The sequence below is a fragment of the Pantoea sp. EA-12 genome, from assembly GCF_030053355.1.
Lineage (GTDB): Bacteria > Pseudomonadota > Gammaproteobacteria > Enterobacterales > Enterobacteriaceae > Pantoea > Pantoea vagans_C.
Genome location: NZ_JASGBY010000022.1, coordinates 1 through 57003, shown reverse-complemented (window position 1 = coordinate 57003; position 57003 = coordinate 1). Strand labels below are relative to the sequence as shown.

The 57003-nt window shown below is 55.3% G+C and carries 53 protein-coding genes and 1 tRNA gene (1 of these 54 only partly in view); 25 read left to right on the top strand and 29 right to left on the bottom strand.

Features of this window, described 5'->3' with window-relative positions; genetic code table 11:
- Positions 1-541 carry the 3' end of an MFS transporter gene (locus tag QMZ30_RS23735; RefSeq protein WP_283229117.1) on the top strand. 695 nt of this gene lie to the left of the window's left edge, so only the last 541 of its 1236 coding nucleotides appear in the window; the start codon falls outside the window, past its left edge; its stop codon occupies positions 539-541.
- A 116-nt stretch (positions 542-657) separates the two neighbouring features.
- Here the strand turns inward: QMZ30_RS23735 and QMZ30_RS23730 are convergent, their stop codons facing one another.
- Positions 658-1818 carry a Gfo/Idh/MocA family protein gene (locus QMZ30_RS23730; protein WP_283229116.1) on the bottom strand — a complete coding sequence of 387 codons (1161 nt, stop codon included), beginning with the start codon at positions 1816-1818 and terminating at the stop codon, positions 658-660.
- Positions 1819-2085: 267 nt separating this feature from the next.
- Here QMZ30_RS23730 and QMZ30_RS23725 point away from each other — a divergent pair, with 267 nt between their 5' ends.
- Both QMZ30_RS23725 and QMZ30_RS23720 read left to right on the top strand, forming a co-directional pair.
- Complete coding sequence (locus QMZ30_RS23725) at positions 2086-2961, top strand: glucosamine kinase nucleotide-binding domain-containing protein (protein WP_283229115.1); 876 nt, start codon at positions 2086-2088, stop codon at positions 2959-2961.
- Between the two features lie 26 nt (positions 2962-2987).
- Positions 2988-4106, top strand: coding sequence for an ROK family transcriptional regulator (locus QMZ30_RS23720; protein ID WP_283229114.1), 1119 nt, complete (start codon positions 2988-2990; stop codon positions 4104-4106).
- An 81-nt stretch (positions 4107-4187) separates the two neighbouring features.
- Here QMZ30_RS23720 and QMZ30_RS23715 read toward each other — a convergent pair whose 3' ends face one another.
- Both QMZ30_RS23715 and QMZ30_RS23710 read right to left on the bottom strand, forming a co-directional pair.
- Positions 4188-5279: an ABC transporter ATP-binding protein gene (locus QMZ30_RS23715; protein ID WP_283229113.1), complete on the bottom strand. Its 1092-nt coding sequence runs from the start codon at positions 5277-5279 to the stop codon at positions 4188-4190.
- 12 nt (positions 5280-5291) lie between these two features.
- The gene (locus tag QMZ30_RS23710; RefSeq protein ID WP_283229112.1) at positions 5292-5891 is read right to left on the bottom strand and encodes a GNAT family N-acetyltransferase; all 600 of its coding nucleotides are present in this window, start codon (positions 5889-5891) and stop codon (positions 5292-5294) included.
- 519 nt (positions 5892-6410) lie between these two features.
- Here QMZ30_RS23710 and QMZ30_RS23705 point away from each other — a divergent pair.
- Genes QMZ30_RS23705 through QMZ30_RS23695 form a run of 3 tightly spaced genes read left to right on the top strand, consistent with a single transcriptional unit; the run spans position 6411 to position 9497 of the window.
- A complete protein-coding gene (locus QMZ30_RS23705) occupies positions 6411-7751 on the top strand; it encodes an ABC transporter substrate-binding protein (protein WP_283229136.1) in 1341 nt (446 codons plus the stop codon).
- A 58-nt stretch (positions 7752-7809) separates the two neighbouring features.
- Positions 7810-8682: a carbohydrate ABC transporter permease gene (locus QMZ30_RS23700; RefSeq protein WP_283229111.1), complete on the top strand. Its 873-nt coding sequence runs from the start codon at positions 7810-7812 to the stop codon at positions 8680-8682.
- Positions 8682-9497: a carbohydrate ABC transporter permease gene (locus QMZ30_RS23695; protein ID WP_283229110.1), complete on the top strand. Its 816-nt coding sequence runs from the start codon at positions 8682-8684 to the stop codon at positions 9495-9497. The genes QMZ30_RS23700 and QMZ30_RS23695 overlap by 1 nt, the downstream gene beginning before the upstream one ends.
- Before the next feature lie 99 nt (positions 9498-9596).
- Here QMZ30_RS23695 and QMZ30_RS23690 read toward each other — a convergent pair whose 3' ends face one another.
- Positions 9597-10667, bottom strand: a complete 1071-nt coding sequence (locus tag QMZ30_RS23690; protein WP_283229109.1) for a tartrate dehydrogenase — start codon at positions 10665-10667, stop codon at positions 9597-9599.
- An 85-nt stretch (positions 10668-10752) separates the two neighbouring features.
- Here QMZ30_RS23690 and QMZ30_RS23685 point away from each other — a divergent pair, with 85 nt between their 5' ends.
- From QMZ30_RS23685 to QMZ30_RS23670, 4 genes are all read left to right on the top strand, one after another.
- Positions 10753-11661, top strand: coding sequence for a LysR family transcriptional regulator (locus QMZ30_RS23685; protein WP_283229108.1), 909 nt, complete (start codon positions 10753-10755; stop codon positions 11659-11661).
- A gap of 377 nt (positions 11662-12038) precedes the next feature.
- On the top strand, positions 12039-13460 hold the full coding sequence (locus tag QMZ30_RS23680; protein WP_283229107.1) for a sodium:solute symporter family protein: 1422 nt from the start codon (positions 12039-12041) through the stop codon (positions 13458-13460).
- A 1-nt stretch (position 13461) separates the two neighbouring features.
- The gene (locus QMZ30_RS23675) at positions 13462-14643 is read left to right on the top strand and encodes a sialidase family protein (RefSeq protein ID WP_283229106.1); all 1182 of its coding nucleotides are present in this window, start codon (positions 13462-13464) and stop codon (positions 14641-14643) included.
- Between the two features lie 2 nt (positions 14644-14645).
- Complete coding sequence (locus tag QMZ30_RS23670; protein ID WP_283229105.1) at positions 14646-15323, top strand: SDR family NAD(P)-dependent oxidoreductase; 678 nt, start codon at positions 14646-14648, stop codon at positions 15321-15323.
- Positions 15324-15395: 72 nt separating this feature from the next.
- Here QMZ30_RS23670 and QMZ30_RS23665 read toward each other — a convergent pair whose 3' ends face one another.
- Positions 15396-17363, bottom strand: a complete 1968-nt coding sequence (locus QMZ30_RS23665; RefSeq protein WP_283229104.1) for a sigma-54-dependent Fis family transcriptional regulator — start codon at positions 17361-17363, stop codon at positions 15396-15398.
- A gap of 197 nt (positions 17364-17560) precedes the next feature.
- Here QMZ30_RS23665 and QMZ30_RS23660 point away from each other — a divergent pair, with 197 nt between their 5' ends.
- From QMZ30_RS23660 to QMZ30_RS23645, 4 genes are all read left to right on the top strand, one after another.
- Complete coding sequence (locus QMZ30_RS23660; protein ID WP_283229103.1) at positions 17561-18580, top strand: Gfo/Idh/MocA family oxidoreductase; 1020 nt, start codon at positions 17561-17563, stop codon at positions 18578-18580.
- On the top strand, positions 18580-19359 hold the full coding sequence (locus QMZ30_RS23655) for a TIM barrel protein (protein ID WP_283229102.1): 780 nt from the start codon (positions 18580-18582) through the stop codon (positions 19357-19359). Before QMZ30_RS23660 ends, QMZ30_RS23655 begins: the two co-directional genes overlap by 1 nt.
- Positions 19360-19433: 74 nt before the next feature.
- Positions 19434-20348 (top strand): substrate-binding domain-containing protein, encoded by a 915-nt coding sequence (locus QMZ30_RS23650; protein ID WP_283229101.1) that lies wholly within the window; start codon positions 19434-19436, stop codon positions 20346-20348.
- A 215-nt stretch (positions 20349-20563) separates the two neighbouring features.
- Positions 20564-22015 carry a methyl-accepting chemotaxis protein gene (locus tag QMZ30_RS23645; protein ID WP_283229100.1) on the top strand — a complete coding sequence of 484 codons (1452 nt, stop codon included), beginning with the start codon at positions 20564-20566 and terminating at the stop codon, positions 22013-22015.
- Between the two features lie 27 nt (positions 22016-22042).
- On the opposite strand, the gene QMZ30_RS23640 is transcribed toward QMZ30_RS23645, so the two are convergent.
- From QMZ30_RS23640 to QMZ30_RS23630, 3 genes are all read right to left on the bottom strand, one after another.
- On the bottom strand, positions 22043-22333 hold the full coding sequence (locus QMZ30_RS23640; RefSeq protein WP_039334080.1) for a DUF1330 domain-containing protein: 291 nt from the start codon (positions 22331-22333) through the stop codon (positions 22043-22045).
- Complete coding sequence (gene yghU / locus QMZ30_RS23635) at positions 22333-23214, bottom strand: glutathione-dependent disulfide-bond oxidoreductase (protein WP_283229099.1); 882 nt, start codon at positions 23212-23214, stop codon at positions 22333-22335. The genes QMZ30_RS23640 and yghU overlap by 1 nt, the downstream gene beginning before the upstream one ends.
- A 102-nt stretch (positions 23215-23316) precedes the next feature.
- Entirely contained in the window at positions 23317-24336 is a 1020-nt protein-coding gene (locus tag QMZ30_RS23630) for a LacI family DNA-binding transcriptional regulator (RefSeq protein WP_283229098.1), read from the bottom strand.
- A gap of 100 nt (positions 24337-24436) precedes the next feature.
- On the opposite strand from QMZ30_RS23630, the gene QMZ30_RS23625 reads away from it, so the two are divergent.
- Positions 24437-25447 carry a Gfo/Idh/MocA family oxidoreductase gene (locus QMZ30_RS23625; RefSeq protein ID WP_283229097.1) on the top strand — a complete coding sequence of 337 codons (1011 nt, stop codon included), beginning with the start codon at positions 24437-24439 and terminating at the stop codon, positions 25445-25447.
- A gap of 433 nt (positions 25448-25880) precedes the next feature.
- On the opposite strand, the gene QMZ30_RS23620 is transcribed toward QMZ30_RS23625, so the two are convergent.
- Positions 25881-26762 carry a sugar phosphate isomerase/epimerase family protein gene (locus QMZ30_RS23620; protein WP_039334092.1) on the bottom strand — a complete coding sequence of 294 codons (882 nt, stop codon included), beginning with the start codon at positions 26760-26762 and terminating at the stop codon, positions 25881-25883.
- Between the two features lie 16 nt (positions 26763-26778).
- Entirely contained in the window at positions 26779-27816 is a 1038-nt protein-coding gene (locus tag QMZ30_RS23615) for a Gfo/Idh/MocA family protein (RefSeq protein WP_283229096.1), read from the bottom strand.
- A gap of 324 nt (positions 27817-28140) precedes the next feature.
- Here QMZ30_RS23615 and QMZ30_RS23610 point away from each other — a divergent pair, with 324 nt between their 5' ends.
- The 3 genes from QMZ30_RS23610 to QMZ30_RS23600 all read left to right on the top strand — a co-directional run bounded on the left by QMZ30_RS23610 (position 28141) and on the right by QMZ30_RS23600 (position 31526).
- Positions 28141-29169: a LacI family DNA-binding transcriptional regulator gene (locus QMZ30_RS23610; RefSeq protein ID WP_283229095.1), complete on the top strand. Its 1029-nt coding sequence runs from the start codon at positions 28141-28143 to the stop codon at positions 29167-29169.
- 253 nt (positions 29170-29422) lie between these two features.
- Positions 29423-30346, top strand: a complete 924-nt coding sequence (locus QMZ30_RS23605; protein WP_039334098.1) for a TIM barrel protein — start codon at positions 29423-29425, stop codon at positions 30344-30346.
- Positions 30347-30356: 10 nt separating this feature from the next.
- Entirely contained in the window at positions 30357-31526 is a 1170-nt protein-coding gene (locus tag QMZ30_RS23600; RefSeq protein WP_283229094.1) for a Gfo/Idh/MocA family protein, read from the top strand.
- Positions 31527-31643: 117 nt separating this feature from the next.
- Here the strand turns inward: QMZ30_RS23600 and QMZ30_RS23595 are convergent, their stop codons facing one another.
- The 6 genes from QMZ30_RS23595 to nac all read right to left on the bottom strand — a co-directional run bounded on the left by QMZ30_RS23595 (position 31644) and on the right by nac (position 36202).
- Complete coding sequence (locus tag QMZ30_RS23595; protein ID WP_283229093.1) at positions 31644-32381, bottom strand: amino acid ABC transporter ATP-binding protein; 738 nt, start codon at positions 32379-32381, stop codon at positions 31644-31646.
- 9 nt (positions 32382-32390) lie between these two features.
- Positions 32391-33146 carry an amino acid ABC transporter permease gene (locus QMZ30_RS23590; RefSeq protein ID WP_058970639.1) on the bottom strand — a complete coding sequence of 252 codons (756 nt, stop codon included), beginning with the start codon at positions 33144-33146 and terminating at the stop codon, positions 32391-32393.
- Positions 33147-33151: 5 nt separating this feature from the next.
- Complete coding sequence (locus tag QMZ30_RS23585) at positions 33152-33847, bottom strand: amino acid ABC transporter permease (RefSeq protein ID WP_039334109.1); 696 nt, start codon at positions 33845-33847, stop codon at positions 33152-33154.
- Between the two features lie 22 nt (positions 33848-33869).
- Positions 33870-34622 carry an SDR family oxidoreductase gene (locus QMZ30_RS23580; RefSeq protein WP_039334110.1) on the bottom strand — a complete coding sequence of 251 codons (753 nt, stop codon included), beginning with the start codon at positions 34620-34622 and terminating at the stop codon, positions 33870-33872.
- Between the two features lie 128 nt (positions 34623-34750).
- Positions 34751-35164, bottom strand: a complete 414-nt coding sequence (locus QMZ30_RS23575; protein WP_283229092.1) for an acetyl-CoA carboxylase biotin carboxyl carrier protein — start codon at positions 35162-35164, stop codon at positions 34751-34753.
- 114 nt (positions 35165-35278) lie between these two features.
- The gene (gene nac, locus QMZ30_RS23570; protein WP_039334112.1) at positions 35279-36202 is read right to left on the bottom strand and encodes a nitrogen assimilation transcriptional regulator NAC; all 924 of its coding nucleotides are present in this window, start codon (positions 36200-36202) and stop codon (positions 35279-35281) included.
- Between the two features lie 450 nt (positions 36203-36652).
- Between nac and QMZ30_RS23565 the strand changes: the two genes are divergently transcribed.
- Entirely contained in the window at positions 36653-37855 is a 1203-nt protein-coding gene (locus QMZ30_RS23565; protein WP_283229091.1) for a pyridoxal phosphate-dependent aminotransferase, read from the top strand.
- 316 nt (positions 37856-38171) lie between these two features.
- On the opposite strand, the gene QMZ30_RS23560 is transcribed toward QMZ30_RS23565, so the two are convergent.
- Genes QMZ30_RS23560 through QMZ30_RS23545 form a run of 4 tightly spaced genes read right to left on the bottom strand, consistent with a single transcriptional unit; the run spans position 38172 to position 41499 of the window.
- Complete coding sequence (locus QMZ30_RS23560; protein ID WP_283229090.1) at positions 38172-38942, bottom strand: 5-oxoprolinase subunit PxpA; 771 nt, start codon at positions 38940-38942, stop codon at positions 38172-38174.
- Between the two features lie 21 nt (positions 38943-38963).
- Positions 38964-39950: a 5-oxoprolinase subunit C family protein gene (locus QMZ30_RS23555; protein WP_283229089.1), complete on the bottom strand. Its 987-nt coding sequence runs from the start codon at positions 39948-39950 to the stop codon at positions 38964-38966.
- The gene (gene pxpB, locus QMZ30_RS23550; RefSeq protein ID WP_283229088.1) at positions 39947-40657 is read right to left on the bottom strand and encodes a 5-oxoprolinase subunit PxpB; all 711 of its coding nucleotides are present in this window, start codon (positions 40655-40657) and stop codon (positions 39947-39949) included. The genes QMZ30_RS23555 and pxpB overlap by 4 nt, the downstream gene beginning before the upstream one ends.
- A 2-nt stretch (positions 40658-40659) precedes the next feature.
- A complete protein-coding gene (locus QMZ30_RS23545; RefSeq protein WP_039337325.1) occupies positions 40660-41499 on the bottom strand; it encodes a transporter substrate-binding domain-containing protein in 840 nt (279 codons plus the stop codon).
- Positions 41500-41758: 259 nt separating this feature from the next.
- Between QMZ30_RS23545 and QMZ30_RS23540 the strand changes: the two genes are divergently transcribed.
- On the top strand, positions 41759-42679 hold the full coding sequence (locus tag QMZ30_RS23540) for a DMT family transporter (protein WP_283229087.1): 921 nt from the start codon (positions 41759-41761) through the stop codon (positions 42677-42679).
- Positions 42680-42756: 77 nt separating this feature from the next.
- Here QMZ30_RS23540 and QMZ30_RS23535 read toward each other — a convergent pair whose 3' ends face one another.
- Positions 42757-43452 carry an RraA family protein gene (locus QMZ30_RS23535; RefSeq protein ID WP_283229086.1) on the bottom strand — a complete coding sequence of 232 codons (696 nt, stop codon included), beginning with the start codon at positions 43450-43452 and terminating at the stop codon, positions 42757-42759.
- A 12-nt stretch (positions 43453-43464) separates the two neighbouring features.
- Positions 43465-44976 carry an MFS transporter gene (locus QMZ30_RS23530; protein WP_283229085.1) on the bottom strand — a complete coding sequence of 504 codons (1512 nt, stop codon included), beginning with the start codon at positions 44974-44976 and terminating at the stop codon, positions 43465-43467.
- A 417-nt stretch (positions 44977-45393) separates the two neighbouring features.
- On the opposite strand from QMZ30_RS23530, the gene QMZ30_RS23525 reads away from it, so the two are divergent.
- The gene (locus tag QMZ30_RS23525) at positions 45394-45792 is read left to right on the top strand and encodes a (R)-mandelonitrile lyase (RefSeq protein ID WP_283229084.1); all 399 of its coding nucleotides are present in this window, start codon (positions 45394-45396) and stop codon (positions 45790-45792) included.
- Positions 45793-45825: 33 nt separating this feature from the next.
- Here QMZ30_RS23525 and QMZ30_RS23520 read toward each other — a convergent pair whose 3' ends face one another.
- The 7 genes from QMZ30_RS23520 to aspA form a co-directional block, all read right to left on the bottom strand.
- On the bottom strand, positions 45826-47142 hold the full coding sequence (locus QMZ30_RS23520) for a type II toxin-antitoxin system HipA family toxin (protein ID WP_283229083.1): 1317 nt from the start codon (positions 47140-47142) through the stop codon (positions 45826-45828).
- Positions 47136-47465, bottom strand: a complete 330-nt coding sequence (locus QMZ30_RS23515; protein WP_283229082.1) for a helix-turn-helix transcriptional regulator — start codon at positions 47463-47465, stop codon at positions 47136-47138. Before QMZ30_RS23515 ends, QMZ30_RS23520 begins: the two co-directional genes overlap by 7 nt.
- A gap of 256 nt (positions 47466-47721) precedes the next feature.
- A tRNA-Phe gene (locus tag QMZ30_RS23510) sits at positions 47722-47797 on the bottom strand.
- A gap of 135 nt (positions 47798-47932) precedes the next feature.
- Positions 47933-48511, bottom strand: coding sequence for a division control transcriptional repressor DicD (gene dicD / locus QMZ30_RS23505; protein ID WP_039337484.1), 579 nt, complete (start codon positions 48509-48511; stop codon positions 47933-47935).
- A 66-nt stretch (positions 48512-48577) separates the two neighbouring features.
- Positions 48578-50278, bottom strand: a complete 1701-nt coding sequence (locus QMZ30_RS23500) for a protein-disulfide reductase DsbD (protein ID WP_283229081.1) — start codon at positions 50276-50278, stop codon at positions 48578-48580.
- A gap of 83 nt (positions 50279-50361) precedes the next feature.
- Positions 50362-51663, bottom strand: coding sequence for an anaerobic C4-dicarboxylate transporter (locus QMZ30_RS23495; RefSeq protein WP_283229080.1), 1302 nt, complete (start codon positions 51661-51663; stop codon positions 50362-50364).
- A 117-nt stretch (positions 51664-51780) separates the two neighbouring features.
- Positions 51781-53217, bottom strand: a complete 1437-nt coding sequence (aspA, locus tag QMZ30_RS23490; RefSeq protein WP_007886584.1) for an aspartate ammonia-lyase — start codon at positions 53215-53217, stop codon at positions 51781-51783.
- 375 nt (positions 53218-53592) lie between these two features.
- Here aspA and QMZ30_RS23485 point away from each other — a divergent pair, with 375 nt between their 5' ends.
- The 4 genes from QMZ30_RS23485 to QMZ30_RS23470 all read left to right on the top strand — a co-directional run bounded on the left by QMZ30_RS23485 (position 53593) and on the right by QMZ30_RS23470 (position 56891).
- Positions 53593-54045, top strand: coding sequence for an FxsA family protein (locus QMZ30_RS23485; protein WP_283229079.1), 453 nt, complete (start codon positions 53593-53595; stop codon positions 54043-54045).
- Positions 54046-54237: 192 nt separating this feature from the next.
- Positions 54238-54531 carry a co-chaperone GroES gene (locus tag QMZ30_RS23480; RefSeq protein WP_021507766.1) on the top strand — a complete coding sequence of 98 codons (294 nt, stop codon included), beginning with the start codon at positions 54238-54240 and terminating at the stop codon, positions 54529-54531.
- Positions 54532-54576: 45 nt separating this feature from the next.
- Positions 54577-56229, top strand: coding sequence for a chaperonin GroEL (gene groL / locus QMZ30_RS23475; RefSeq protein ID WP_283229078.1), 1653 nt, complete (start codon positions 54577-54579; stop codon positions 56227-56229).
- Positions 56230-56543: 314 nt separating this feature from the next.
- The gene (locus tag QMZ30_RS23470) at positions 56544-56891 is read left to right on the top strand and encodes a DUF4156 domain-containing protein (protein ID WP_039327428.1); all 348 of its coding nucleotides are present in this window, start codon (positions 56544-56546) and stop codon (positions 56889-56891) included.
- Positions 56892-57003 lie beyond the last annotated feature (112 nt).

The window sequence follows — 57003 nt, the reverse complement described above, 5'->3', positions numbered from 1 at the left end:
GTTTGCCGTATTGCTCGGTGGAGCAACTGCACTGCTGCCTATTTTTGCCCAAGACATCCTGCATACCGGGCCTTGGGGATTGGGCATGCTGCGCGGTGCACCTTCTGTCGGCGCACTGCTGGTGGGCGTATGGTTGAGCCGTCATAAACTGGAAAAGCACGTCGGCATGATCATGTTCGGCTCGGTTGCCGGTTTTGGCGTCGCGACACTGGTGTTTGCGCTCTCTACCCAACTGTGGCTGTCGCTGCTGGCGCTGGCGGCACTCGGCGGCTTCGATATGGTAAGTATGGTGATCCGTGGGGCGCTGGTGCAGTTGGATACGCCAGATGACATGCGTGGACGTGTTAACGCGGTCAATGCCATCTTCATTAATACCTCAAACCAACTGGGCGAGTTTGAATCAGGCATGTTGGCGGCTTGGATGGGGGCGGTGCCAGCGGCAGCGCTCGGCGGTATCGGCACGCTGGTGGTGGTGGCGGTATGGATGACAATTTTCCCGCACCTGCGTAAACGGCAGAAGCTGGAGAATGAAACCGTTTAAAGCTGTCGGGCGCACCAAAGTGCGCCCGACAGCTTTACCCTCTGCGGTCTATAGGATGCGATTGGTAAGGTGCGGCCCTCTGGCCGCCCGTCGCTGCCCACCAATACTCGCGCTGATTAAACGGTCGCGGTTTTCCCCAGGCTGGCGTCAAATTGTTTCCAGCTCTCTGTCATGTCCACCACGGTTTTCGATTTTCGCGCTTCATCGATTTTAATCGCAGTGAGACCCGCCTCCAGGGCATCCACGACTGAGACTTTCAGCGGGGTGCCCTGTTTAATGTGTTTGACGATCTCTTCTGCCATCAGCGCATCGGCACCGTAGTGGCCATCATAGGCATTGCCACTGTAGGTGGTATCCACTTCGCGTTCGCCAGTGCGGGCGTTGTGTACGCGGAAGTAGTTACGCACAAAATCCCCCTCAGCCATGCCATCAGTGCCCATGACGCAGAAGCGGCGGAACTCATCCGGGACGTTGAGGTTGGCGTGGAAGGCGAGGGTGGCGCCGTTGGCGTACTCAATCAGTGCGGTTTGATAATCCACAATATCCGCATCGCCATCAAACACCGCATCGGTGCTCGACCAGCCGCTAGGTTTGACGTGATACACCTCCGACTGCGGCGTGACCGCGCCGGTAGGCGCATGCTGTGGCGTGAAGTTTTTACGTCCGCCAAAACTGGCCACCCGTATTGGGCGCTCACCCACTAACCCCTGATAGAGATCGATATCGTGGCAGCATTTTTCCAGAATGTAAGGACCGGCATACTTCTCCAGACGACGCCAGTCACGCTGGAAGAAGGCACCGTGATAGGGCTTGATGTGCTCAGTGGCTTCAATGGAGGTGATTTCGCCCAGACGATGCTCATCACGCGCGTTCAGCAAATCGTGATAGAGCGGGGAGTAACGCAGCACCAGTCCCACCAGAATGCGCTCATGGCCATATTGGTTCACCAGCTGCGCCATCGCCATGGTCTGCTCTTCATTGATCACCACCGGCTTTTCCGTGAAGACGGTGTATCCCGCAGCCAGCCCCTGACGAATGTGTTCAAGGTGCATGAAGTTCGGCGAACCCACCAACAGCAGGTCAAAGCCGCCATGCTGTAACAGGGCATCTACGCTGTCGAATGCCACGCCTGCATCTATGCCAAAGGTGTGAAGATTCGGCAAGCCAGCAGGCGCTGGATCGACGTAACCCACCACGGAGAACTCTGCGTCGGCTTTGTTGAACTCTTTCACCACATGGGAAAGACGAAAGCCCAGACCAATAATACCCACTTTCATGTTGTACCCCTGAAGCCCGTTGCCTGTTAGCTGCCCGACCCATCAGGCTGCTGATAATCTGACCGTTAACTTATTACGCCAGAAAAACTAATGTCAATCCGTAACCCGTATCTCAAACTGTGGAATTTAATTATCTTTATGTTTTATATGACAATTAATTAACTATAGGGAATGTGTATTTATTTGTGATTGCGATTTAAGTTTTTTTCCCCTATCTTTCGCACATCTATAAGCGTCATGCCGTGTGCGGCAGGCAGGAGGAAACGCGTGCAATCACTTTTGCTGGGAATTGATGGCGGTGGTACGCACTGTCGTGGACGCCTGACAGATAGCGCCGGTCGTGTGCTGGCTGAAGCCACAGGCGGGCCTGCCAATGTCTGGTCGCAGTTTGAGGGGGCTATTCAGGCGGTTGAAAACGTTATTGATGAGCTGTTTCTGCAAGCTGGCTTAGCCGCTGAGGCACGTGATCGCACCACCCTAGTGGCGGGGCTGGCGGGTGTGAATGTGGCATCGGTTCACGCCCGCCTACAGAGCTGGCAGCCACGCTCACAGGCACGTTACTTGTTTACTGATGTTGAGATCGCCTGCGCGGGCGCACATGCCGGTGCGCCGGGGGCGGTGTTTATTGTCGGTACGGGCAGCCAGGGGGCCGCCTGGGATGGCACACAGTTTACCTTGCTGGGCGGTTGGGGTTTTGCCTTGTCCGATGACGGATCAGGTGCGATTCTCGGACGGCGCGCACGGCGATTGGCGCTGCTGGCACAGGAAGGTATTGTGCCCGCGTCACCGTTGACCGAACGCATCATGGCACTTCATCAACACAGCCCGGAACAGATGCTCATTTGGTCACAGCAGGCAACGCCCGCTGACTGGGGCCGGGTGGTGCCAGAGATTTTCGCCACTGCGCAGCAGGGCGATGAACACGCCGTGGCACTGCTGCAGCAAACGGCAGCCGAGATTGAGCAGATGGTGCAGCCGCTGTTGGCCCGCAGCCATGGCAAGCTGGCGCTGATGGGCGGCTTAGCCGTACCGATTCAACCCTGGCTGCCGGCCGCGATTGTGGCTCAGTTGGTGCCGCCACAGGAGGATGCGCTTAGCGGCGCGTTACGTTTGGCGAGCCAGTTCAGTCAGCAACCGGCTTAACCCTTTACTTGCAGATAAAGAGATCCATGACCGCTCCCAACGTCACTGCCCGCATCTTGCGACTGATTGTCGAAAATGCACCGATCAGCCAATCCGATCTTAAAGTGCGAAGCGGCCTGAGCATGTCGACGGTTTCTCAGGCCACGAATCGCCTGCTCTCCGGCGGCATTGTGCAGGAGCTGGGGCTGCGTCGCGTTTCAATGGGTCGACCCAAAACGCTGCTGGGTTTGAATCCAGATCACGCCAGCGTGGTCGGCATTCAGCTCAACGCCGAACGTAACCTCATTGTCTTAACCGATCTCAGCGGCAATATTATCGGCGAGCAGCAAATCCCTTCCGGCGCCATGACGCCTAAACAGCTGGGTGATGCACTGGCGAAGTTTCTGCGTGGTGTGGAAGGCAAAAAAGTCGGCGCGATTGGCCTGGCGCTCTCCGGACTGGTGGATGCCAGTAACGGGGTTTGCGTGTTATCCCGCGCGCTGGGCTGGAACAATGTACCGATTGCACGCCTGTTGGAAGAGCGTTTTTCGCTGCCGGTATTTATTGAAAATGATGCCAACGCGCTGGCGATGGCGGCGCTGGTGTTTGGTCAGTTGGGGCATGCGCAGTCAGCGGTGATTGCCACATTCGGCAAAGGTATCGGTGCGGGGATCTTGCTTGACCGTCAACTCTATCGCGGTCGCCATGGTAAAGCCGGAGAAATTGGCGTCTCACTGCTGGGTGATGGCTCTGAACGGTTGCTGGAGGATGTTGCCTCATCCCAGGCCATTTTGCAGCGCGTGGCTGTGACGATGAAAGAGGCGGCGCCACAGACACTACGCGATCTGGACCAGCAGCCCACGCCTGAGGTGTTAACCATACTGGCGGAGGCAGGGCAGCATCTGGGCATATCCCTGGCAAACCTTTCCGTGGCGTACGATCCCGATGTGGTGTATCTGGCGATGGAGCCGCAAATGGCATCGCGCATTTTGCTCGATCACATCACTCAGAGTTTCCAGACTTACCGTCTGAAGCTGACGCCACACATGACACCGCTGCAGTTTCTCACTGAGTCCAATCGTATGTGGGCGCAAGGTGCGGCAGGATTCGCGGTGAATAAGTTACTGGATTTACTGGCGGCGAAGGCGGATGAGGAAGTTGTTTAGTCTCAGATCGCCATAAATGGCAACCCTACGGCGATCGTAGGCGGTTTTCGTAGGGTGCGCATTCATGCGCACCGGAGAATATTAACGCAACCGCAATCCCTGCTCATCAAACAGCATGCCGCGCTCAGCGCAAATCTGATAACTCACACGCTCGCCCATCTCATGCTCCGCCGCGTTACGCTCCTCAATGACCAATAACTTCTCTTCGCCAATATCAAGATAGAGGTAATTGGTGTGCCCGAGCATCTCGCTAAAGGACAAATCGGCGCTAAAGCTCAGGGCCTCAGCGTCGTGGCTGGCCGGTGCAAAATGCTCCGGGCGCACGCCAAGCGTGACCTTTTGCCCTTCGCGGCAAGCGGCATCAATCTTCATGGTCAGCGAGTGAATGCCCAAGGCGGGCACACGCAACTGCACCGCACCAGGCGCAACTGCCGCGACTTCTGCCTGCAGGAAGTTCATCTTCGGTGAACCGATAAACCCGGCGACGAACAGGTTATCAGGATCGTGATACAGCGCCATCGGCGCACCCACTTGCTCGATGCGGCCCTGGCGCAGCACCACGATGCGATCGGCTAGGGTCATCGCTTCCAGCTGATCGTGCGTAACATAAATCATGGTGTTACCCAGCGAGCTATGCAGGCGCGCGATTTCAATGCGCATCTGTAAACGCAGCTCCGCATCCAGATTCGACAACGGTTCATCGAACAGGAAAATACGCGGATGACGAATAATGGCGCGACCAATGGCGACGCGCTGGCGTTGACCGCCAGAGAGGGCGCGCGGCAGGCGATCCAGTAGTTCTGTCAGGTGTAGGCTCGCGGCCGTCTTGTTAATCGCCTGCTCAATCTCAGCTTTGGATTTCTTCATCACTTCCAGCGGATAAGCCAGATTGCCGCGCACCGTCATGTTGGGATAAAGAGCATAAGACTGGAACACCATGGCAATCCCACGTTCAGTGGCGGGTTGCTGAGTCATATCTGCACCTTCAATCAGCAACTTACCGTCACTTATCTCTTCCAGCCCGGCAATCATGCGCAACAGGGTTGATTTACCACAGCCGGATGGGCCCACAAACACCACGAACTCACCGCTGTTAATGGTGAGATCGATGCCGTGGATGACGTTGACATGGTCATAGGACTTCTTCACGTTTTGCAGGTGCAGGCTAGTCATGCGGTGCCTCAATCAGAGTAGTTGGCCCATGTAGATGGCGTTGCTGCGCAGAATCGGCGTGAAGCCGAGGCGCTGATAAAAGCCACAGACTTTCTCGTTTTGCAGGCTGACGCCGAGGTAAACCCCGGGTACGCCTGCTGCCCGCAGCTCGTGCAGCAACTGTTCAATCAATTTACGTCCCCAGCCACCTTGCTGTGCCGGGGGCAACAGGTTGATGTGCAGATGTGCTGGCCACTGGCTCACCAGTTGTTCTGCCGCCTCATCGGGTTGGTGGATCGCATCCAGTACTTTGCTGTCCAGTGGGGCGCGAGGCGTGTAATCGCGGTACTGCTGTTGCAGGCGAGGCCACCACGATGCGTTTAGCTCAGCCTCAAAGGCGCGCGTGTCGGGTGCAGCGACGGCATAGCCCACCACCTCACCTTGTTGTTCCAGTACGTAAGCAAACTCAGGTGCAAAGCGCGCGTACGGAATAACAAAACGCAGGCCGGGCAGCGCCGGGTCGGAGTAGAGCGCCGTGGCGTCGGTTCCGGCGTTGGCGGTTTCTAAGCAAATATGCGACAGGGCGGGAAAATCAGCCTCGTTCGCGCGACGAATAACACCTTCGGCGGTCATGGGGTGCCTCTATGGTCAGGAGATGAACAGATTTCACGGTAAAGAAAGCTGACTTAGTTTTCAAGGTGTAATAATTGACCTGGCGCACAAAGCAGGCATCAACCCTAATTTACGGTTATGACCTGTGAAGCTTTGATAGCCGCATCCGCCCACGCTATGCGGTAATCCGCGTTACCTGTCCCTGTATGGCCCAGTGATTAACTCGATAACTATAGAATTTTCATATGATATGTCAGTGGGTTAATTGTATTGGTGGTTTGTGCTGATGCATAAGGTGGATGCTCGTTTAATGTGCGATATCTGCACGAAACCACAGGGTTCTCTGCTGTTTAAGCCGCTTTTCTTCTCACTTTTTGCACTGTATCACAGAGCAAAAATTCCACAGTGCCGATGTTTGACTTTCTTTTGTTCATAAAGTAAGTATGAATTAACGGTGTTATTGCAGCTGCATCAACCTGTCAGGACCGGCAGGTGTCGAGATGAAGGGATGCCAGTCATCTGTTGGAGAAACCGAGCATGATGTGTGATTCAACCCAGCGTTCGTCCCGTATGAAAAGCTCACTGCGCAGCTTGTCGCGTCTGGTTTCTGCCGGGATCGTGCTCGGCGCAACCATGGTGTCAGCCCAGGCGGTGACGCTGAATGAATGGGATATTTATAACTATCCGCAGCAGACCGAAGCGGTGGATGAAGCGGTTAAAGCGTTCCAGCAAAAAAATCCGGGCATCACGATTCAGCGCTCGGTGCACTCATTTGAAGATACGCGCATCCCGCTCAAGCTGGCGTTGACCGCCGGTGATGGCCCGCAAATCGCTCAGGTCAATCAGGGCGGTGGCGATATGGGATCGCTGGTGAAAGATAAGTTGCTGTGGCCGATGGATGATTACGCCAAGACCTACGGCTGGACCACACGTTTCCCGGACTCGATTCTCAAACGTAACCGCTGGTCTGATAAGCAGGATTTTGGCAGCGGTAACCTGTATGGCGTGGCGAGCCTGGGGGAAATGGTCGGGCTCTACTACAACAAAGCGTTGTTAGATAAAGCGGGTGTGGCCGTCCCTAAAACCTTGCCGGAACTGGAAGCTGCAATGGCGAAGCTGAAAGCAGCCGGTACGCCGCCGATGATGCTGGGTCTGCTGGATGGCAACATGGGGCAGCAGTTGCTGAGTACCGTTTGGGAAGCCCAAATAGAGAGTAAAGACCGCAAGGCGCTGGACGATCTGATTTACGACGTTGGCGGGACTTTCAAAGACGATAAGCTGGTGAAAGCGGCGACCATGATGAAGAGCTGGAAAGACAAAGGCTACTTCTTCCCGGGTTTCGAAGGCATTGGGCATGATGATGCCGCCACACTGTTCCAGAATGGTCAGGCAGCTTTCCTGGTGAGCGGAACCTGGTATCTCGGCCAGTTTAAAGACAACAAAGATCTGCACTTTGCCGCGATGCCGATGGGTGAAGGGGTGCAGCATGCATTGATGGTCGGCGGGACTGACCTGGCGTTCTCGATCACCAGCACCGCAAAAACCAAAGAGCAGCAAGATGCGGCCGCCAAATTCATCGATTACATCGTCTCTGATGAGATGGCTAACCGCTGGTTGAAAGTCGGCTTCCTGCCAGCGGGCACCAGCAAAAACGCCCAGATCCCAGCGGACAACCCACTGCTGGCTGAAGCCTATCAAGTTTGGGTGACCCTCAACGATCATGATGGTCTTGGCCATTATCTTGACTGGGCCACGCCGACCATGAACGCGGAGTTGAATCAGAATGTTCAGCTGTTGCTGGCAGGACGGCAGACGCCGGATCAAATGGTCATTAATTTCGACAACAACTACCAACGTTACCTGAAAACCCTGAAGCACTGATGACGTCCGGCCCGGCAATCACGCCGGGCCGTGAACAGGCCCGCAAGCGAGTAAGGTTATGCTGAACAAATCTGCCTGGCGCAATGCGCTCTATCTTCTGCCCGCCGTGCTGGTATACGCGGTGTTTTTACTTCTGCCGCTGCTGGCATCGCTTGGCATCAGTTTCACCGAATGGGATGGCACCTCCTGGCCGATTTTCACGGGCATTAGCAACTATATGCGCATGTTCCAGGATCCGGTGTTCTGGGTGGCACTCGGCAACAATGCGCTGCTGATGCTGTTTTACACCCTGCTACCGATTGGCGTAGGTCTGCTGCTGTGCAGCTTCCTGTATGACACGCGCAATGCCAAAGAGCGTAGCGTATTGCGCATCCTCTTTTTCCTGCCGTATATCATGCCCATGGCGGTGCTGGGCGTGGTGTGGCGCTGGTTGTACAACCCGGCATTTGGCCCCATCGATCAGTTTCTGCGCGCTATCGGTTTACCGCAGTTGGCGCTCTCCTGGCTGGGCGATTTTACCTGGGCGCTGCCAGCAGTTGGGCTGGTGGCGACCTGGTATTTCTTCGGCTTCTGCCTGGTGCTGTTTATGGCCGGTTTGCAGCGCATGGATCCGTCGCTGCTTGAGGCAGCCGATTTAGATGGTTCCTCGCGTCGTCAGAAATTTATGCGGATTACGCTGCCCTCGCTGCGTCCGGAGCTGCGTATTGCGCTGCTGTTGACGGTGATTGCCAGCCTCAAGGCTTTCGACCTGGTCTACGTGATGACGCAAGGCGGGCCTGGCACCTCAACCATGGTGACCAACATCTTTATGTATAAGCAGGGCTTCGACCTGCACTACTTTGGCTATGCCTCCGCGGTGGCGGTGTTCAGCATGTTGATTGTATTGATGATCAACGCATTCATTCACTTTGCCATTCGGGAGAGACACTGATGCGTGGCACGCCAATAGCCTCTCGCGCGCTGATCTGGATTGTCGCGCTGATGACCATCCTGCCGTTTTTTATGGCGCTGATGACCTCATTCAAAACTCAGATGGAGCTATTTCAGGGCGTATTTACGCTGCCCTCGTCGCTGAACTTCAAAAACTATGTCACCGCCTGGCAGCAGGGGCACTTCAATGTCTACTTTATGAACTCGGTGCTGGTGGTGATTCCGGTGGTGATCAGCAGTATTCTGCTCGGTATTCTGGCGGGATTCGGTTTTGCCTGGTTGAAGATCCCCGGCAAGAAAGTGGTCGCGGCGATGCTGGGGCTGGGCATGGTGTTGCCGAGTGAAGCCTTTATTATTCCGCTTTATCACGAATTGCGCTGGATGGGGTTGACCAACACCTATCTGGCGCTGATCCTGCCGCAAATTGCGCTGTCGCTGCCGTTTACCACCTTGATGATTGCCACCACACTGCAGCAAGTGCCGCGAGAACTGGTGGAAGCTTCGGTGATGGATGGCGCATCGCGCCGCAAAATTCTATGGGGCATTCTGGTACCCGCTATCTGGCCCACGCTCTCTACGCTCGCACTGCTGTTGTTTATCTGGACGTGGAACGAATTTCTTATCCCGCTGATTCTGGTCAACAAAGATGAACTACGCACCTTGCCCATCGGCATGATGTTCTTCCAGAACAAAAACACCATCGACATTCCGGTGCTGATGGCGGGCGCGATGATCGTGATTATGCCGCTGGTGGCGGTGTTCCTGGTGTTCCAGCGCAAGTTTATTAGCGGTGTGACAGAAGGGGCAGTGAAGTAGTAGTTGGGCGTTCAGAATATCCATCATTGCCAGGGGCGGCCTTCAGGCCGCCCGTTACCGACATTACCGTAGCGGCGCGGCTCATCGCGCATTTTAACGCTACAGCGCTGCCGCAATCGCCACACCCAACTCTTCCGTTGAGGCGCTGCCGCCGAGATCGCGTGTCAGGTTATTGCCCGCAGCCAGCGTGCGCTCAATCGCATCCAGCACTGCGGCACCCGCTTCAGCGTAACCCAGATGTTCCAGCATCATCGCGCCACACCAAATCTGCCCAATCGGGTTGGCCACGCCTTTACCCGCGATATCGGGCGCAGAACCGTGCACCGGTTCAAACAAGCTGGGGAATTTGCCCTCCGGGTTGATATTGGCCGAAGGTGCAATCCCGATGGTACCCGTACAGGCGGGGCCGAGGTCCGACAGGATATCGCCAAACAGGTTGCTGGCGACCACCACATCAAACCAGTCAGGATGCAGCACGAAGTTCGCGGTCAAAATATCGATATGATATTTATCGACTTTTACTTCCGGGTAGCTCGGTGCCATCGCTTCAACACGGCTGTCCCAGTAGGGCATGGTGATAGCAATGCCGTTGGATTTGGTGGCCGATGTCAGGTGTTTTTTCGGGCGCTTTTGCGCTAACTCGTAAGCAAATTTCAGAATACGATCGACGCCAGTGCGCGTCATGACCGTCTCCTGGATCACCACTTCACGCTCGGTACCGGGGAACATGGTGCCGCCCACGGACGAGTACTCGCCCTCGGTGTTTTCGCGTACGACGTAGAAATCGATATCGCCCGGCTGGCGGTTTGCCAGCGGTGCTTTCACGCCTGGCATTAAACGTACCGGACGCAGGTTGACGTATTGATCGAACTCGCGACGGAACTGCAACAGCGATCCCCACAGTGACACATGATCGGGCACCACATCCGGCCAGCCCACGGCGCCAAAATAGATGGCATCGAACTCGCTTAAGGTGGCGAACCAATCATCCGGCAGCATTTTACCGTGCTGCTGCCAGTATTCGGCGCTGGCAAAGTCAAACCACTGCCACTCCAGTGAAATATTGAATTTCTTCGCCGCTGCATCCATCACACGGATGCCTTCAGGCATCACTTCTTTGCCAATGCCATCGCCAGGGATGACGGCGATTTTATAGGTTTTGCCGCTCATAGGGTCTCTCGCAGGTTGCTGTTGATGTTCTGAACGCAGTATAACCATGCATCACTGGGAAATAATTAGCCTGAGCGGCAAGCCAATGTTGAATAAAAGTAGAGAATCGCGCACTTCAACCGACGATCTGGCCTTCTTTGTCCGGGTGGCAACGCTGGAGAGCCTAACCGCCGCCGCGCGGGAACTGGGCCTGTCGCTGCCTGCGGTCAGTAAACGCCTGAGCCAACTGGAACAGCGGCTGGGCGTTCAACTGCTGCGGCGCACTACGCGACGGCTGGAACTGACCGCCGAGGGCAAGCGCTATCTGGAAGGGGCACGACCGTTGCTGGATCAGCTGGCAGAGCTGGAAGAAGCCGTCAGCAGCCAGACTGCGGTGCTGCGCGGTTCGCTCAATATCAACGCCTCGTTCGGCTTTGGCCGACGCCACGTGGCGCCTTGCGTCTCTCGTTTTGCCGCGCTGCATCCTGAAGTCTCCTTATCCCTGCAACTCAGCAGCCAGCCACTCAATTTCCTCGATGCGCACATTGATATCGATATCCGCATGGGCGAGCCACCCGATGCACGGCTGATGGCGCGTAAGTTGCGCACCAATCCGCGCGTGTTATGCTGCGCGCCCATCTACGCCGAACGCTATGGGCTGCCTGAGAATATTGCTGCTCTGTCACAACACAACTGTATTTTACTGCGTCAGTATGAGAGTGATTTTGCCCTGTGGCGCTTGAGCAACGGCGAGCAGCAGTTGACGCAAAAAGTACACGGCAGTCTGATCACCAACGATGGTGAGGTGGCGGTGCAATTGGCGATGGATGGACACGGTATTCTGCTGCGTTCCTGGTGGGACGCTCAGCACAGCATTGAGCGCGGGGAACTGCTGCATGTGCTGCCTGAATGGAGCGCGGTGGACGGTGATATTTTTGCCGTGTGGCAGCCACAGCGCCAGTTGCCCGCTCGCATTAGCGCCTTTGTCGACTTTTTGCAGTCCGCGCTGAAATAGTTAAGCTGATTATGATTATTTATAATCATCATTGACTGTTTGTGAGCATGATCAAACAAATATTACTTCATTTAGCCTATAAATTGCCCTGCTTGTGCGTGAATTCATTCTTCTGTGAGTGAAATGAATCACAAAATAAAGCAGGGGGTGGCCAGAGTGCAAAGACACTATACCCAAAATAATTCGAGCTTCAGGAAGGCGGCAAGTGCATGAATCCTCAGGAGCTTACTGAAGTCAGTGACTGAGGTGAATGCACGTAGCCAACGTACCTGCAGCTTGAATTATGAAGGGTATGAAATAATAAGACTGGCGACCTCATTAACGGCATGCGTTAAGCCCAGCGCCTGCCACGACCCTACGTTATCGATGAGGCTAAAATGAAACAATTCTCTGCAGAAGGGATGATGGTTATTGTCGGGATTGTCATCGCGTACATTCTGTTTACCACCTGGCTGACCTGGCGTCTGCGCAGTAAAAACAGCGGCGACTTTATGGCGGGATCCAACGTGATGCCGGCTTTTGTGGTGGGCGTGATGCTGATGTCAGAGTATATCGGCGCGAAATCCACGATAGGTACGGCGCAAGCCGCTTTTGAAGACGGTTTTGCCGCGTCCTGGTCCGTGATTGGTGCCGCGATTGGCTTCCCGCTGTTTGGTTTCCTGCTGGTGAAGCGCATTTACAACACCGGAAAAATCACCATTTCAGGCGCGATTGCCGAGCGCTACGGTACCTCAACCAAAAATATTATCTCGATCATTATGATCTATGCGCTGCTGCTGGTGAACGTAGGTAACTATGTGAGTGGCGCGGCGGCGATCTCCACGGTGTTAAACCTGGATCTCACCACGGCGGCGGTGATCACCGCGATCGTCAGCACCTTCTATTTTATGTTTGGCGGCATGAAGGGCATTGCCTGGGTCACGCTGCTGCACAGCGGACTGAAATATATCGGCATTCTGATCATTCTCGGTGTGGCGCTGCACATGACCGGCGGTGTGAAGCCGATGATCAAGGATATGCCGCACTTCTACTGGACCTGGGATGGCAATGTAGGTGCCAGCACTATCTTCGCGTGGATGATTGGGACTATCGGCTCAATCTTCTGCACCCAGTTCGTGATTCAGGCGATTGCCTCCACCAAAAGCGCGGAGTCTGCCAAACGCGCCACCTGGGTCGCCTTCTTCTTCTGTATGCCGATTGCCATCGCCATTGCACTGATCGGCGTGGCGGCTAAGTACCTGCATCCGGATATTAAAAGCCTCTATGCGCTGCCGGTGTTCCTGCAGGATATGAGCCCATGGCTGGCAGGGATTGTGACGACCTCGCTGGTGGCATCAATCTTTGTCAGCGTGAGCACCGTGGCGTTGGCGATTGCCTCGCTGGTGGTAAAAGATTTCTACGTGCCTTACCGCAACCCTACGCCGGAGCGTGAGTTCCGTATGACGCGCTGGTTATCGCTGCTGATTGGTTTCTTACCGCTGATCTTTGTGCTGTTCGTGCCAGAAGTATTGAAGTTATCCTTCTTTACTCGCGCGATTCGCCTGTCGATCTCGGTTGTCGCCATTATCGCTTTCTACCTGCCGTTCTATAAAAGCACGCGCGGTGCCAATGCGGGCCTGATTGGTGCCTGCGTGGTGACTTCGGTCTGGTACCTGCTGGGCGATCCGTTCGGCATCAATAACATGTACGTTGCGCTGATTACGCCAGCGGTGATCATGGTGATTGACCGTTTGATCCCCTCGCGTCAGACGCTTGAGAAAAAAGCCCCAAAATCGTCAATGCAAAACAGTGGAGCCTGATATGACCGATTCAACGATTACCGTAGAACGTAACGGTAACCTTCATCCACACGCCCAGGATGCACAGCAGCTGACGGCCATGCTGCCTTCGGTCTGTCCGCAGAACCATGCCGCGAACCTGCTGCCCTTGCCGAACGGCGCTCTGCTGTGTGTCTGGTTCGGTGGCACCCAAGAGGGTATCGCGGATATTTCGGTGTGGTGCTCGCGTCTGGAGAAGGGCAGTACGCAGTGGAGCGAAGCTGAAAAACTCTCTGATGACTCCACCCGTTCGGAGCAAAATCCGGTGCTGTTCCTCGATCCCGATCAGGTGCTGTGGCTGCTGTGGACCGCGCAGAAGTCGGGGAATCAGGACACCGCCATTGTGCGTTATCGTCAGTCACGTGATTTTGGCCGCAGCTGGAGTGCCATTGATACGCTGCTCGATCAGCCTGGCACCTTTATTCGCCAGCCGATTGTGGTGCTGCCGAATGGCAACTGGCTGCTGCCGGTGTTTTATTGCCGCACCCAGCCGGGCGTGAAGTGGGTAGGGAATGACGATATCAGCGCGGTGAAGATCTCCAGTGATAAGGGGAAAAGCTGGCGTGATGTCGCGGTGCCGGAGAGCCTGGGCTGTGTACACATGAATATCACATTGCTGCAGGATGGCAGCCTGTTGGCGCTTTATCGCAGCCGTTGGGCAGACTTTATCTACCAAAGCCGCTCCGTTGACGGCGGCGAGAGCTGGAGTGCACCGCTGGCGACCGAACTGCCTAATAACAACTCTTCAATTCAGGTCACCACGCTGAACAACGGTCATCTGGCACTGGTGTTCAACGCCATGAGTGCCAAAGATGCCAGCGAGCGCCGTCTGTCGTTGTACGATGAAATTGAAGACGAGGATGACGATGTGGCGGTGGCGGCGGAACCGGTGGTGCATACCGGGCGCACCGCATTTTGGGGCGCGCCGCGTGCCCCGATGACGCTGGCAATCTCTACCGACGGCGGAAAAAGCTGGCCGTGGCAGCGCAACCTCGACGAGGGGGATGGCTACTGCATGACCAATAACTCACAGCAGAAGCTGAACCGCGAGTTTTCCTATCCCAGCATCAAACAGAGCGAAGACGGTGCGCTGCACATCGCCTATACCTATTTCCGTCAGGCGATTAAATATGTGCGCGTCAACGAAGCATGGGTGAGGGGATAAGCATGAGTCGTCACGCGTTGGTTACCGGTGTCAGTTCCGGCATCGGCGCGGCGATTGCCGATCATCTGCTGGCGCAAGGCTGGCAGGTGACGGGCTTCAGCCGCACGCTGGTGAAAAAAGATCATCCCGCCTTTACCTCGGTGAGCGTTGATCTGTTTGATGCCAACCTGCTGAAACAGGCGCTGGCCGCTCTGCCGAAGGTCAACGCGCTGGTGCATGCGGCGGGGATGATGGCGGCGGCACCGCTTGGCGATCTGGATGAAGAGCAGAGCGCCCGCTTGTGGTATCTGCATGTGCAGGTGGCGCAAATCATGGCGAATGCCTTGCAGCCTCAGATGACGCAGGGCGACCGTATTGTGCTGATCGGTAGCCGGACATCACGCGGTGCAGCGAATCGCAGTCAGTATGTCAGTACCAAAGCGGCGATGGTGGGAATGGCACGCAGCTGGGCGGCAGAGCTCGCGCCGCAAGGTATTACAGTGAATGTGATTGCGCCGGGTGCCACCGAAACGCCGATGCTGCTGCAACCGGGGCGCGCCAGCTCACCGCCCAAGCTGCCGCCGATGGGGCGCTATATCAAACCAGAAGAGGTCGCTGCACTGGCAGGCTTTGTGCTGTCACCGGCTGCTGACGCCATCACCGGGCAGGAGCTGGTGATTTGCGGTGGGGCGTCGTTGTGACTCTTGGTCATACATGCGGGTGTTTGTAGGGGCGGCCTCCAGGCATGACGATAACGCTGTCTGGAGCCGCAGTTACAATGCTAATCCACTTCTTATTGCGGCCACGTCCACCTGCCACAACTTCAATTTGTTATACAGCGCCGTGCGGGAAATCCCCAGCAGCTGCGCGGACTGGCGCAGATTGCCTTTGTGTTCACTCACCACCTGCAACACATGCTGGCGCTCGTTATCCTGCAATGACGTCAATGTACTGGTGTCGGCCACTGCAGCCCGTCGCGCCATCTCCTCGGGCAAATCTTGCCTGCCGATCTCCAGCCCTTCACACAGGTTCACCATACGCTCGACCAGATTCTCTAGCTCACGCACGTTGCCCGGCCAGTGCCACGCCTGCAAACAGCTCATCGCTTCAGGCGACATTTGGGGGGCAATGCGTTTCAGCCGGGTACAGAGCGCCTGGATAAAGGTATTCACCAGCCCCGGAATATCCTCCTGGCGTTGGCGCAGCGGCGGTATCTCCAGCGAAATAACATTAAGGCGGTAGTAGAGATCGCGACGAAAGGCGCCTTTCTCCACGGCATCCAGCAGATTGCAGTGCGTGGCGGCGATGATGCGCACGTTCACTTTCAGCGGATGTGCCGCGCCGATGCGCACCACTTCGCTCTCCTGTAAGACGCGCAGCAAACTGGTTTGTGCCTCTAACGGCATCTCGGCAATCTCATCGAGAAACAGCGTGCCGCCCTCTGCCAGTTCGAATTTACCGGCCGAGCCACCGCGCCGTGAGCCGGTAAATGCGCCATCGACGTAGCCAAACAGCTCACTCTGGACCAAATCGCGTGGCAGCGCGCCGCAGTTGAGCGCGATAAACGGTTCCTGATGACGTGGGCTGGCATTGTGAATCGCTTGGGCAAACAACTCTTTACCGGTACCGCTCTCACCGCTTAACAGCACGGTACTGTCTGTGCGGCTGCTGGCACGTGCTTTCTGAATCGCCTGCTGCACAAGCGGGGCGTGGCCGCGAATCATCTCGAAGGTGTAGCTGGCGCTAGCACCCATCACGCGGCGTGTGATCGCGCGGATACGCTGGTTCTCACGCAGTGATAGCACACGGCCACCATCGGGCGCGGGCATAAGGGAGATCAGGCAGGAGAGGGGCTGGATGCCATCCGGGATGAACTGCATCTCGCGGTCGTTGCAAAACGGCATGGTAAGTAACGATCCACCTTGCGGCTGCAGCAGGACATCGATCGGCCCGGCATCGGGATCGAGGCCGCTAAAGATCTGCCGTGCATAGCGATTCAGGGTTTTAATGCGACCGTGGCGATCGCAGACGATCACGCCCTCATTCAAGGTTTCGAGAATCGACTGCTGCTCGGCCAGTAACCGCCGCAGCGTCAGTTGCTGTCCCACTGCTTCCGCAGCGGCTTGTACGGTACCCAGCGTGTGGGTATTGAAGTTATCCGGCGTAGCGGTCAGTGTCAGCACGCCGAGCATTTGACCGCTTGCGTCACGTACCGGTGCGGCGGCGCATTGAAAGTGGCGATTACGTAGATCGATCTTCCAGTTCTCCCCGCTCAGCACATACACCAGGCGTTGCTCGATTAGGCAGCGTGCCGTGCAATTGGTGCCGAGCACCTCTTCACTCAGGATGCTGCCAACAGGTGTCAGGTCGGAGCCGCAGAAATGCAGAGTGACACCCTGTGCATCAGTGAGATTGATGTGGCCGTCCGGGTTGTAGGCCAGCAGGTTCTCCATCACGTTGCGTGCCACCAGGATCAGCTCGGCATTGTGTTCCAGGATCGCCGCCAGCTCCTCGGCGGGCGGAGAGGTATAAACAAAGGTAGTGGGGTCGATGGCTCGCTGCTGCGACCGCTGCCAGGAGTGCAAAATGCTTCGCCGCATCCAGCGTGGCTGCTCACCTCGTTCAAAACTGTGCCAACCCTGCCACAGCAGCGTATCCCATTCGCCCACCTCCGCGCTGTTGGGCAGGCTGAAGATGGGGTCGCTTTCATCTTTAAAGGGTAAACGCTCAATGGTACGCATCGGACACTCCTGCTGGCGGTGGAATGTCCATTTTATTGACATGCAAAGTTGACATGTAAATTTTATTGCCAGTTTGTGAGCCAACGCTGTGTTCTGCCTCACAAAATCGCTGCGATACAGGTTGGCATTGGCTTTGCAATGTCTTGATGACATCGCAAGGCCCGATTGGGTATATCCAGAAACCTAAGGAATGAACCATGACATATCATCTTGACCCTGTACGCGTTGGCCTGATTGGTGCGGGCCGCATGGGCAGCTTCCATGCTGAAAACCTCGCGTATCGTGTACCGGGCGCTATCCTGGCTGCCGTAGCCGATCCGCTGCCGGGTGCCGCAGAGAAACTGGCCAGCAAATTAGGTGTGACCAAAGCGTACAACGATCTGCATGCGTTGCTGCAGGATCCTGAGATTGATGCCATTGCCATCGCGGCACCGGCGCGGACGCACGCCGAGTGGGTGATCGCCGCGGCCAATGCGGGCAAGCATGTGTTCTGTGAAAAACCGATGGCGGTGACGCTGGATGAAGCGGATCGCGCGATTGCGGCGGCCAAAAGCGCGGGCGTCGTGTTACAGGTGGGGTTCAACCGTCGCTTTGATTCCGGCTTTGCGGCAGCCATCGCGGCAGTGAAAGCCGGCGAAAACGGCACCACGCAGTTGAGCCGTTCGGTCACGCGCGATCCGAAGCTGCACGATCCGGCCCCGATCCCGCAGTGGACTATTTTCCTGGAAACCCTGATCCACGATTTCGATACTCTGCTGCACTTCAACCACGGCGCGAAGCCGATCGAAGTGTACGCGATTGCTGATGCGCTGGTGCGCCCAGACTTCAAAGACAAAGGGCTGTTAGATACCTCCGTGGTGACGATTCGTTTCGATAACGGCGCGATTGCCATTGCCGAAGCCAATTTCCAGGCGGTGTATGGCTACGATGTGCGCGGTGAAGTGTTTGGCAGCAAAGGCATGTTGCAGGCCGGCCATATCAACGCCAACCACTGCGTGCGCTACCACGCCGACGGTATTGCCATCGATACCTCGAGAATGGATTCCGATCTGTTGCGTGAAGCCTATGTGGCGGAGATGGCCGAGTTTGCACGTTGTATTCGCACCGGCGAAACACCCCGCGCCACCGGCGAAGATGCGCGCAATGCGCTGGCGATTGCGCTGGCCTGTATCGAGTCCGTCAAACAGAACCTGCCTGTTACCTTAGGAGCGCGCTAATGGCGACCTATCAACTCTCTGTCTGTGCCGAAATGGTGTTTCTCGATCTGCCGTTTATCGAGCGGGTAAAACGCATTCATGAGCTTGGATTTGGCGTCGAAATTTGGGGCTGGGCCAACAAGGACATTGATGCGCTGGTGGCGACAGGGGCGCGCTTCACCTCTATGACCGGCTACCTCACCGGTAACCTGACCGATGACAGCGAGATTCAGCAGTTGCTGCAGAGCGCGGAAACCTCGCTGGCTGTGGCGGAGCGGCTTAATTGTCCAGGGCTGAACCTGCACGGCACCGGTCTGGATGACAAAGGTTTACCGGTGAAACCCGTGGAGATTGTCACGGGGGAGATGTGGCTCAAAGCCGTCGAGACGCTGCGCAAAGTGGCACAGCTGGGCGAGCGCGCAGGACGCGTATTCACGCTGGAAAACCTGAATCTGCCTGTTGATCATCCCGGCACGCCGTTTGCGCTGGCCGCCGACACGCGTGCGCTGGTGGAAGCCGTCAATAGTCCGGCGCTAAAAATGAACCTCGATCTCTACCACGCGCAGATTGGCGAAGGAAATCTCATCGAGCTGATTCGCCGCTGCGGTACGGCTATCGGTGAAATTCAGGTGGCGGATGTGCCGGGGCGTCAACAGCCCGGTACCGGTGAAATCAACTACCGCGCCATCGCCCGTGCGCTGCACGAAGTGGGCTATACCGGCACCGTCGCGATGGAGGGCTGGGCCAGCGGTGACAGCACGCTCGCACTGCAACAGTTCCGCGATCACTTCACGATTTAAGCGTTCTACCGCCGGGTATTTGCCTGTTGCCCGGCGCCATAACAATAAAACCTCAACCCTACAGGAATGAACCCATGAATATCAGAAACCTCATGCTGTGCCTGTGCTCGTTGTTACTGAGTCTGAGCGTCAGTGCGAAAACCTTCACCGTTGGCGTCGCCCTGGCCAATTTCGATCTTAACTTCGTCTCCATTCTGCGCACACAGATGCAGGAAGAGCTGAAGGCTAACCAACTCAACGGCCAGTTTGTCGATGCCAAAGGCGATGTGGCGTTGCAGGTGCAGCAGGTTGATGACTTTATCAACCAGGGCGTTGACGCCATTATCCTCAACCCCGTGGATACCCAGGGCGTGCTGCCGATGATTACCGCAGCGAAAAACGCCAATATCCCTCTGATTTTTGTCAATCGTAAGCCGGAAGTGAAATTGCCAGGTGACATGGCCTATGTCGGTTCCGATTCGGCGCTGGGCGGTGAGATGCAGATGGAAGCACTGGCGAAGAAGATGAACTACAAAGGCAACGTGGCGATTTTAATGGGCGCGCTGTCGAACGAGGAAGCGCGTGAACGCACCAAAGCGGTCGAAGCGGTCATCGCCAAATACAAAGATATGAAAGTGATTGAGAAGCAGAGCGCCAAATGGCAGCGCAATGAAGCGGTGGATGTGGTGTCGAGCTGGTTGCTGAACCAGCGTCCGATTGATGCTATTGCCGCTAACAACGATGAAATGGCGATCGGAGCCATCATGGCTCTCAGCCAGGCGAAGAATGAAAAAATTCTGGTAGCGGGTATCGATGGCACGCCTGATGGTCAGCAGTTTGTGAAAAACGGCAAAATGACCCTGACCATCTTCCAGGATGCCAAAGGCCAGGCAACCGGCGCGGTTCAGGTCACCAAGGCGCTGCTGGATAAGCAAAAAGTGCAGGAGTACAACTGGGTACCGTACAAAACCATTACACCGGATAACTACGCGCAGTTTGCTGCGAAGTAATGTTCGCTCACCCCACACAACCTGGCGCACTTAAATGCGCCAGGTTGTTGAGGTGCGTTCATTGTGTGAGAGTGAATTCAATCACATCGCGGTCACTTAATTATTAACGGTTCTAAACTTTCCAAACAACACGCCGATAATTTCTCCACTCAGTCTGTGCGCCTTGCCCTACATTCCTGGGGCAGCTTGATCAACTTCTGGTGTGGAAAAGTGTCATGATCGCAACGCCCTTGATAGGCCCGGACGCCGCGCCGGTAGAGATGGTTTCGCTTAAACGTATTGCACAGCGCGCAGACACGCTTGCCATGCTGCTCTGTTGGACGCTGTGGCCGATTGCGCTGAGCGTAGGGTGGATGAACAACAGCGTGATGGTGGCGCTCATCGTGGGGCTGATTCTGGTGTTGCTGGCCACCTTTTGCGCAACGGTGATTCGCGGCTCAATGACTTCCAGGTTACTTCTTTCTACTTTGCTGATTGGCTGGGCGGGCTTGTTGATTCAGCTCGGTGAAGGGGAAACCGAATATCACTTCTCGGTATTTGTGCTGATGTCCGTGCTGTTGGCGTGGCGCGATATACGTCCTCTGTTAATGGGGGCTGCGGCTGCGGCGACGCATCATATTTTGTTCAACTATCTACAAGATAACGATCTGTTTGGCGTGGTGGTCTTCCATCATCCTGGCTGGGACATGGTGTTTTTCCATGCGCTGTTTGTTGTCGCGCAAACCATCATACTTTTGGTGATTGCTCGCCAGATGGCCGCTGATGCGCGTTCCGCCAGCGAAGTGGCAGCCCTGGCCGCCCAGATCAATCAGCAAAGCGGTTATCTGACACTCACCGCCGATACACAGCAGAGTGAGACACCCTTTGCGCGTACCTTTAGCACCACGCTAGGCACTTTGCATGGCACGCTCTCGCAGGTCAGTCAGCGTGTGGGGGCGTTGTTAGTGGAGTCGGACACGCTTCTGCAACGCAATGCCGCGCTGTCCAGCCGAACGGATGAGCAGGCACAGGCGCTGGAAGTGGCTGCCAGCGCGATGACAGAGATCAGTATCGCCGCCAGCTTAACCCGTGATAAAGCCCAAAGTGCCCGCGAACTGGCCAGTGAAACGCGCGCGGTGGCAACGCGCGGTGAAGAGAATATTCAGTCGGCGATGGGATCGATGGCGAAGATCAGCGAAGAGTCACAGCGGGTGAAGGTGATTTTGGAGTTGATTGACGGCATTGCGTTTCAGACCAATATTTTGTCACTCAATGCCTCGGTGGAAGCGGCCCGCGCGGGGAACCAAGGGCGTGGCTTCGCGGTGGTGGCCAGCGAAGTGCGCAATCTGGCGATGCGTAGCGAAAATGCGGCGCGTGAAATCCGGCAGTTAATCGATGCCAGTTCTGCCAGCACCCAGCACGGGGCCGTGCAAGTTGAACATGCGGCCCAAACGATGCGCTCGATTCACAGCAGCATTAACGGGTTATCGCAGCTGGTGACGGAGTTATCAGAGATGAGTGAGCAACAGAACCTCAGCATTGAGCAGATACAGCAGAGCATTAACAGCATCGATCACAGCGTGCATCACAATGTGCAGCACGTAGCCGAAACCATGCAGGTGGTTCAGCAGCAGCAACGGCAAGCGAATCAGTTACAGCAGTCGATTTCGTTGTTCAGGCTGGGGTGAGTGGGCGGCCTGCAGGCCGCCAACACATTAGGCTACGCCGTTCACCAACAGCACGCGGTAATTGGCACCTTTTAGGCGGTGCGCTTTGGCTTCCTGATACGCCGGGCTGAAGTACCAGGCTTTTGCCGCGTCAGCATCCGCAAACTCCAGTACCACCACGCCTTCCGCATCACGGCCTTCCAGCACCTGCAGATCGCCGTAAAAGGCCAGCGGGTTGATCTGATGATCGCCGCGCGCCTCGCCCGCTTTCTGCGCATAGGTCGCCAGCTCATCCTTATCCAGCGTTTCGTCCTTAATCATCACCACATAGGCAGCCATTAATTCTCTCCTCGAGCCTGGCGTTTATCTTCGGTATTGGTATCGAAATCAGCGGCATCGTGGCGTTCCAGCAGTTGGTCTTGCGGCTCGGCGCCGAACGCTTTATTCACCTTACGACCACGGATTACTGCTGGGCGCTCGGCAATCTCTTTGGCCCAACGCACCACGTTTTTGTACGACTGCACGTCGAGGAACTCGCCGCCACCGTAGATGTTATTCAGCACCAGGTTGCCGTACCAAGGCCAGGTGGCGATGTCCGCAATGGTGTATTCATCACCGGCGAGGAAGCGATTATCGGCCAATCGACGATCCAGAACGTCAAGCTGGCGTTTTGCTTCCAGCGAGAAGCGGTTGATCGCGTATTCGATTTTCTCGGGCGCGTAGAAATAGAAGTGGCCATAGCCGCCGCCGAGGTAGGGCGCTGAACCTTGCAACCAGAACAGCCAGTTGAGAGTTTCAGTACGGCCCGCGATATCGGCAGGAATGAAGTGACCAAATTTTTCGGCCAGATAGAGCAGAATATTGCCTGACTCAAATACGCGCAGCGGCGGGGTCACAGAGTGGTCACTCAAGGCCGGGATTTTAGAGTTCGGGTTAACGTCAACAAAACCGCTGGAGAACTGATCGCCATCCCCGATGCGGATCAACCAGGCATCGTACTCGGCTTCTTTAGCCCCGACGGCCAGCAACTCTTCCAGCAGAATAGTGACTTTTTGGCCGTTCGGCGTGCCAAGTGAATAGAGCTGCAGCGGATGTTTGCCCACTGGCAGAGTCTTCTCATGCGTCGGCCCGGCGAACGGACGGTTGGTTTTCGCGCCGTTACCTTTGGCTTCCGGGTCCCAGGTCCAGACTTTCGCGGGCTGATACTGATTTTCCGACATAGTGATTTCGCCTTGTTGTGATTGCGTTTTTTGCTGCTACTGAGTGTAGCAGCGAGAGATGAAGGCGATTTAACCGCGCTGGCGGTGCGAAGCCAAGTGTGATTAAGCGAAGTTCTCTTGCGTAAAAAGCATAAAGTCCACTTTACCGGGCGCGTAGGTGTCGGGCTGTTCGCCCTCTTCCAGATGTTTGAGCAGCAGGGTGAGCGCCAGCTGTGCGTGGCGCAGGGTGTTTTGATCGAGGGTCAGCGTCAACACGCGTTTTTCTAACAGCTGGCGCGTGGTGCTGTAGAGCTCATGGGTGACGTACACCAGTTTGCCGTTCAGACGATGACGCGCCAGGGCTTCGTGGATCTGCGTATTGCCCATGCCCGTGTTGTACAGCCCAACGATGTGCTGCGAGCCGGCAAGGGTTTTCTCCAGCAGACGGCTAATGCGCTCACGCTCATCCTGCCCGGCCAGAATCTCGCGCAAGCGCAGTTGCGGGAAGCGCTCGGCCAGTACCGACTGAAAGCCTTCGATACGCTGGCGATGCGCAGAGTAGTCGGCGCGGCCACTCACCAGCACCACATCACCTGCGGTGGCGGTCATACTGCCGAGCATCAGCCCGGCGGTGCGACCCGCTTTGTATTGATCGATACCGACATGGCACAAGCGCGCCGCATCGGGCAGGTCGGTGACCAGAGTGATCACCGGCACACCGCGCGCGTTGCAAGCGGCTAGCGCCTCATAAATCAGTGGGTTTTCGTGGGCAAAGACAATCAGCGCGTCCCGCTTTTTACTGCTGGCTGCAATATGTGCTGCCAGCTTCTCGGGCGCGTTTTCTGGGATCAGGGTGCGATGCAACCGCAAACGGCGATAGCCAAGCTCATCAGCGAGATGGGCGAAGTCCTGTGCCAGTTGCTGGAAGAAGAACGAGCCGTTGCCACTCAGCAGCACTTCAACCTGCCAGGTGTGGCGATGCTCCTCCGGCAAAATACGCTTTAAACCCGCCTCGCGCGCTGCCTGTAGAATTTTTTTCGTCATCGCAGGCGAGACGCCGCCGCGATCGTTCAGGACGCGATCAACCGTGGCCACGCCTACGCCAACCTGCTTCGCCAGCTCCGCCAGCGTCAGTGCTTTCATCTGAGGTAATTCCATCAAAAACCGCGTTCAGCTAGCCTGCCACAAAGCGCTATTTTGACAACATTGGCTATTCCAAAATGTGAACAAAAGGAGCGTTAAGATGCGGACGCCGCAACGTTTTGCCCTGATTGGCAGTGGATTTATAGGCCAGGTACATGCTGCAAACCTGGCGGCTCATCCCGGCGTAGAGCTGGCGCTGGTGTGCGATATCGATGTCTCACGAGCGGAAGCGGTGGCGCAGCGGTTTAGCGCGCGTGCGGCAAGCGTACAGCAGGCGCTCAACAGCGATGCGATTGACGCGGTGTTGATCGCCAGTGCCACGCCAACCCATGCCGAATTGCTGGAGCAGGCGGTGCGGGCGGGTAAGGCGGTGTACTGTGAGAAACCGATCGACCTGTCGCTGCAACGTGCGCGCGAAGTGGTGGAAAAGATTTCACCGCTGCAGGTGCCCGTCACCGTGGGCTTTAATCGTCGCTTTGATCTCAGCCATCAGCAGTTGAAAGCGCAGTTAAAGCAGGGGGTGATTGGCCGCACCGAGTTGATCCAGATGGTGTGCCGGGCGTCTGAGCTGCCACCGTTGAGTTATCTTCAGGCATCGGGCGGGCAGATGCGCGATCAGGCGATTCACTTTTTCGATCTGCTGCGCTGGCTCACCGAGGATGAAGTCAGCACGGTGGGCGCACTGGGTGCCGCGCTGGCCATGCCCGAGATACGTGATTTCGATGTCGATACTTCGGTGCTTATCATGCGTATGCAGCAAGGCGCCCTGGCACAGTTGGATAACACACGTCGCACGGCTTATGGCTACGACGAACGCATTAGCGTGATGGGCAGCGAAGGGATGCTGGCGTCAGAGAGTCAATCAGCGCGCGGTGCCACCCTGTATCAGGGGAAAGGAATTACTCAGCCTGGACTTTATGCCGACTGGTTTAGCCGTGTGCAAGAGACGTATTACACACATCTGGATGCGTTTGTGCGCTACATCGGCGGGGAGAAGGTGGAAGGGCTGCCGGGATTGATTGATGGTCTGCGTGCGCAGGCGATTGCAGAAGCCGCGCAGCTTTCGCTGACACGCAGTGAGTTTGTGGATGTGGAGTGGGTGTCTATCTGATGCCCTCACCCCAACCCTCTCCCGCAAGCGGGCGAGGGGGCCGATCGAGAGAGCATGTCGTCCGCATTATCCAGTCCCCTCTCCCGCAAGCGGGCGAGGGGGCCGATCGAGAGAGCATGTCGTTCGCATTATCCAGTCCCCTCTCCCGCAAGCGGGCGAGGGGGCCGATCGAGAGAGAATGTCGTTTGCATTATCCAGTCACCTCTCCCGCAAGCGGGCGAGGGGGCCGATCGAGAGAGCATGTCGTTCGCATTATCCAGTCCCCTCTCCCGCAAGCGGGCGAGGGGGCCGATCGAGAGAGCATGTCGTCCGCATTATCCAGTCCCCTCTCCCGCAAGCGGGCGAGGGGGGCCGATCGAGAGAGCATGTCGTTTGCATTATCCAGTCCCCTCTCCCTGTGGGAGAGGGTTAGGGTGAGGGCATCAAGCCGCACCTATTTCAGCAGTTCACGCTCAATCAATTCACGCGTTTCCACGGCCTGGTACTTCATCTTCTCCGGATAGCCGAACAGCGCCGCCGAGATAATCGACTCACCGCCCACTTTGTAAGTGCGGTTGGCAAAATCCATCTCGCGCAGTGCTTCAAACAGCCCATCAAAGTTCACTTCACCTTCACCCACAGCCACGTGCTGATGAATCGTCGCGTCGACACCCGGTGGGTTAACGATATAGCGGCAGTGTTTGGTGTGGTTCATGGTATCGGCAATCAGCATATGTGACAGATCGTCGCCGGCGTAATGCAGCATGCTTTTCACATCACCTACGCCCTTGTCGTAATAGAAGGTGTGCGGCGCACTGTAGATGTATTTGACGTTGTCGCTACGGAAGGATTTCACGATATCTGCCGTTTCATTGCTTTGTTCGCAGAAATCCCATGGATGGGCCTGAATTTCGACACGGATGCCTTCACGCTCGAAAATGGGCAGCAACTCATCCATTGAGCGATAGAACATCTCTTCACAGATTTCCGGCTCATTCGGGTTGCCCGACAGCTCGGTGTTGATCACCTGTACGCCCATCTCAACGGCGATTTCAATCATGCGTTTCCAGTTCTTCACCGCAGCCTGACGGCGCAATTCGTCTGGGCCGGACCAACGGTATACGGTGATGAAGGAAGAGATCTCCACGCCGGTGGCATTCAGCGCATTTTTGTATTCGCGCATGATTTCGCGGCTGGCTTTGGGATGTTTATAGAACGGGTTGATCTGCGGATGCGGGGATTGCTCAATGTACTTATAGCCCCACTCAGCCACCTGATGCACCATGCGAGTGATACCAAGGTCTCTGATGACATCCACATCAAAAGCGATTTTCATTTTGTTCTCCTGAGCGTTAAGCGGTGCGCTCTTCATTAAACACCACACCAATCTGCTGCCTGACGTCATCCATTGCCCGCAGCGTCGCCAGAGAAGTGGCAAGCGGACGAACAGGCGAGTCGAGCAGGCCCTGATGAATACACCAGGCGGTATGTTCGATTTCATGACTGAGCTGAATATAGCGGTTGGTCGGCTCCTCCCAGCGCAGCGTGTGTCGGCCATCGCTGGAGGTGAGACGGAAATTGCCCGGCGCGTAGAACTGGCCGTCAAGGTAGAGCGTGGCATCGCGGCCAGCGATGACTGCGGTGCCAGGCGTGTTGCTGAACAGGGTGGTGTTGAGCACCGAATGCATGCCGTTGCTGTGCGTCAGCAGCATCGAGGTCTGGCCGTTCACCCCACCCGGTGCGGGCTGGCCCTTGGCGACAATACTGTCGGGCGCACCGGCGACAAACACGCTGAAGCCGATCAAATAGCTGCCGAGATCCAGCATCGGTCCGCCAGCCAGATCGAGATTAAAGATGCGGTGATCCTGAGTGAAATACTCACCATGATCGGCGATCAGCGTATGAACATCACCTAGAGCGCCATCGGCCAGCAGTTGACGGATCACATCGTATTTCGGCGCGAAGTCGCACCACATCGCTTCAACACATAAACGTTGCTGTTTTTGCGCTTCTTGCTGTAACAGCCAGGCCTGCTGCGCATTCAACGCCAGTGGCTTTTCAATCAGTACGTGTTTTCCTGCCTGTAACGTGCGCAGGCCATCCGGGAAGTGGTGATTGTGCGGCGTGGCGATATACACCACATCAACATCCTGGCGGCTCAGAAGCGCATCTATCCCTTCCACGGCATGCGGGATATCCCACTTACTGGCAAAGGCCTGGGCTTTCTCAAGACTGCGTGACGATACCGCGACCAGTTGTTGCTGAGTGTGGTGGCGCAACGCGTTGGCAAAGTGGTCGGCAATCCAGCCAGGACCGACAATGCCCCAGCGTAATGCAGGAATCTGGTTTTCAGGGTGACGACGAGGTGCAGGTAGGGTTGCAGGGAACATATCATCTCCGTTTTTATTTGATACCTAATGAACCGGGAGCCAGCCATCAAATATAGGAAGCTGCAACCACACCCTCTAATCCTTTGCTGATGTAAATCCATCAGCCTGAAACGCGGGTGTCGGGAAATAAATATCAAACATTTATTCTGGATGGTATCTGAATGAAATGGATCATTTCATTTTTGCGAGGGGGATCAAAATACTGAGAGGCTTTCTATCAAATAGTGAGATTTGATGACGACTAATTCAACAACAAATTCGCACTCTAAAACGAATTCGGGCATTATTTTTGATATTTAACTATCAATTTACTGGAAGCTATTGATGAGTAAAATCACCATGAATGCCATTGCCGATGCGGCGGGTGTGGGTGTTGCGACCGTAGATCGCGTGCTGAACCGCCGCGCACCGGTTCGGGCAGCCACCGAGCAAAAGGTACTTGAAGCCGCGAATCGCCTGGGATATCGCGTTGGCCCCGTCACGGCGTTGAACAACATGCAGCAAACGGCAGGCGTGACGTTACGTATGGGCTTTATCCTGCTCTCTAAATCTTACTCTTTCTATCATGCGTTCACTGATGCACTGCGGCAGCATACCCAGCCGCTCCATCCTGCTGGCAGTGAGCCGTTATTTTACTGGCACGATATTGATGATGTTGCTGCGGTGGTGGCATCCCTGCATAAGCTGGCTGAGCAAGTGGATGCGATTGGATTGGTGGCGCTGGACCATCCGCTGATTCGCCATGCGATTGAGCATATCTCGCGGCAGGGCGTGCGGGTTTATGCGCTGTTTTCTAATTTTTCTCCCTGCGGCCACGCCGGTTATTTTGGGCTGGATAATCAGAAAGCCGGGCGCACAGCGGGATGGGTGGCCTCGCATCTGCTGCATCAGCCGGGATCGGTGGGCGTGTTGGTCGGTGACCATCGTTTTACCTGTCAGGAGAGCTGTGAGATCAGCTTCCGTTCCTATCTGCGGGAACAAGACAGTGCCCGCCGGGTGCTGGAGCCATTGAAAACCCATGAGTCAATTGATGGTGGCTATCATGCCACGCGCCAGCTACTGGATGAGCATGCCGATCTCGCATTGATTTACGCCCCCTGTGGCGGAATTGAGGGGGTGATCCATGCGCTACGCCAACAGCCACAGCGGAAGGTAGCACTGGTTTGCCATGGTCCGGTGAAAGAGGGGGATCTGGCGCTGATTGACGGCAGCATCACGGTGATGATCCGCCATGATATCGATGATATGGCAAGGCAGTTGGCGCGTACGGTGCAGCAGCAGGCCACGGAATCAGGCGATCACTTCTCGCTGGTGACGCTGCCGTTTGAAATCATTACGCGGGAGAATTTGTGAGCCTGTCGCCACAGATGGCGGACTACTAATCAGTTATTCGTTTCCCGGTCGCCATGAATGGCAACCCTACGACGATGGTGCAACGTTCTCGTAAGGTGCGCATTTATGCGCACTCTGGCTGCATTTGATAGATAATCTATCAAATTAATGATGAAAAATAACTTGATCGCTATCAAAAAATGAAAGTTTCATGATTGCTGAATGTGAAATTTTTATTTGATACTTGCGCTATCCACTACCGCAAGGAACGATCATGACTATTCACATTGCTAACGCACCCTGCAGCTGGGGTGTCGACGATCCGAAAAATCCTTTCCTGCCGCCGTGGCAGAAAGTCCTCACCGAGGCAGCGCAGGCGGGTTACAAAAGCATTGAACTCGGCCCGTGGAGTTATCTGCCCACCGATGCCAGTGAATTGCGTCAGCAGCTAGAGGCGCATCAGCTTTCGCTGGTGGCAGGCACGATCTTTGATGATCTGGTCAGCGAGGCGAACTTCCCCGCCATGGTCGAGTTGACCCACAACATCTGCCGCAACCTGTCACAAGTGCCGACTGCTGAGAAAACGCACGCGGATAACCTTCCCGCGCCCTATCTGGTGATTATCGATTTTGGTAACCCCGAGCGTGCGAAATACGCTGGGCAGTCAGATAAAGCGCCTCGCCTTTCCCGTGATGACTGGCAGCGCATGATGCAGCACATCACCACCCTGAGCCAGATCGCCTGGAACGAGTATGGCGTACGTGCAGTGATCCACCCGCATGCTGGCGGCTGCATTGAGTTTGCCGACGAACTGGCGCAGTTGGTGCAGGATATCCCACACGAGGTGGCTGGCTTATGCCTCGACACCGGACACCTGTATTACTCCGGCATGGACCCGATTCCTTACCTGAGCCGCTATTGGGATCGCATCGATTATCTGCATTTCAAAGACGTGAATGACGCCGTCTGGCGCGATGTGATTGCGCGTGGGGTGGACTTCTTTGCCGCTTGCGCCGAAGGCGTGATGTGCCCAATTGGCAAAGGGGCGATTGATTATCCGGCGGTGCGTGCTTTCCTCGCTGAGCGCAACTATCAGGGCTGGATCACCATTGAGCAAGAGCGCGATCCGCGCAACGCGGACACCAGTCTGCGTGACGTGACTGCCAGCCTGCACTATCTGCAATCGGTCGGATTCTAAGGAGAACAGCATGATTAACGGCATTAAAGCACTGAATCGTTCCCTGCGCTGGGGCATGGTCGGCGGCGGTGGCACCAGCCAGATAGGTTACATTCATCGCTCTGCAGCACTGCGTGATGGCAACTTTGTCCTCCAGGCGGGGGCGTTTGACCTCAATGCTGAGCGCGGTCGCGCCTTCGGTGCCTCTTTGGGGGTCGATGCCGAGCGCTGTTATCCCGACTACGAAACGATGTTCGCCGCTGAAGCCGCACGTGCAGACGGTATTGAAGCGGTATCCATCGCGACCCCCAACAATACCCATTTCACCATCTGCCGTGCCGCACTCAATGCGGGCCTGCATGTGGTGTGTGAGAAACCGCTCTGTTTCACCACTGCAGAAGCGGACGAGCTGGAAAAACTCTGTGCTGAGAAGAAAAAGATCATTGGTGTCACTTACGGTTATGCCGGACATCAACTGATCCATCAGGCACGTGAGATGATCGCTGAAGGGCTACTGGGTGAAATTCGCATTATCAATATGCAGTTCGCGCACGGTTTCCATAATGAAGCCGTTGAGTTGCAAAACGAAAGCACCAAATGGCGCGTCGATCCGCGGTTTGTCGGACCAAGCTATGTGCTGGGCGATCTGGCAACGCATCCGCTGTTTATCGCCGAAACCATGGTACCAAAACTGCAGGTGAAACGCCTGTTGTGCAGTCGCCAGAGCTTTGTCAAAACCCGTGCACCGCTGGAAGATAATGCCTTTGTCATGATGGAGTACGACAACGGTGCGGTGGGCACCATGTGGGCTTCCGCCGTCAACTGTGGCTCGATGCACGGGCAGAAGGTGCGCGTGATTGGCGAGAAGGCCAGCCTGGAGTGGTGGGATGAGCAGCCAAACCAGCTGCGTTATGAAGTGCAGGGTGAACCGGTGCAGATACTGGAGCGAGGGATGGGTTACCTGCATCGCACGGCACTGGCGGACGATCGTATTGGCGGTGGCCACCCCGAAGGGCTGTTTGAAGCCTGGTCAAATCTCTATCGTCGTTTTGCGCTGGCGATGGATGCCACCGACCGGGGCGATGAGGCATTTCTTGCTGATTTCTGGTATCCGGATGTGCATGCCGGTTTGATGGGCGTGCGCTGGGTTGAGCAGTGTGTGCAGTCAGCGGATGCCGGTGCAGTGTGGGTGGATTGCTAAAGATAGCTCGGTGATGAAAACGGTCGGCAAAAATGCCGACCTTACACTGTTTTCGTGCCGTATTTCGTTCGGGCGCGATGTTGAAATACGCGCAATGAATTGCGCCGCGGCGTCACATCAATGCGATCGCAAATCACTCAAAAAGCGCTGCGCACGCGGGTGCTGTGGCTGATTGAAGAAGTTCTCTGGCGTCGCTTTCTCCAGAATTTGCCCTTGATCCATAAACCAGATGGTGTCCGCCACTTCGCGGGCAAAATTCATTTCGTGCGTCACACACATCATGGTCATGCCTTCCTGCGCCAGACTGCGCATCACCGACAAGACTTCGCCGACCATCTCGGGATCGAGCGCGGAGGTCGGTTCATCAAACAGCATCACCGGCGGTTTCATCGCCAGCGCACGGGCAATCGCCACGCGCTGCTGCTGGCCGCCGGAGAGTTGTGCCGGGTAGGCATCCGCTTTATGGGATAACCCCACTCGCTCCAGCAACTCACCCGCCAGCTGACGCGCCTCGGCACGTTTCACACCCAACACTTTCATCGGTGACATCATGATGTTTTCAGCCACCGAGACGTGTGGGAACAGGTTGAAGCTCTGAAACACAAAGCCAATCCGGGTGCGCAGATGATTCAACCGCGTGCTGCTGCCGTGAATATCAATGCCATTAAACACAATCTGGCCGTTATCAATCGGTTCGAGGCGATTTACGGTGCGGATCAGCGTCGATTTACCCGAACCGGACGGGCCACACACCACCACCACTTCACCGGTGTTGATTTCGGCACTCAGGTCAGTCAGCGCCTGATAAGCGCCGTACCATTTATTGACCTGATTAAACATGATCATTGGACTCATAGAGCTTCCTTATTGCGAAGAGGTTTTAGTCAGCATCACCGCGGGTGCCACATTGGCATTGGCCTGCGGCGGTTGGCGACGTTTCTGCGCAATATGCGCTTCGAGTTTATTGGCAAGCCAGGTGAGGCTGAAGCAGATGACGTAATAGCTCAGCGCCACAATCGCAAATACCTGGAACGGTTTCGTCAGCAACTGGTTGCTCACCTGATTCGCAGCAAAGGTCAGCTCCGGTACGTTAATCACGTAGCCGAGCGTCGAGTCTTTGATGATCGACACCAACTGGCTCACCAGGCTTGGCAAGGTGTTGAACAGCGCCTGCGGCAGAATCACCAAACGCAAGGTTTTGAGGTGGCTCATACCCAGCGCACGTGAGGCCTCATACTGCCCGTGTGGCAAAGCCTGAATGCCGCCACGTACGATTTCGGCGATGTAGGCACTTTCGTAAATCACCAGCGTACACAGCATGGTGGCGAAGCCGCTGATGTTGTGGCCAATCAGTAGCGGTACGCAGAAGTAGGTCCAGAACACCACCATCATCAGGGGAATGCCGCGCAGCAAATAGACCCAGCAGGTGGCAGGCCAGCTCAGCCAGCGCCACGGAGACAGTCGCGCCAGACCCAGCAGCACCCCGATGGGGAAAGCAAAGAGCACGGCCAGCACTGAAATCAGCAGGGTACAGAGCACGCCGCCCAGCGGGCCATTAGGGTACTGGCCCATTAACAGCAGCATGCCGTTGTCATGCAAAATAGTGAAAATCTCAAACATCGCCATTACCTCGCGTAGACGCGTTGGAAGCGGCGGGCCAGCAGCGCGCCTAGGCCCATCAGCAGCAGGGAGAAGAACAGGTAACCCACGGTTGCCACTAAGTAGGACTCGAAGGTACGGAAAGTTTGGTTCTCAATATCACGGGTGACATAGGTCAGCTCCGCCACGCCGATGACCATCGCCAGACTGGTGTTTTTAAACAGCAGCACGGTGTGGTTGATGACGGATGGCAGCGCGTTGCGAATACCCTGTGGCAGGATCACGGAGCGCATGGCGCGCACATAGCTCATGCCCAGTGCGCGAGCCGCTTCGTTTTGTCCATCTGGAATGGCGCGCAGGCCGCTGCGAATGTCTTCGGAGAAGTACGCCGCCTGACACAGGCCGAGCGCAACCAGTGAAAACAGAAACTCGGCGTTGTAATCGACGATCAGCATCTGCACGGATTCCGGCAGCAGCGTAGGGATCGCGAAGTACCACATCATTAACTGAATTAAGGTGGGCACATTACGGTGATAGGAGACATACGCTTTGACCAGCCCGACGGCAATACGATTTTCCGTCAGGCGGATCACCACCAGCAGCAGGGCAAGAACCATTGCCAGCAGCCAGGCACCTAACGCCAGTTCAAGGGTGACCACCGTTCCGTCAACGATCATCTGGCCGTAATGGCCGGTTATCACACTGCTGAAATCAAGTGCCATACAGTTACCTCTTCGTACGGTATTACGCGGTGCGGTCGCCCGGTCGCATAGTGGAAAGACCGCCCGGCACCTGCAGCGTCGGGGTGATTTCGATGTTGCCGATATTCACCGCCACCGGGGCAGAGAGCGCAAAGGCTACGCAGTCGGCGATGTCTTTGGCCTGCGGCAGTTCGAAGCCATCAATGAAGCGGCGGCGTGCGTCATCGTGGTCGCCAGAAACGTTGCCGAAGATATCGGTGGCGACACGGCCAGGGCAGATTTCGGTGATACGCACGCGTTTGCCATAACAGTCAACGCGCAGCTGGCGAGACAGGGCATGCACACCGGCTTTGGTGGCGTGGTACACCGAGTTGCCGTTGAAGTTGTAAATCGCGGCAATTGAGGTGATGTTGAACACATGGCCACGGTCACGTGCGACCATGCCAGGGACCAGCAAACGGCACAGGTGCAGGACCGCACGCAGGTTGACATCAACTTGCGTCTCCACCACGTTTTCGTCTGCGTCGAGGATTGAACCCGGGTGCGATAAGCCAGCGTTATTCACCAGAATGTCGATCTCGAGATCTTTGCACAGTGCCGTCAGCGCATTCACGTCACTGACATCCACCGCATGGGGAATGCAGCCAGTGCGATCGGCCAGTGCGGCCAGCTGTTCCTTGCGACGCGCGACGGCGTGCACGGTGATGCCTTCTTTGCACAGACGCTCAACAATCGCTTCGCCCATGCCGGCGGATGCGCCAGTTACCAGCGCGGTTTTATAATCTGAAAATGGCATTTGCCTCTCCTCGTCTCGCCGAAGGTGTTGTCGGCGTAATTGGTCTTTTTTGACTTTATGCAGTTATGCCGCAAGGGCATAAGACATAAAAACTTTGAGGCGATAAGTGCCCCTTATAACCCGATTATTTACTCACTATCTGACTGAATAGTCATGATTTCTTCCGCATATTCAACCGGGCTGTTCGAGGGTTGAGTCAGTTGGTGTACACGCCCTTTTAGCGGGCTGAGCACCGGAACATATAAGGGGCCAACCTGCACCATGGCGAGCAGATCCTGAGCTTCTACCTGCTGACCGGGCTGAACAAAATCCTGTTGGCTAAGAGGATGGCGGCGCAGCAGCGTACCGGGCATCGGTGCGCCAATCGCCTGTGTCGCCGGTGGGGTTTCCTCTGCCAGGATAACGGGGGAGGGATATGCTGGGGCGAAGGTCAGACGCACTGACCACTGTTTGCCCTCAAGTGCCAGACTGTTGAGGCCGGAGCTTTGCATTTTGCGCGCCAACGCACGCAGCGTTGGCAGCGGTATCGCGGTTTTTTCCATGGGGTTCCCGTCAAAGCGAAACACGCCCGCCTTCGCGGGCAACAGACCAAATCAATCTAGCGCGTTCGTCAGGCGGGCTGTAAGAGGGTTTCGCTTTGCGGTAATAAGCGGGTCTTATCCCACCAGGGTCAGCGGATGGTTCTCGACATTGCGACGAGACATCAACGACAGCAGAATCGATTTCACTGCTTCAGCAGGCTGGGAGAGGGGCAGGTGATCGGACATGCAGAACGACAGTGAGGCCTGTACATCTGGCTCAACTATTTTCGCCATCCAGGTATCACCGTTTTTCAGCAGCGCACGTGCGGCAGACTCCGGCATGATGGTGGTGCCTAAACCTGCGCTGAGGGCGGCATTCAGCGTGGTTTGTGATTCGATCTCGCATTTCACGCGGTACTGCAGGTTGTTTTGCGTGAAGGCATCATCCAGTACTTTACGCATGATGTTATAAATGCGCGGCAGGAACAGGTCGTATTGTGCAACCTGTGCCAGCGGAATTTCTTTAACCGGTTTTGCCAGGCTGAACGGGCAGACGAAGCATAAATCTTCTTTCATCAACGGCATGAAGCGTAGGCCATGGATGCTGCGATGATCGTAGATCACTGCCATATCCATGCGTCCATTCATGATCAATTCGCTGAGCGTGGTGCCGAAGTTTTCATTGAAATACAGCACGATGCCCGGATGCTGTTGCTGCACTTCCATCATCAGCGGGAGTGCGAGGTTTTGCGCGGCGGTGCCAGGTGCCAGACCCACCGAGACGCTGCCGCTGAGAGATGCACCCACCAAATCAATCGCACTTTGCGCCTGTTCGCACTGGCGCAAAATGGACTGGGCATGAGAATAGAGCGTTTTGCCTGCTTCGGTTGGCGTGACCCCGCGCTTGGTACGGATCAATAGCTGTTGATTGACTTCCCCTTCCAGCGTGGCCAGCTGCTGACTGAGTGCAGGCTGGGCGATATGCAGAATATCTGCGGCTTGAGTCAGGCTACCGACATCAACAATTTTAACAAAATACTTCAGGCGACGAAGATTCATGGGCACTTCCCTCCAACAGAACGCATATCGGTATCAAGCAAAGTTGATGCCAATATAAGCTTTCATGATTGAACTCAGACAGGAGGGTACGGCTACCGGGCCTCCTGAGGCTGGTGCTGAGTTAGCGATCCGCCGGTCTGGCGGGTGTTGAAAAAAGCAGCGATGCACCGAAAGGGTGCATTTGACCCATCAGCATTGCCAATGACGGGCAAGGAAAATCGTGGGTTCGAGATGTGGCTCGCGAACAAAAGTAACACTTTATTAACATTGCGTCAGGCGCATGGGCGTGACCTGCCGCGCAATTTTCTGCCAATCCCAAACCTTTATGTCAAAAGTGTGGAGTCGGTCCAGTCATCGCTTTGTGTTATATCACCACAACAAAGCTCTATTATCGTGGCCTCGGCCCTAATCCTATGCTCAGGGAAACTGACACCGAACCCAGGATTGACCATGCCCGAGATAGCCGATCGATTAAAGAATGTCACCGTTTCCGCCTCTGTAGCCATGACCCAGAAAGCGCGCGATCTCGCGGCGCAGGGTGTGGATGTGGTAGCACTCTCCACCGGTGAACCTGATTTCCCGACACCGCCTCATGCCATCGAAGCCGCATACGCTGCCGCGCGTGCGGGTGATACGCGTTATCCGCCAACCGACGGTACGCCGGCACTGCGTAAGGCGATTCAACTGAAGTTCAAGCGTGACAATCAGCTGGATTATGACGTTAGCCAGATTCTGACCGCTGGTGGTGCGAAGCAGATCATCTTTAATGCCATCATGGCCACCATCAATCCGGGTGACGAAGTGGTGATCCCGACGCCGTCCTGGATTAGCTATGCCGATATCGTGAAATTTGCTGGCGGCGTACCTGTGCCGCTGCCGTGCGCGCAGGAGAATGGATTTAAGCCGTTGCCCGCCGATCTTGATGCTGCCATCACGGATAAGACCAAGTGGCTGCTGCTGAACTATCCGAGTAACCCTACCGGTTCGGTTGCCAGCAAGGCCGAGTTACTGGCGCTGGGCGAGGTGCTGCTGCGCCATCCGCAGGTGTGGATCATGACCGATGATATCTATGAGCACCTGATTTACGACGACGTGCGTTTTTACACCCTGGCACAGGTTGAGCCGCGCCTTTATGACCGCGTGCTGACGGTGAACGGCGTGTCGAAAGCCTATTCGATGACGGGCTGGCGCCTCGGCTTCTGTGGTGGCCCAGCCCCCCTGATTAAAGCCATGAGTAACGTCAATACGCAGAACAGCGGCGGTGTGTGTACCTTGACGCAAGCCGCAGCGGTGGCGGTACTGGAAGGCCCACAGGATCTGCTGCAGGAGCGTGCGGGTATTTACCGTGAGCGCCGTGATTATGTGCTGGAGCGCCTGACCTCGATTGACGGTTTACGCTGCCATAAGCCGGAGGGCGCGTTTTATCTGTTTGTGAATATTGAAGGATTGATTGGCAAAACCAGCGCGGGTGGACGATTGATCAGCAATGATGCTGATTTTGTGCTGGCGCTGATCGAAGAACAACATGTGGTGACGGTGCAGGGTGCAGCTTACGGTATGAGCCCATTCTTCCGTATTTCCTACGCCACCAGCATGGAGCGTTTGCAAACCGGTTGTGATCGCATCGCAGCGTTCTGCGCCGGTTGCCGTTAAGGGATATAGACGAGAGAGATGAATGGCCGCGTAAAGCGGTCATGTTTGTCTGTTAAGAACTCAGGCTGCTTATTGATAAGTGGCCTTTCTTTTCTGTGCGGGCTCTGCCGCCACTACTGCCCCCTCTGGGCCGTCCTCGCGCCGCTGACGCGGTACCTTCGACTTCCACGTCGTGCCGGACGGACCGTTCGCGGATGACCATCCATGGTCGGCCGCGAACTGCCCCACGCCTCCCCGCGTGGGGCTCCAGGCGGCGTTATCGTCAGTCGCTTAACTGACAACCATTACGCGCAATGCGGCCATTTTTTGTTCGTGATTACTGCGCGATGACTTCTGCTGCGGGGGCGACCTGATGGCCGCTGGCTTCAATTTCACTGCGCACAATAGTCGCGAGCGCCAGTGAACCCGGCGTGTCGCTGTGAACCAGAATCGAGCGCGCGCGCACGCTAATCTCTTCTCCTTCGAACGTGGTCACGGTGCCATGCTGCAGGAACTGGCGCACGCGGGCGCGCAGCGCGGTCTCCTCTTTAATTACGGAACCGGCAATGCCGCGCGGCACTAAACGTCCTTGCGCATCATAGGCGCGATCCGCGAGGAACAGCGTCAGGGTTTTCAGTCCCACCTGCTGTGCTGCACGCTCAATAATGGTATCGGGTTGGGCAAACACAATCAGGTCTGGATTGATGCGGGCGACCAGCGCCATCACCTGCTGTGCCAGTGCCTCATCGCGATTGACGATATTGCCCATCGCCGCATGGAAGCTGAAGTGTGACACTTTAGTGCCTTCCGCCTGGGCAATCGCCGTCAGCGCACCCAGTTGATACGCCACTTGCTGGCAAATCTCTTCGGCGCTGAACGGTAATTCACGGCGGCCAAAACCCTGACGATCGGGCAGGCCGGGATGGGCGCCAATACCGACACCGTTCTCTTTGGCCAACCGTACCATCCTGGTCATGATCGCCGGATCGCCCGCGTGGAATCCGCAGGCGATATTGGTTGATGACACCACCTTCATTAGCGCGGCGTCATCGCACAGTTGATAAACGCCAAAGCCTTCGCCCATATCGGAATTCACATCAATCTTCATGGTTTGGGTTCCTTACGAAAGTTATGCCATCAGCGCTTTGCGCAGCGGCGGGCAACTAAGACGCAGACGGCTGAGCCAGCGTGTGACTTCCTGATCGATCGCTATCGCTTCACGCGCATCGCTCTGGATCAGCTGGATCGACTGGCCGGGAAGCACTTGTCCCAGACGCCACAGATCCTGCTCGATCACCCCAGCAATCTTCGGGTAACCGCCAGCGGTGTTAGCATCGCTCAGCTGAATAATGGGTTCGCCGCCGGGTGGCACCTGCACAATGCCCGGTATCAGGCCATAGGAGCGCATTTCAATGGTTTCAGAGGGGAAAATCGGAGCGCCCGCCAGCCGATAACCGGTGCGATTGCTTTGGTTGGAAACCTGCCAGGATTGCTGCCAGAAGCGCGGCGCATCAGCAGCGAACAGCGGATATTCACCCGATGGAATCGCGCGCAGCTGGATCTCACCGGCACTGTTACGCGGGAAATGCGCGCTCAGAGCGCTGTCAGGCGGTTCGATGCCAATCCCACTGGCGGGCAGCGCTGGGGCGTGCGATTCACCCAGCGCCAGCCGATCGCCACGTTGTAACGGACGGCCTTCTAGTCCACCAAAGCTGCCGCGCAGTGCGGTGCTCCGTGAACCCAGCACCACGGGCACATCAATGCCGCCCGCGATGCAAAGGTAACCGCGGGCGCCACTGCGGGGGTAACGCATTTCCAGCACCTGGCCCGCCCGCACGCCGCAACCCCACCAGGGCGGCAGGGGGACGCCATCCAGCGTGGTACGGCAGTCTGCGCCCGTCACGGCGATGCTGGAGTCTTGCAGAAAGCGTACGCGAAACGGGAACAGTTGAACTTCGATCGCCGCGGCATTCTCTTCATTCCCCAGCAACAGATTGCCCGCGCGCAATGCCAGGGGATCCATCACACCACTGACCGAGACGCCCATATGGCGGAAATTGAAGCGCCCCAGATCTTGCACTGTGTTAAGCGCACCGCTTTGTTCAATCTCAATCACAGTTCAATCCTCTGCGGCAGGAAACGAATACGATCGCCTGGTGCCATCAAGGCCGGTGAGGCTGCCAGGGGATCAAACACATCCAGTTCGGCAAAGCCAATGGCGTTCCAGCCGTTGGGACCGGTCAGTGCTGACACACCCGCCTGCGCGCCACCAATGGTCACTGTGCCTTTCAACATGCTCAGCGACGGCACTTTCTTCCTTGGCGTAGCCAGTTGCGGATCGAGCCCGTGCAAATAACCAAAGCCTGGCGCACTGCCCAGGGCGAACACCGTGTATTCGCTCTGATGGTGGCGACGCACCACTTCGCGTGCACTAAAGCCGGTGTGTCGGCAGACCGCATCAATATCGATTGCGTGTTCGCCGCCATAATGCACCGGGATTTCAATCAGTTTTCCTTGCGGACTGGTCGCCTGAGCCTGGTCCCAGGCCGCTTGCAGGCTAAGACGAACGGCGGCTTCATCAACAGGGATGTGGCGGAACAGCACCAGCAAATTGGTGACGCCAGGAATCAAGGCTTCAACGGCTTCATCCGCTTGCAGCAGACGTGCCAGTGACCAGATGCGGCGTTGGGCAGAGAGATCAAACCCGCCCGGCGCTTCCACCAGCCACGCACGCGCGCCGATGGTGGAAAGGGTAATCGCGGAGGAGCAAGCCAGCGCGGGGGCGCTGGCGGGCTGGATATCAGATGGCGACATCACGGGCATGGTTATTCCAGCGGTTCAAATTTCAGACTGGAGAGCGGCTGTACGCGCTCTTCACGCACCATCTTGTATTCGGTGTTTGGCCCAATCCAGGTGTTCCAGATTTTATCGATGGTGCCGTCATCGTCCATGGCTTTCAGGCCACTGTTCACGCTGGCGAGCAGCGCCGGTTCATCTTTCTTCATGCCGACACCAATCGGCTCCAGCGCCATCGGCTCTTTGATCATCGCCAAATCAATGCCGTCTTTTTTCGCCTGAGCGATGGTTTTGATACCGGTCATGGTGTTGGTGACGAAGCCTACAGACTTGTTCTGTTCCAGCGCCAGGAACGCCGAAGCGGAATCCTGGAAGGTCACGGCTTTGCCGCCCTTGATATGGATGGATTGCTCAGAAGTGGTGCCTTTGGTGGCGCTGATGCGTTTGCCCTGGAAGTAGCTTAAAGGCTTATCCGCCAGCGGAGCTTTGACCAGCAACATCTCTTTTGCCACGTAGTACGGATCGCTGAACTGGATCTGATTACCGCGGGTCTTGGTGTAAGCGAGGTTGGCAATCAACACATCAGCGCGACCGGTGGCAATAACGGCAATACGTGCTTCAACGGATGTCGGCACCAGCGTGAGTTTAACGTCCATATGTTTGGCTAACGCGGTACAGAGATCGATATCCATCCCAGCCAGCTGGCGCGTCTGTGGATCCGGTGAAGAGAACGGAGGCACGTCAGAGTAAACGGCACACTTCAGTTCGCCGCTGGATTTAATGTTCGCCATCATGTCTGCCTGCGCCGCCGAAATCGCCAGCAGTGGCAGCAGTGCCAACCCGATGGTAGTACGTCTTTTCATGGTCATGTGCATTCCCTCAATGGTGGATGCTGCCTCGCAGCGCAAAAGTTCGCTTTTCTGGACTATATCGGCTTTGTTTTACGTCGAAAAAGAGGGAAAGCGTTGCATGCAATAGGGAAATGATATGACCCAAGGCGATAAGTTATTTCTATTCAGGCAGAGCGAAAAAGTGTTATCCAGCGCACAGTTTTCTCCTTAGTGTGAAGCGCGTTGTCCTCTCGGCAATCCTGCCGATTGCACGCAGTAGAGAGAGAAGAGAAAGCGCATGAATCCCCGTTTAGGCGTGTTACTGAAGATATTTGCCGCGCTCTGCGCCACCTTGATGCTGGCCTGTGTGAAGGGCCTCAATGGCGCGATGCCCACCGGCGAAGTGATCTTTTTCCGCAGTTTTATCGCGCTGTTCCCCTTGCTGATCTGGCTGAAATTCCAGGGCAACGTGCTGGAAAACCTCAAGACGCGCAACCTGTTTGGCCATTTCATTCGTGGTTTTTCCGGCACTGGCGGCATGTATTTTAACTATCTGGCGCTGGTGTATATCTCGCTAGCCGATGCCACTGCGCTCAGCTATGCCGCGCCTTTGTTTACGGTGATTATGGCGGCGATGCTGCTGAAAGAGCGGGTACGGTTGTCACGCTGGGTAGCGGTCGTGGTGGGATTATCCGGCATTCTGATCATGCTCTCCTCCAGCCTCGCGGCCAGTGGTGGTGTGCTGGCCGGCGGTGCCAGCAGTGCGACGGCCAGCCTGGGCGTGGCGTTTGCGCTGATTGCGGCACTCTGTACGGCGACCTCCAATGTGCAGATCCGCTTCCTTAATGGCATCGAAAAGCCCGGCGCGATTGTGTTCTATTTTTCATTGATGACCACGCTGATTGGCCTGGCGACCGCGTTCTTTGGTTGGGCGAAACCTACCGGCTTGCAGCTGTTGTTGCTGGTAGGCTGTGGCTTGTTTGGTGGGCTGGCGCAAATTCTGGTTACGCTGAGCCTGCGTTATGCCGATGCCTCATTACTCGCCCCCTTTGATTACACCACGCTGGTATGGTCGATGCTGATTGGTTATCTGTTCCTCAACAGCCTGCCGGGCAGCACCACCATCTTTGGCGCATCGATTGTGGCGCTGGCCGGAATTTTTGCGGTGTGGCGCGAAAATCGGCAGCGCAAGTTGGCGATGGTGAGCACCACGCCGTGATATGTACAGTGGGGGGCGGCCTTTAGGCCGCCCTTCGCCATAACCGTAGCGGCGCGATATATCGCGCCTCTTAACCCTTAACGGTAAATATCATCAATAATCTCGACCTGCTTATTGTGCAGTGTCTCTGCCAGCCAGCCGCGCTCCAGCGAACCGGTTTTTGCCAGCTCGAAGTTACGCTCATCCACGATTAAATAGGCCTGTGCCGCTTCAAGAATGCGTGCCGCATCCTGACGTGGAATGATAATCACGCCGTCGGCATCCCCCAGCACAATATCGCCGGGTGAGACATGGATTTTGCCGCAGGCAATCGGCACGTTAATTTCGCCTGGGCCATCTTTGAACGGACCGCCGGGGGTATGACCAGCCGCATAAATCGGGAAGTTCATGCGTGATAAGCCGTCGATGTCACGTACCGGTCCATCCAGCACAATCCCTTCCATGCCGCGCTGTCTGGCGTAGGTGGCCATCACTTCACCCATCAATGACTGGCTGCGGTCGCCCTCATTCGACAGAATAATCACATCGTTTGGCCCGGCCATATCCAGCGCTTTGTGCAACATCAGGTTATCGCCGGAACGTGCTTTCACCGTGACTGCCAGACCGCACATGATCGGTTTTTGTGGCGCGGTTTTCAGGCTGATCTCCGCTGACAACGCGGGGAGGCGGCTCATGCAGTCCGCGACCACCGCGGCGGGTAAGCAGCGGAAGGCTTCCAGTAAGGGTTCGGCATCAGCTGGGCGACGTAGATAAATACGGTTTCCTGCGGTCATTTTATTCTCCTGTCAGGACTTACTTGGGTTTATAGGGGTAAGAGAGGGGTCGGCTCGCTCTTCACGGGTGAATGCGCCGGAGAGTGGCGTGCCATCGACGGTGTCGTAATGGCGAAGTGCCTGCGGTTTCAGCCAGCGCTGCACGCGGGAAGGCATATCAAAACCAATCAGCAGCATCACCACGAAGGTCAAGCCAAAGGAGAGTCCACCCAGTGCACCGCCTAGCGACGCATGCTGCGCAATCAGTGCACCCAGCACCGGCGCTAATGCACCGCCCAGCGAGCCGATGTTGTAGATAAAGCTGAGATTGGCGGCACGCTGTTCGGTATCAAAATAGCCGCTGATCATTTTCGCCAGCAGCCCACCGACACCCTGGCTGAATAGCTGCTGCAGGAAGATGAGCAGGCACAACAACCAAACATTCGAGCCGTTAAGCATAAACACCGGGATGATCAGCAACTGGGCGACTAACAGGCTGAGAACATAGGTTTTGCGCGTGCCTATCCGGTCGGCAGCAATGCCCGCCACGCAGCAGCCCAGCCCCATGCCAAAGCGGCTGAAGGAGAATACTAACGCCACCACCTCAGGCGAATAGTGCAGATCGGTTTTCAGGTAAGTCGGTAATAGCGCATGGATTGGCCACCCATAAAGGAAGACGCAAATAATCGTCACCGTTAGCATCAGGCTGGTGGGCCAGCGATCGCCGCCACTCTGCACCAGGAAGCGAATAAAAATAGCGGCGGTGGTGATGGCTAACAGCGCGGTTGCCCAACCGGAGCTTTGATGATCGAAACAGAAGTAGAGCGCCACGGCAGCAACAATCCCGAGCAGTATATTGAGGTTATTCCGTAAGCGATTGGGACTGCGAAACAGCGCATCGATCATGGTGACGGCGGGCTGTGTGGCTTTCGCTTTCGCAGCGGCCCACTCTTCAGCTTCTGGGATGGCGCGTCGAAGCCATAAGGCATAAAACACCGGGATGATGCCGAGGTAAAACAGCGCTCGCCAGCCCCATAGCGGCACCACCCAACTGTAAGCCAGCACCGATAAAATAGCGCCAGCGGAGAATCCTGAATTAAGAAAGGCACTGGCTTTGTTACGCATGTCTTTTGGCCAGGTTTCGATGGCATAAGCGGAACTGGTGCCATATTCACCCGCCATGCCAATCCCGACTAAAACACGCGCAATAAACATCCACGTGTAATTCGGCGCAATACCGCAGGCGAATGTTCCGCCTGCGAATAATATGATGCTGGTGATCATGGCGCTTTTTCGGCCATATTTATCACCCATTGCACCCAGCGCTAATCCACCAAACCAGCGTAAGATAAATGCAGCGGAAATTAAGGCCGCGGCTTCTGCTGTCGAAACATGAAATTCAGCCATTATTTCGGTAAGCACCAGGGTAATAATGACGAAGTCAAATCCGTCCAGCAAATATCCCATCCATGCAGCCCAGAATGCCTTCCATTGCTGGCGGTTAAGCCTTTTATACCACGGCAACGCGATCGTCTCTTCAGGCATAATTTACTCCCGATGCAATGACAGAGTAGGGGGACCCAGGCTGTTTTACACAGCCGGGTATCAGAGGTTATTTTTCTGTTTGAGCAAGAATACGGGATAAATGGCGTGTTACGGAGTGAGTGTTACGGCTTACGAAGTCACGATCACGAAATATTATTTAGGGGTGCGTTAACTGTCTGATAAATAATTTTATTGAAATTTTTTATGGGGGGATTAATTAATATTATGACCTGAGGTTATTTTATTGTTTCCCTTTAAAAGAGGAGTTTTAAAGTATCCGCCTCCTTGACACCCCTCTAACAGTAATCGGCATGATCTTATGAGTTCTGCTCATAGGCGCTTGCGTGATTGTTGTCTTAATCGCATCCAGTCCGCTTTGCTACAGTAGAGTCATTGATAAAACAGAGGATAAAAACGATGTTGCGATTCATCAAAAACGGCTCAGTACCCTCACGCAAAGGCCCAGCAGAGTATTTCACCGGTACGGTGCGTTTGGATGCCCCTTTCCAGGCTGATGCCCCTGCACGCGTAGGTGGCGCAACGGTGACATTCGAGCCGGGCGCGCGTACTGCATGGCATACGCATCCGCTCGGACAGACTTTGATTATTGTGCATGGGCAAGGCTGGATTCAGTGCGAAGGCGAGGCGATTCAGGTGATGAATCAAGGTGACATTATCTGGATCCCAGAGGGTGTGAAGCACTGGCATGGCGCAACCCCGGATAACGCGATGTCACATATCGCTATTGCCGAATTGGTGGATGGCAGCCCGGTGACCTGGATGGAGCAGGTGAGTGACGAGGATTATCAGTTGTAGTCAATGATGGGATGCTGTGAGGCATCCCGTAATTCAAAGTCTTAAACGTAGGTTGTCGCGCACTTCGGCTATCAAGGTAGGGGGTACTTCTTGCTCACGAGCCAGCGTTGCCCATTGCGCTACGGCTTCCACTGTTTCATCTATCAACCGATCCAGATTTCGTCTGTTGAACAGGGGACTGATCTTCTCCAACGTATAGAAATCATGGCGAGTGAAATCGTCGCGTTTACCATTCAATGTCATCCAATGGCTGTTAACCCATTTACTCCCAGGTTTAAAGCTATAAGCCAGATCGTATGCCGGAGCCAGCTTCCATTTTTTGCCTTTCAACATGAAGGAAAAATTCTTGGCATGATCGTCATGGTTACGCGCCACAATATTAAATATCATGCGCTTCATCAGTTGTTCGGCATCACGCGCTGAAAGATTAAGTTGCCGCGCAACACTGAAGAGTTCCGCATAAGAAAATGAACCTGGTTTTTTATAATCGACATGCGCGAGGCCATTCAGGGTTTGTACATGAATCTTCTGATTACCAATACGATCAAAACGCTGGGTAATGAAGTGGCGGCGATGGCCTTCAGCTAATAAGCGTGATGGCATCATGTCGATACCACATGCTTTTGCCATCTGATAGTAGACATACTCCATGGCACCAAAACCTAATGGGTCACCAAAAGTTTCTTGGTTACGATTATGTTCACTCACGCCGTCAAACTTCATCAAATAGTGCGTGAAATTAGCCGGGACCATAGCCTGTCCAGATCGTACCTGAGTAAATTCTTCATCAAACGCCAGAACCGCTTTAGGTCTTGCCCCGCCTGCGCTCATTCCGACTGAAAGCAGTGAAAGCATGGCTTCCCGGTCTTCATCCCCGTCTCGATGCAGCTCTGTAGAGAATGCGCCTCGTGCGTCAAGGATTTCCTGAGCGATGGCGACAAGCGAGGTTATTTCAATCGAGTTTGAGGCATTTAGACTACGGAGTTTTGTCGCTGGTGCGTATTCCAAGGCACCCATCCCGCGTCTCCCCGTATATTGCAGCCTTTGAAGGGGGGTAATGTCATCAGGCTGTTTACCCTGGCCTGCAACCCAGGCATTGAGGACCGCATTGCCAAAATCGTCTGGTAACGAGTCGGCAATCAGCCCGGGCAACCCTTTAAACGTTGGAAACGCAAGCTCTGGAAAACGATAGATTTGTGTTGATAGCGGCATTTTTAGCGGTGAGAGTTCTATGCCTTGCTTGATAAAGCTGGATGTATACTCGAACGCCCCAACCCCTTTCTCCGAATCAAAGCTGACCGCGCCAACATCCTGTTGTGCATAGCTCACATTGATGACTTCCATTACCATTCTGAACTCTCCTCCCTGAGCGGCTTATCTTTACGTTGCCCTGAAGCTCGCCTTCTCTTTTTGCCCTGCAACTTTGCAAGTTGAATAGGGGATATTTCCTGCGATGGCAAAAACATATCCAGTGTTTGAGTGAGATCCAACGCTACCATGATGGCGATAAAGACATCTAACTGCGCTTTTCCTTTTTCAGCATTGAGCACGGACTTACGTGCAACACCTGCACGTTCAGCAATCTCCGTTTGCGTTAAGTCACGATTAAGACGGGCTTGCTTAAGTCGCTGACCGATCTCTTCGGCCAAAGCCTGTGCGGAAAGGGTAGTCATTCCTATAATGTTCCAGATAATGAATTTTATCTTGATTTTAATACTTAATGTTCAAAATGTGGAACTTTATCGGATAACTGATATTTTACTAGGGTGTCTTATAAGGTCCCTTTTTTTGCACTTTAATAGCTTAATGATGAGTTGAGTGCCAAATATGGAACATAAGCAGGAGTGTGAGTGGATTGCTGGCAAGGAGTAACAGAATGACAAACGCAGAAAAGCAAAAACCCAGCCATAAGCTGGGTTTTCAGAATGTTGGTGCCCGGACGCGGAATCGAACCACGGACACGGGGATTTTCAATCCCCTGCTCTACCGACTGAGCTATCCGGGCAACGGGGCGCATTAAACCTCAATGGCTCACGACCGTCAACGGCTTTCGTCAAAAAAACGGTGCAATCGTAACTGATTGCTTGCTTTTCAGTCAGGCTGACCAAAATATCACCCTGCGCTTCACCACGCCCGTGGATCAGCTCAGTGCGCCGTTTTGGCGACACAACGCAATACTCAGTACATCCTCGGCCAGGCGGCGAGCGGTTGCTACATCCTGCACGTTACGCTTCACCAGTAGCTTACTGAGGCAGCCCTCAAGGATTAGCTCCATCTGATCAGCCACCATGCTGGGGTTATCCAGCGCTAAATCCACCAGGATCTCATGCGTAAACTGCCATGAGCTGCGTTTTTGCTGCTCGGCAAGCTGATGCACCGGTTGATCGGGTTGCGGATAGAAACTACAGGCGGCGATAAACAAGCAGCCAGGGAAGCGCCCTTTATTGACGTGTTCACTCAACACTTCATAGCGTGCCAGCAGTTTTTGAGCGGGAGTGAGATGTTCATTAAGCTGTACCTGACGGCGCCAGCTATCGATTTGCTGGCCGTGATAACGCAGGGCGTCATACAGCAGGGCGTCACGGTCAGGCCAGAAACGCTCAAGCTGTTCCTTTGTTAGCCCGGTCTCGCCGGCCAGCTGTTGCAGGGAAGTAGTAGCGGCTAATCCGCTCTGCTCAAGCACATTCAGCGCATGCTCAAGAATCTGTTCACGTTGCAAGTGACTCTCCTCTGGAGTGCGGGCCCGTTCGCGGGCGAACGGGCAGTGTCCTGCAACCAGTTTCGTTTAACGCGGCAAATTGTGCAAATGCGCGCTGAAATCTGCGGCATTCAGGAAACCGGTGACGCGTGAATCAGGGATCTCTTTACCCTGCGCATCAAAAAACAGAATGGTCGGTAATCCGAGCACCTGTAAATGCTTTAGCAGTGCATTGTCTTGCGCACTGTTGGCGGTGACGTTGGCTTGCAGCAGCTGTATCTGGCTCAAATCGTTTTGCACGCTTTGGTCGCTAAAGGTGTACTTTTCAAACTCTTTGCAGGCCACGCACCAGTCGGCGTAAAGATCAACCATGGTGATGCGGCCCTGTGCCTGCTGCAAGGCGCTATCCAGTTGTTCGCTGCTGGCAATGGTTTTGAACGGCAGATGGGCAACGGATTGCACACTGTTGCTGCTGCCAAAGGCCCAGTCTTGCAGCGGACGCGCGGCCACCAGTGCCGCCGCCAGCATCACGATTTGCAGGATGCGCCATTTGCCCTGCGCACGCAGGCTGAGGCTGAACGCCCAGGCAAAGAAGGCCACGCCAAGCAGGCTCCAGAGACGCAACCCCCAGGTATCGCCGATGACGCGCTCCAGCAAGAACACCGGCAATGCCAGAATCACAAAGCCAAAACCCTCTTTTACGCTCTGCATCCAGGGGCCACTTTTTGGCAGCAGCTTGTTACCAAACATCGTGACGGCAATCAGCGGCAGGCCCATACCGAACGCGTATAACCATAGCGTGCCGGCACCGGCCCACAGATTGCCGCTCTGTGCGATATACAGCAGGATGGCGCTAAGCGGCGCGGTGGTGCAGGGCGAGCAGATCAATCCTGCCAGCGCCCCCATCATAAACACGCCTGGCAGCGAGCCACCTTGTTGGCGGTTACTCCAGAGCGTCAGGCGGGTTTGCAGGCTGGAGGGCAGTTGCAAAGAGAACAGGCCAAACATCGACAGGGCCAGGACGATAAACAGCACCGACAAGCCAATTAACACATACGGATGTTGCAGTGCAGCCTGGAAACGTAAGCCCGCCGCCGCAACGACCATGCCAAGCAGGGTATAGGTCAGCGCCATTCCTTGCACATACACCATCGCCAGCGCAAACAGGCGGCCCACCGAATAGCGACGTGGCCCACCTAAAATGATGCTAGAGATCAGCGGATACATCGGCAACACGCAAGGCGTGAAAGCGACACCGATACCAATCAGCAGCGCCCACAGCGGTGAAAAGGGCAGTGGCGTTGAAGATGGGCTGGGTTGAGCACTGACCGCTGGCGCAGCAGAATTCAGCGCGACAGGATTCAGCGGCACGGAGCGGGTTTCGGGTGGATAGCAGAACCCGGCAGCAGCACAGCCTTGGTAGGTGACCGTGAGCGTCGCACCTGCATCGGCCTGACGTAGCGTGATCGGCAGTTGCAGATCCTGCGGATAGATTTCGCTTTTGCCGTAAAACTCATCTTCGTGCGGCTTACCCGCTGGCAGGGCAGGGGGGGCTATCTGCGCCTGTTGCGGAGTGACGTGGATTTGCTGGCGATACAGGTAATAGCCATCCTTCACCTTCCAGCTCAGCGTCAGTTGGTTACCTTGCTGGCTGAAATCAAAGCCAAAGGCCTGATCGACCGGTACAAAGCGGCTGTTGTTATTGGGTGAGAAAATATTAGCGTGCGCGGAAAGGCAAAACAGCAGCGCAAAGCAAATGCCCATCAGGCGGGAGAGTCGTGCAGCCATGACGATGTAATCAGCTCCGTTGGCAAATAGGCCGCGATGATAACACGGCCGCCTCGCCACGAGGTTTTCAGGATGTAACGGCGTTACAGAATCAGGCTACCAAACAGGAAGCCAAACGCCACCGAGAAGGCGATTGCCAACACGCCGGGGATAATAAAGGAGTGGTTAAAAACAAACTTGCCGATTCGGGTGGAGCCGGTGTCATCCATCTCTACTGCCGCTAACAACGTGGGATAGGTCGGCAAAACAAACAGCGCGGAGACGGCGGCAAAAGATGCGACGGCCGCCAGCGGTGACACGCCTAACATCAGGGCGGCGGGCATCAGCGCTTTGGTGGTGGCAGCCTGTGAGTAGAGTAGGGTAGCGGCGAAGAACAGCACCAGCGCCAGCATCCACGGATAGCTTTGCAGCATATCGCCCGCGACGGTTTGGATATCGGTCAGATGCGCTTTAACGAATGTATCGCCAAGCCAGGCGACACCCATCACACAGATACAGGCGCTCATGCCGGATTTAAAGGTGCTGGCACTGAGGATCTCGCCGGTATCCACTTTGCACGTCAGGCAGATCAGGGTCGCGACGGTCAGCATAAAGACCACAATCGCTTCGTTACGCGGCAACACTGGGTTGCTGATCAGCCCGACGCTGTCACTGATTGCGGTGGCGTACAGCACTACGGCTGCAATCCCCAACAGGAACAGCAGCACAGAACGTTTGGCGCCAGGTTTGATGTCATAAACACGTTCACCGCGTAGCGTGACTTCACCCTTGGCCAGACGCGCCTGGTAAACCTCGTCCTCCTTCAACTCTTTGCCGAGGAAGCTGGTGATCACCGCCGCACAGAAAATGGCGGCCATGGTGGCCGGGATCGACACGGCAAGCAGCGCCAGATAGCTGACACCGCGCGGTTCAAGAATCGACGAAAAGAACACCACGGCGGCGGAAAGCGGGGAGGCGGTAATGGCAATCTGCGAGGCGACGACGGCAATCGACAGCGGGCGCGAGGGGCGAACACCTTGTTCTTTAGCGACTTCAGCAATCACCGGCAGCGTGGAGAACGCGGTGTGCCCCGTGCCAGCCAGCAGCGTCATCACATAGGTGACCAGTGGTGCAAGGAAGGTGACGTAACGCGGATGTCGGCGCAACAACCGTTCGGCCAGCCCCACCATATAGTCCAGCCCGCCAGCAATTTGCATCGCGGCAATCGCAGCGATCACCGCCATGATAATTTCGATCACATCGAAGGGAATGGCGCCGGGTTTCATGCCGAAGAAGAGTGTCAGCACCAACACGCCAAAGCCGCCAGCAAACCCAATACCGATGCCGCCTAAACGCGCACCGAGCCAGATTGCCAGCAGAACAATCAATAACTCCACACCTACCATTCATTCCGCTCCTGAGCCATGGGGGGAGATCCAGACTCTTAAGTAGTAGTCGCCATAAGAAAAAAAGCACGCCGTATTGTATACAAGCGTGCTTTTGGCGATTTGATCCGGAACGGATTACTGTTCGTTTTCGTCGGTGTAGCGTTTGGCTTTATAAGTCGGATGCATCAGGTTCTGAATCGAGAAAATATCATCCAGTTCTGCTTCGGTCAGTAGGCCGCGCTCCAGCACCACTTCACGTACGCTCTTACCGGTTTCTGCACAAATCTTGCCGACGATATCGCCATTGTGGTGGCCGATATAGGGGTTCAGATAGGTGACAATACCAATCGAGTTGAATACGTAAGCTTCACACACCGCTTTGTTGGCGGTAATGCCGTTAACGCATTTTTCCAGCAGGTTGAAGCAGGCGTTGGTCAGAATGCTAATCGACTCGAACAGCGCCTGGCCGATGACCGGCTCCATGACGTTCAGCTGCAATTGGCCCGCTTCTGAGGCCATGGTGACGGTAATATCGTTACCGATGACTTTGAAGCAGACCTGATTCACCACTTCTGGCACCACCGGGTTCACTTTGGCTGGCATGATTGACGAACCTGCCTGCAGTTCTGGCAAGTTGATTTCGTTCAGGCCCGCACGTGGACCGGATGAGAGCAGGCGCAGGTCATTACAAATCTTCGACAGTTTCACCGCCAGACGTTTCAGCGCTGAGTGCACCATGACGTAGGCACCACAGTCAGAGGTCGCTTCGATCAGATCTTCTGCAGGCACCACCGGCAGGTTGCTGACTTCAGCCAGACGCTGTACCGCCAGTTGCTGATAGCCATCTGGCGTGTTGAGGCGAGTACCGATCGCGGTGGCGCCAAGGTTCACTTCCAGCAGCAGTTCTGCAGTGCGCAGAATACTGCGGGTTTCTTCATTCAGCAGCACGTTGAAGGCGTGGAACTCCTGACCCAGCGTCATCGGCACCGCATCCTGAAGCTGCGTACGACCCATCTTCAGAATGTTTTCAAACTCGACCGCTTTACGCTGGAAGCCTTCGCTCAGTTGGCTAATACCGTCCAGCAGTTTCAGGATAGAGGCGTAAACCGCGATACGAAAACCAGTGGGATAAGCATCGTTAGTCGACTGACACTTATTCACGTGATCGTTAGGGTTGAGGTACTGGTATTCACCTTTCTGGTGGCCCATCAGCTCAAGGCCGATATTCGCCAGCACTTCGTTGGTGTTCATGTTGACCGAAGTACCGGCGCCGCCTTGATAGACGTCAACCGGGAACTGATCCATGCATTTACCGTTATTCAGCACTTCATCACAGGCCTGAATAATGGTGTTAGCAATATTGCGAGGGATTGTTTGCAGCTCTTTGTTGGCGAGCGCGGCTGCTTTTTTCACCATCACCATACCGCGAACAAATTCCGGTATGTCGCTGATTTTATTGTTACTAATGTAGAAGTTCTCAATCGCACGCAGAGTATGAACACCGTAGTAAGCGTCTGCCGGAACTTCGCGCATGCCTAACAGGTCTTCTTCGATACGAATGTTGTTCGCCATGATTACCTTCTTATTATTTCTGCGGTGTGGCTGCCAGGCGACCGGGATGGTCGGGCGGCAATCACTGTGCAGGTGAAGCAATTATATTGTCGTGGAATACCCGCACCGACATTTTATCCATCTTCGGGCTGGCGGGCACGATCATATTCTGTTGTTACAGAATTGTTTGTGCACAGATCACTTTACGGGCATTTGCTGGCCCAGCGGTAATAACGATATGTGATGTAGTTCGCAATTTTAAGTCAGTGGGAAAAATTTGGCAGGATCGGTTGAAATTACCGGTTCAGATGCCCATCTCTATCAATACGGTCTGACAGACCATCCCATTCTGCTGCCTGGCAAATAGCGAGGCAGCCCTACTCACAGGAGATATCGGTGCGCTGGATACCGTTCGTGATTTTTTTTGTTCTGGCCTGGATTGAGATCTCAATTTTCATTCAGGTCGCGCATGCGCTGGGCGTGCTGCTCACCATGCTGCTGGTGATTTTCACCTCCTGCATTGGTGTTTCGCTGGTGAAAAACCAAGGCATGAAGAACTTCCGCCTGATGCAGGAGAAGCTGGCGCGTAACGAAAGCCCAGCAGCGGAGATGACCAAAAGCGTTTCACTCATCATCTCTGGTTTCTTATTGCTGCTGCCAGGATTCTTTACCGACTTCCTCGGTTTACTGCTGCTGTTGCCGCCGGTACAAAAGCATCTGACGCTGAAACTGATGCCACATTTACGTGTGTGGCGGGGGCCGGGCGCGGGGCCAGACAGTGGTTTCACCATGGATGGTGAATATGAGCGTAAAGATCAGGAACGTATCGGACACGACAAAGATCACTGAGTTATCGAAGGCGGCGCAAGCCGCCTTTTTGCTGTCTTTTTCGTCAACGGTTACAAAAACGAAAATTTTTTATTTTTTGCCCCTTGAAAGCCGTTTTTCCTGACCCTATCTCTCTCTCCACGAGGCCGGAAGCCATGCAGTCCGGTTCAACCCCAAAATGAATGATTGGACTTCTCAAAGGAGAGCTACCAAATGAAAATTCGTCCGTTGCACGATCGCGTTATCGTCAAGCGTAAAGAAGTTGAAGCTAAATCTGCTGGCGGTATCGTTCTGACCGGCTCTGCAGCTGGTAAATCCACTCGCGGTGAAGTCCTGGCTGTTGGCAATGGCCGCATCCTGGAAAACGGCGACGTTAAGCCACTGGACGTGAAAGTTGGCGATCTGGTTATTTTCAGCGAAGGCTACGGTGCTAAAACTGAAAAGATCGACAACGAAGAAGTTCTGATCATCTCTGAAAGCGACATCCTGGCGATTGTCGAAGCGTAATTACGCGTAATTCACTGAACGAAACGAATTTAAGGGATATTTGAAATGGCAGCTAAAGACGTAAAATTCGGTAATGACGCACGCGTAAAAATGCTGCGTGGCGTGAATGTACTGGCAGATGCAGTAAAAGTTACCCTGGGCCCGAAAGGCCGTAACGTGGTTCTGGATAAATCTTTTGGTGCACCGACCATCACCAAAGATGGTGTTTCTGTTGCGCGTGAAATCGAACTGGAAGACAAGTTCGAAAACATGGGTGCACAGATGGTGAAAGAAGTCGCCTCTAAAGCGAACGACGCTGCAGGTGACGGTACGACAACTGCAACCGTACTGGCGCAGGCTATCGTTAACGAAGGTCTGAAAGCGGTTGCGGCTGGCATGAACCCAATGGACCTGAAGCGCGGTATCGATAAAGCCGTTGCTGCAGCCGTTGAAGAGCTGAAAACCCTGTCTGTACCTTGCCAGGACACCAAAGCCATTGCACAGGTTGGCACCATCTCTGCTAACTCTGATGAAACCGTCGGCACCCTGATCGCTGATGCGATGGATAAAGTGGGTAAAGAAGGCGTTATCACCGTTGAAGAAGGCACCGGCCTGCAGGACGAGCTGGACGTGGTTGAAGGTATGCAGTTTGACCGTGGCTACCTGTCTCCATATTTCATCAACAAGCCAGAAACCGGCGCTATCGAACTGGATGCACCGTACATCCTGCTTGCTGATAAAAAAATCTCTAACATCCGTGAACTGCTGCCAGTACTGGAAGCGGTTGCGAAAGCCGGTAAACCACTGCTGATCATCGCTGAAGATGTTGAAGGCGAAGCACTGGCGACTCTGGTGGTGAACACCATGCGCGGTATCGTGAAAGTGGCTGCTGTTAAGGCGCCTGGTTTCGGCGACCGTCGTAAAGCCATGCTGCAGGATATCGCTATCCTGACCGGCGGTACCGTGATCTCTGAAGAGATCGGTATGGAGCTGGAAAAAGCCACCCTGGAAGATCTGGGTCAGGCTAAGCGTGTTGTGATCAACAAAGACACCTCTACCATCATTGATGGTGTGGGCGATCAGAGTGCAATCTCTGGCCGCGTGACGCAGATCCGTCAGCAGATCGAAGAAGCGACCTCTGATTACGACAAAGAAAAACTGCAGGAGCGCGTAGCGAAACTGGCAGGCGGCGTGGCCGTTCTGAAAGTGGGCGCAGCCACTGAAGTTGAAATGAAAGAGAAGAAAGCGCGTGTTGAAGATGCCCTGCACGCTACTCGTGCTGCGGTAGAAGAAGGCGTGGTTGCGGGTGGTGGTGTAGCACTGGTGCGTGTTGCGGCGAAAATCGCAGCATCTGGCCTGCAAGGTCAGAACGAAGATCAGAACGTGGGTATCAAAGTTGCGCTGCGCGCAATGGAAGCTCCACTGCGTCAGATCGTGTCTAACGCCGGTGAAGAGCCATCTGTTGTTGCTAACAACGTGAAAGCGGGCGACGGCAACTACGGTTACAACGCGCAGACTGAAGAGTACGGCAACATGATCGACTTCGGTATCCTCGACCCAACTAAAGTGACCCGTTCTGCACTGCAGTACGCCTCTTCTGTTGCCGGTCTGATGATCACCACCGAAGCGATGGTGACCGACCTGCCTAAAGGCGATGCACCAGATTTAGGCGCAGCTGGCGGCATGGGTGGCATGGGCGGAATGGGCGGCATGATGTAATTTGCCCCTGACTGCTTAAGTCATTTGAAAAACCCTCGATCGGAAACGGTCGGGGGTTTTTCTTTTGGCGGCGAACAAGGTATAAGTAGGAACGCAATATTGCGGGTTTTACCCGTCATATTTCTGGCTGCAGATGCGTTGGCTGCGTTCATTCACCCCAGTCACTTACTGGAGTAAGTTCTTGGGGATTCATGCCCTTGCCGCCTTTCTGCACCTGGAACTATTTAGGGTAGGTGGCAATGAATGTTCAGAAAAAAAGTGCGCTTTTCTGCTACGCTGCCGCCCGACACTGATGATAATAAATGGGGATTACAATGCGGATTAACCTCTTGCTCGGACTGGCGGTAGGGACTTTACTGCTGGCGGGCTGCAGCAGCTCCAATCAACTGAGTTCTGGCGGCGAACGTGTGACCTTCGTCGACCAACAGCCTGGCAGCCAATGTCAGCTTCTGGGTAACGTCACCGGCTCTCAGAGCAACTGGTTAAGCGGTTCTGGCGGTGAAGGCAGTTCTCTGCGTGGTGCAGCCAATGACCTGCGTAACCGTGCGGCAGAAATGGGCGGCAACGTGATTTACGGTGCCACCAGCCCGACGCAGAACCTGTTGTCTGCATTTGCACCGCTTGACAGCAAAATGTCAGGTCAAGTGTATAAGTGCCCGTAATAATTCGGAATGAATATAAAAAAAGCCGCTGATGCGCTGAGGAATCCCCAGTAATGGGCGGGTAAAATAAGACAGGCATAGAGATATGTGATCTACTGATTGTTCCACCAAT

What these genes read in the sequence shown, in the direction of transcription:
- QMZ30_RS23665 (WP_283229104.1), bottom strand. Translation starts at nt 17,363, where the DNA reads ATGCGTACCATTGAGCGTTTACCCTTTAAAGATGAAAGCGACCCCATC.
- QMZ30_RS23565 (WP_283229091.1), top strand. Translation starts at nt 36,653, where the DNA reads ATGCCCGAGATAGCCGATCGATTAAAGAATGTCACCGTTTCCGCCTCT.
- QMZ30_RS23535 (WP_283229086.1), bottom strand. Translation starts at nt 43,452, where the DNA reads ATGACCGCAGGAAACCGTATTTATCTACGTCGCCCAGCTGATGCCGAA.
- QMZ30_RS23605 (WP_039334098.1), top strand. Translation starts at nt 29,423, where the DNA reads ATGACTATTCACATTGCTAACGCACCCTGCAGCTGGGGTGTCGACGAT.
- QMZ30_RS23545 (WP_039337325.1), bottom strand. Translation starts at nt 41,499, where the DNA reads ATGACCATGAAAAGACGTACTACCATCGGGTTGGCACTGCTGCCACTG.
- QMZ30_RS23580 (WP_039334110.1), bottom strand. Translation starts at nt 34,622, where the DNA reads ATGCCATTTTCAGATTATAAAACCGCGCTGGTAACTGGCGCATCCGCC.
- QMZ30_RS23585 (WP_039334109.1), bottom strand. Translation starts at nt 33,847, where the DNA reads ATGGCACTTGATTTCAGCAGTGTGATAACCGGCCATTACGGCCAGATG.
- QMZ30_RS23480 (WP_021507766.1), top strand. Translation starts at nt 54,238, where the DNA reads ATGAAAATTCGTCCGTTGCACGATCGCGTTATCGTCAAGCGTAAAGAA.
- QMZ30_RS23670 (WP_283229105.1), top strand. Translation starts at nt 14,646, where the DNA reads ATGAGTCGTCACGCGTTGGTTACCGGTGTCAGTTCCGGCATCGGCGCG.
- QMZ30_RS23560 (WP_283229090.1), bottom strand. Translation starts at nt 38,942, where the DNA reads ATGAAGATTGATGTGAATTCCGATATGGGCGAAGGCTTTGGCGTTTAT.
- QMZ30_RS23625 (WP_283229097.1), top strand. Translation starts at nt 24,437, where the DNA reads ATGCGGACGCCGCAACGTTTTGCCCTGATTGGCAGTGGATTTATAGGC.
- QMZ30_RS23495 (WP_283229080.1), bottom strand. Translation starts at nt 51,663, where the DNA reads ATGGTAGGTGTGGAGTTATTGATTGTTCTGCTGGCAATCTGGCTCGGT.
- QMZ30_RS23645 (WP_283229100.1), top strand. Translation starts at nt 20,564, where the DNA reads ATGATCGCAACGCCCTTGATAGGCCCGGACGCCGCGCCGGTAGAGATG.
- QMZ30_RS23525 (WP_283229084.1), top strand. Translation starts at nt 45,394, where the DNA reads ATGTTGCGATTCATCAAAAACGGCTCAGTACCCTCACGCAAAGGCCCA.
- yghU (WP_283229099.1), bottom strand. Translation starts at nt 23,214, where the DNA reads ATGTCGGAAAATCAGTATCAGCCCGCGAAAGTCTGGACCTGGGACCCG.
- QMZ30_RS23720 (WP_283229114.1), top strand. Translation starts at nt 2,988, where the DNA reads ATGACCGCTCCCAACGTCACTGCCCGCATCTTGCGACTGATTGTCGAA.
- QMZ30_RS23630 (WP_283229098.1), bottom strand. Translation starts at nt 24,336, where the DNA reads ATGAAAGCACTGACGCTGGCGGAGCTGGCGAAGCAGGTTGGCGTAGGC.
- QMZ30_RS23705 (WP_283229136.1), top strand. Translation starts at nt 6,411, where the DNA reads ATGTGTGATTCAACCCAGCGTTCGTCCCGTATGAAAAGCTCACTGCGC.
- QMZ30_RS23730 (WP_283229116.1), bottom strand. Translation starts at nt 1,818, where the DNA reads ATGAAAGTGGGTATTATTGGTCTGGGCTTTCGTCTTTCCCATGTGGTG.
- QMZ30_RS23610 (WP_283229095.1), top strand. Translation starts at nt 28,141, where the DNA reads ATGAGTAAAATCACCATGAATGCCATTGCCGATGCGGCGGGTGTGGGT.
- pxpB (WP_283229088.1), bottom strand. Translation starts at nt 40,657, where the DNA reads ATGCCCGTGATGTCGCCATCTGATATCCAGCCCGCCAGCGCCCCCGCG.
- QMZ30_RS23575 (WP_283229092.1), bottom strand. Translation starts at nt 35,164, where the DNA reads ATGGAAAAAACCGCGATACCGCTGCCAACGCTGCGTGCGTTGGCGCGC.
- nac (WP_039334112.1), bottom strand. Translation starts at nt 36,202, where the DNA reads ATGAATCTTCGTCGCCTGAAGTATTTTGTTAAAATTGTTGATGTCGGT.
- QMZ30_RS23685 (WP_283229108.1), top strand. Translation starts at nt 10,753, where the DNA reads ATGTTGAATAAAAGTAGAGAATCGCGCACTTCAACCGACGATCTGGCC.
- QMZ30_RS23715 (WP_283229113.1), bottom strand. Translation starts at nt 5,279, where the DNA reads ATGACTAGCCTGCACCTGCAAAACGTGAAGAAGTCCTATGACCATGTC.
- QMZ30_RS23695 (WP_283229110.1), top strand. Translation starts at nt 8,682, where the DNA reads ATGCGTGGCACGCCAATAGCCTCTCGCGCGCTGATCTGGATTGTCGCG.
- QMZ30_RS23530 (WP_283229085.1), bottom strand. Translation starts at nt 44,976, where the DNA reads ATGCCTGAAGAGACGATCGCGTTGCCGTGGTATAAAAGGCTTAACCGC.
- QMZ30_RS23500 (WP_283229081.1), bottom strand. Translation starts at nt 50,278, where the DNA reads ATGGCTGCACGACTCTCCCGCCTGATGGGCATTTGCTTTGCGCTGCTG.
- QMZ30_RS23470 (WP_039327428.1), top strand. Translation starts at nt 56,544, where the DNA reads ATGCGGATTAACCTCTTGCTCGGACTGGCGGTAGGGACTTTACTGCTG.
- QMZ30_RS23590 (WP_058970639.1), bottom strand. Translation starts at nt 33,146, where the DNA reads ATGTTTGAGATTTTCACTATTTTGCATGACAACGGCATGCTGCTGTTA.
- QMZ30_RS23650 (WP_283229101.1), top strand. Translation starts at nt 19,434, where the DNA reads ATGAATATCAGAAACCTCATGCTGTGCCTGTGCTCGTTGTTACTGAGT.
- aspA (WP_007886584.1), bottom strand. Translation starts at nt 53,217, where the DNA reads ATGGCGAACAACATTCGTATCGAAGAAGACCTGTTAGGCATGCGCGAA.
- QMZ30_RS23615 (WP_283229096.1), bottom strand. Translation starts at nt 27,816, where the DNA reads ATGTTCCCTGCAACCCTACCTGCACCTCGTCGTCACCCTGAAAACCAG.
- QMZ30_RS23660 (WP_283229103.1), top strand. Translation starts at nt 17,561, where the DNA reads ATGACATATCATCTTGACCCTGTACGCGTTGGCCTGATTGGTGCGGGC.
- QMZ30_RS23595 (WP_283229093.1), bottom strand. Translation starts at nt 32,381, where the DNA reads ATGAGTCCAATGATCATGTTTAATCAGGTCAATAAATGGTACGGCGCT.
- QMZ30_RS23620 (WP_039334092.1), bottom strand. Translation starts at nt 26,762, where the DNA reads ATGAAAATCGCTTTTGATGTGGATGTCATCAGAGACCTTGGTATCACT.
- QMZ30_RS23655 (WP_283229102.1), top strand. Translation starts at nt 18,580, where the DNA reads ATGGCGACCTATCAACTCTCTGTCTGTGCCGAAATGGTGTTTCTCGAT.
- QMZ30_RS23540 (WP_283229087.1), top strand. Translation starts at nt 41,759, where the DNA reads ATGAATCCCCGTTTAGGCGTGTTACTGAAGATATTTGCCGCGCTCTGC.
- QMZ30_RS23690 (WP_283229109.1), bottom strand. Translation starts at nt 10,667, where the DNA reads ATGAGCGGCAAAACCTATAAAATCGCCGTCATCCCTGGCGATGGCATT.
- QMZ30_RS23520 (WP_283229083.1), bottom strand. Translation starts at nt 47,142, where the DNA reads ATGGTAATGGAAGTCATCAATGTGAGCTATGCACAACAGGATGTTGGC.
- QMZ30_RS23710 (WP_283229112.1), bottom strand. Translation starts at nt 5,891, where the DNA reads ATGACCGCCGAAGGTGTTATTCGTCGCGCGAACGAGGCTGATTTTCCC.
- QMZ30_RS23675 (WP_283229106.1), top strand. Translation starts at nt 13,462, where the DNA reads ATGACCGATTCAACGATTACCGTAGAACGTAACGGTAACCTTCATCCA.
- QMZ30_RS23515 (WP_283229082.1), bottom strand. Translation starts at nt 47,465, where the DNA reads ATGACTACCCTTTCCGCACAGGCTTTGGCCGAAGAGATCGGTCAGCGA.
- QMZ30_RS23640 (WP_039334080.1), bottom strand. Translation starts at nt 22,333, where the DNA reads ATGGCTGCCTATGTGGTGATGATTAAGGACGAAACGCTGGATAAGGAT.
- groL (WP_283229078.1), top strand. Translation starts at nt 54,577, where the DNA reads ATGGCAGCTAAAGACGTAAAATTCGGTAATGACGCACGCGTAAAAATG.
- QMZ30_RS23600 (WP_283229094.1), top strand. Translation starts at nt 30,357, where the DNA reads ATGATTAACGGCATTAAAGCACTGAATCGTTCCCTGCGCTGGGGCATG.
- QMZ30_RS23700 (WP_283229111.1), top strand. Translation starts at nt 7,810, where the DNA reads ATGCTGAACAAATCTGCCTGGCGCAATGCGCTCTATCTTCTGCCCGCC.
- QMZ30_RS23680 (WP_283229107.1), top strand. Translation starts at nt 12,039, where the DNA reads ATGAAACAATTCTCTGCAGAAGGGATGATGGTTATTGTCGGGATTGTC.